55 protein-coding genes, 1 tRNA gene and 1 pseudogene (1 of these 57 running past the window's edge) are annotated in these 53,030 nt (G+C 61.5%); 22 read left to right on the forward strand and 35 right to left on the reverse strand.

What is annotated here, in order from left to right:
* From R6254_RS08480 to R6254_RS08490, 3 genes are all read right to left on the reverse strand, one after another.
* Positions 1-173, reverse strand: partial view of a ChaN family lipoprotein gene (locus R6254_RS08480; protein ID WP_318405980.1) — the 5' portion only. 706 nt of this gene lie to the left of the window's left edge; only the first 173 of its 879 coding nucleotides appear in the window; its start codon is at positions 171-173; its stop codon lies beyond the left edge, outside the window.
* Positions 170-4,153, reverse strand: coding sequence for a cobaltochelatase subunit CobN (gene cobN / locus R6254_RS08485; RefSeq protein ID WP_318405982.1), 3,984 nt, complete (start codon positions 4,151-4,153; stop codon positions 170-172). Before cobN ends, R6254_RS08480 begins: the two co-directional genes overlap by 4 nt.
* 110 nt (positions 4,154-4,263) lie before the next feature.
* Positions 4,264-6,468: a TonB-dependent hemoglobin/transferrin/lactoferrin family receptor gene (locus R6254_RS08490; RefSeq protein ID WP_318405983.1), complete on the reverse strand. Its 2,205-nt coding sequence runs from the start codon at positions 6,466-6,468 to the stop codon at positions 4,264-4,266.
* Between the two features lie 363 nt (positions 6,469-6,831).
* On the opposite strand from R6254_RS08490, the gene R6254_RS08495 reads away from it, so the two are divergent.
* Together R6254_RS08495 and R6254_RS08500 are read left to right on the forward strand one after the other, a co-directional pair.
* Positions 6,832-7,410, forward strand: coding sequence for a DUF3617 domain-containing protein (locus R6254_RS08495; protein WP_318405984.1), 579 nt, complete (start codon positions 6,832-6,834; stop codon positions 7,408-7,410).
* Positions 7,411-7,425: 15 nt separating this feature from the next.
* Positions 7,426-8,238 (forward strand): DUF4189 domain-containing protein, encoded by an 813-nt coding sequence (locus tag R6254_RS08500; protein ID WP_318405985.1) that lies wholly within the window; start codon positions 7,426-7,428, stop codon positions 8,236-8,238.
* Positions 8,239-8,328: 90 nt separating this feature from the next.
* On the opposite strand, the gene R6254_RS08505 is transcribed toward R6254_RS08500, so the two are convergent.
* Positions 8,329-9,039, reverse strand: coding sequence for a YggS family pyridoxal phosphate-dependent enzyme (locus tag R6254_RS08505; RefSeq protein WP_318405987.1), 711 nt, complete (start codon positions 9,037-9,039; stop codon positions 8,329-8,331).
* Positions 9,040-9,077: 38 nt separating this feature from the next.
* Here R6254_RS08505 and R6254_RS08510 point away from each other — a divergent pair, with 38 nt between their 5' ends.
* The 3 genes from R6254_RS08510 (at position 9,078) to R6254_RS08520 (ending at position 12,336) form a co-directional block, all read left to right on the forward strand.
* Positions 9,078-10,121 carry a type IV pilus twitching motility protein PilT gene (locus R6254_RS08510; protein ID WP_318405989.1) on the forward strand — a complete coding sequence of 348 codons (1,044 nt, stop codon included), beginning with the start codon at positions 9,078-9,080 and terminating at the stop codon, positions 10,119-10,121.
* 154 nt (positions 10,122-10,275) lie between these two features.
* The gene (locus R6254_RS08515) at positions 10,276-11,412 is read left to right on the forward strand and encodes a PilT/PilU family type 4a pilus ATPase (protein WP_318405991.1); all 1,137 of its coding nucleotides are present in this window, start codon (positions 10,276-10,278) and stop codon (positions 11,410-11,412) included.
* 3 nt (positions 11,413-11,415) lie between these two features.
* Positions 11,416-12,336 (forward strand): NAD(P)-dependent oxidoreductase, encoded by a 921-nt coding sequence (locus R6254_RS08520; RefSeq protein ID WP_318405993.1) that lies wholly within the window; start codon positions 11,416-11,418, stop codon positions 12,334-12,336.
* Between the two features lie 66 nt (positions 12,337-12,402).
* On the opposite strand, the gene R6254_RS08525 is transcribed toward R6254_RS08520, so the two are convergent.
* The 3 genes from R6254_RS08525 to R6254_RS08535 form a co-directional block, all read right to left on the reverse strand.
* Positions 12,403-13,083 (reverse strand): BON domain-containing protein, encoded by a 681-nt coding sequence (locus R6254_RS08525; RefSeq protein WP_412103132.1) that lies wholly within the window; start codon positions 13,081-13,083, stop codon positions 12,403-12,405.
* Positions 13,083-13,679: a phosphoheptose isomerase gene (locus R6254_RS08530; protein ID WP_318405994.1), complete on the reverse strand. Its 597-nt coding sequence runs from the start codon at positions 13,677-13,679 to the stop codon at positions 13,083-13,085. The genes R6254_RS08525 and R6254_RS08530 overlap by 1 nt, the downstream gene beginning before the upstream one ends.
* 111 nt (positions 13,680-13,790) lie before the next feature.
* Complete coding sequence (locus tag R6254_RS08535) at positions 13,791-14,252, reverse strand: YraN family protein (protein ID WP_318405995.1); 462 nt, start codon at positions 14,250-14,252, stop codon at positions 13,791-13,793.
* 50 nt (positions 14,253-14,302) lie between these two features.
* Between R6254_RS08535 and rsmI the strand changes: the two genes are divergently transcribed.
* Positions 14,303-15,166, forward strand: a complete 864-nt coding sequence (rsmI, locus tag R6254_RS08540; protein WP_318406093.1) for a 16S rRNA (cytidine(1402)-2'-O)-methyltransferase — start codon at positions 14,303-14,305, stop codon at positions 15,164-15,166.
* Here rsmI and R6254_RS08545 read toward each other — a convergent pair.
* Positions 15,163-15,657, reverse strand: a complete 495-nt coding sequence (locus R6254_RS08545; protein WP_318405997.1) for a hypothetical protein — start codon at positions 15,655-15,657, stop codon at positions 15,163-15,165. The two genes, rsmI and R6254_RS08545, sit on opposite strands and share 4 nt — an antisense overlap.
* A gap of 142 nt (positions 15,658-15,799) precedes the next feature.
* Between R6254_RS08545 and R6254_RS08550 the strand changes: the two genes are divergently transcribed.
* Positions 15,800-16,405 (forward strand): DUF938 domain-containing protein, encoded by a 606-nt coding sequence (locus R6254_RS08550; protein ID WP_318405999.1) that lies wholly within the window; start codon positions 15,800-15,802, stop codon positions 16,403-16,405.
* Here the strand turns inward: R6254_RS08550 and R6254_RS08555 are convergent.
* Entirely contained in the window at positions 16,402-17,451 is a 1,050-nt protein-coding gene (locus R6254_RS08555; RefSeq protein WP_318406000.1) for a 3'-5' exonuclease, read from the reverse strand. The two genes, R6254_RS08550 and R6254_RS08555, sit on opposite strands and share 4 nt — an antisense overlap.
* A gap of 45 nt (positions 17,452-17,496) precedes the next feature.
* Positions 17,497-17,572 (reverse strand) — tRNA-Arg (locus tag R6254_RS08560).
* Between the two features lie 206 nt (positions 17,573-17,778).
* On the opposite strand from R6254_RS08560, the gene R6254_RS08565 reads away from it, so the two are divergent.
* Positions 17,779-18,333 carry a c-type cytochrome gene (locus R6254_RS08565; RefSeq protein ID WP_318406001.1) on the forward strand — a complete coding sequence of 185 codons (555 nt, stop codon included), beginning with the start codon at positions 17,779-17,781 and terminating at the stop codon, positions 18,331-18,333.
* Between the two features lie 113 nt (positions 18,334-18,446).
* Here R6254_RS08565 and R6254_RS08570 read toward each other — a convergent pair whose 3' ends face one another.
* Genes R6254_RS08570 through R6254_RS08585 form a run of 4 tightly spaced genes read right to left on the reverse strand, consistent with a single transcriptional unit; the run spans position 18,447 to position 21,272 of the window.
* On the reverse strand, positions 18,447-19,001 hold the full coding sequence (locus R6254_RS08570) for a DUF2946 family protein (protein WP_318406003.1): 555 nt from the start codon (positions 18,999-19,001) through the stop codon (positions 18,447-18,449).
* Positions 18,994-19,989 carry a YheT family hydrolase gene (locus R6254_RS08575; protein ID WP_318406095.1) on the reverse strand — a complete coding sequence of 332 codons (996 nt, stop codon included), beginning with the start codon at positions 19,987-19,989 and terminating at the stop codon, positions 18,994-18,996. Before R6254_RS08575 ends, R6254_RS08570 begins: the two co-directional genes overlap by 8 nt.
* 5 nt (positions 19,990-19,994) lie before the next feature.
* Positions 19,995-20,441: a YybH family protein gene (locus tag R6254_RS08580; RefSeq protein ID WP_318406004.1), complete on the reverse strand. Its 447-nt coding sequence runs from the start codon at positions 20,439-20,441 to the stop codon at positions 19,995-19,997.
* A 24-nt stretch (positions 20,442-20,465) separates the two neighbouring features.
* A complete protein-coding gene (locus tag R6254_RS08585; protein WP_318406006.1) occupies positions 20,466-21,272 on the reverse strand; it encodes a Rossmann-fold NAD(P)-binding domain-containing protein in 807 nt (268 codons plus the stop codon).
* Positions 21,273-21,314: 42 nt separating this feature from the next.
* Between R6254_RS08585 and R6254_RS08590 the strand changes: the two genes are divergently transcribed.
* The 3 genes from R6254_RS08590 to R6254_RS08600 are packed head-to-tail and all read left to right on the forward strand — an operon-like array spanning position 21,315 to position 23,403.
* Positions 21,315-21,914 (forward strand): LemA family protein, encoded by a 600-nt coding sequence (locus R6254_RS08590; protein WP_318406007.1) that lies wholly within the window; start codon positions 21,315-21,317, stop codon positions 21,912-21,914.
* An 18-nt stretch (positions 21,915-21,932) separates the two neighbouring features.
* Positions 21,933-22,850 (forward strand): TPM domain-containing protein, encoded by a 918-nt coding sequence (locus tag R6254_RS08595; RefSeq protein ID WP_318406009.1) that lies wholly within the window; start codon positions 21,933-21,935, stop codon positions 22,848-22,850.
* 16 nt (positions 22,851-22,866) lie between these two features.
* Positions 22,867-23,403: a TPM domain-containing protein gene (locus R6254_RS08600; protein ID WP_318406011.1), complete on the forward strand. Its 537-nt coding sequence runs from the start codon at positions 22,867-22,869 to the stop codon at positions 23,401-23,403.
* Between the two features lie 172 nt (positions 23,404-23,575).
* On the opposite strand, the gene R6254_RS08605 is transcribed toward R6254_RS08600, so the two are convergent.
* From R6254_RS08605 to R6254_RS08645, 9 genes are read right to left on the reverse strand one after another with little or no spacing between them, the layout of a single operon-like run.
* Positions 23,576-24,001 carry a F0F1 ATP synthase subunit epsilon gene (locus tag R6254_RS08605; protein WP_318406013.1) on the reverse strand — a complete coding sequence of 142 codons (426 nt, stop codon included), beginning with the start codon at positions 23,999-24,001 and terminating at the stop codon, positions 23,576-23,578.
* A 3-nt stretch (positions 24,002-24,004) separates the two neighbouring features.
* The gene (atpD, locus tag R6254_RS08610) at positions 24,005-25,408 is read right to left on the reverse strand and encodes a F0F1 ATP synthase subunit beta (protein WP_318406014.1); all 1,404 of its coding nucleotides are present in this window, start codon (positions 25,406-25,408) and stop codon (positions 24,005-24,007) included.
* 52 nt (positions 25,409-25,460) lie between these two features.
* A complete protein-coding gene (atpG, locus tag R6254_RS08615) occupies positions 25,461-26,327 on the reverse strand; it encodes a F0F1 ATP synthase subunit gamma (protein WP_318406016.1) in 867 nt (288 codons plus the stop codon).
* 53 nt (positions 26,328-26,380) lie between these two features.
* Complete coding sequence (atpA, locus tag R6254_RS08620; RefSeq protein WP_318406017.1) at positions 26,381-27,934, reverse strand: F0F1 ATP synthase subunit alpha; 1,554 nt, start codon at positions 27,932-27,934, stop codon at positions 26,381-26,383.
* Positions 27,935-27,994: 60 nt separating this feature from the next.
* Positions 27,995-28,525, reverse strand: a complete 531-nt coding sequence (locus tag R6254_RS08625) for a F0F1 ATP synthase subunit delta (protein WP_318406018.1) — start codon at positions 28,523-28,525, stop codon at positions 27,995-27,997.
* Positions 28,526-28,537: 12 nt separating this feature from the next.
* Positions 28,538-29,008 (reverse strand): F0F1 ATP synthase subunit B, encoded by a 471-nt coding sequence (locus tag R6254_RS08630; protein WP_318406019.1) that lies wholly within the window; start codon positions 29,006-29,008, stop codon positions 28,538-28,540.
* Positions 29,009-29,045: 37 nt separating this feature from the next.
* Positions 29,046-29,291 carry a F0F1 ATP synthase subunit C gene (gene atpE / locus R6254_RS08635; protein WP_263532376.1) on the reverse strand — a complete coding sequence of 82 codons (246 nt, stop codon included), beginning with the start codon at positions 29,289-29,291 and terminating at the stop codon, positions 29,046-29,048.
* Positions 29,292-29,336: 45 nt separating this feature from the next.
* A complete protein-coding gene (gene atpB, locus R6254_RS08640; protein ID WP_318406021.1) occupies positions 29,337-30,239 on the reverse strand; it encodes a F0F1 ATP synthase subunit A in 903 nt (300 codons plus the stop codon).
* Between the two features lie 14 nt (positions 30,240-30,253).
* Positions 30,254-30,766, reverse strand: coding sequence for an ATP synthase subunit I (locus R6254_RS08645; RefSeq protein WP_318406022.1), 513 nt, complete (start codon positions 30,764-30,766; stop codon positions 30,254-30,256).
* Positions 30,767-30,921: 155 nt separating this feature from the next.
* Between R6254_RS08645 and R6254_RS08650 the strand changes: the two genes are divergently transcribed.
* The 8 genes from R6254_RS08650 to R6254_RS08685 all read left to right on the forward strand — a co-directional run bounded on the left by R6254_RS08650 (position 30,922) and on the right by R6254_RS08685 (position 38,834).
* Positions 30,922-31,416: a CopD family protein gene (locus R6254_RS08650; protein ID WP_412103133.1), complete on the forward strand. Its 495-nt coding sequence runs from the start codon at positions 30,922-30,924 to the stop codon at positions 31,414-31,416.
* Between the two features lie 19 nt (positions 31,417-31,435).
* Positions 31,436-32,026, forward strand: a complete 591-nt coding sequence (locus R6254_RS08655; protein WP_318406024.1) for a DUF2062 domain-containing protein — start codon at positions 31,436-31,438, stop codon at positions 32,024-32,026.
* Between the two features lie 62 nt (positions 32,027-32,088).
* Entirely contained in the window at positions 32,089-32,982 is an 894-nt protein-coding gene (locus tag R6254_RS08660; RefSeq protein WP_318406026.1) for a D-amino acid aminotransferase, read from the forward strand.
* Positions 32,979-33,263, forward strand: coding sequence for a YbeD family protein (locus R6254_RS08665; protein WP_318406027.1), 285 nt, complete (start codon positions 32,979-32,981; stop codon positions 33,261-33,263). The genes R6254_RS08660 and R6254_RS08665 overlap by 4 nt, the downstream gene beginning before the upstream one ends.
* A 97-nt stretch (positions 33,264-33,360) precedes the next feature.
* Complete coding sequence (gene lipB, locus R6254_RS08670) at positions 33,361-34,083, forward strand: lipoyl(octanoyl) transferase LipB (RefSeq protein ID WP_318406029.1); 723 nt, start codon at positions 33,361-33,363, stop codon at positions 34,081-34,083.
* Between the two features lie 25 nt (positions 34,084-34,108).
* On the forward strand, positions 34,109-35,146 hold the full coding sequence (lipA, locus tag R6254_RS08675; protein WP_318406031.1) for a lipoyl synthase: 1,038 nt from the start codon (positions 34,109-34,111) through the stop codon (positions 35,144-35,146).
* Positions 35,143-38,061: a DEAD/DEAH box helicase gene (locus R6254_RS08680; protein ID WP_318406032.1), complete on the forward strand. Its 2,919-nt coding sequence runs from the start codon at positions 35,143-35,145 to the stop codon at positions 38,059-38,061. Before lipA ends, R6254_RS08680 begins: the two co-directional genes overlap by 4 nt.
* 62 nt (positions 38,062-38,123) lie before the next feature.
* A complete protein-coding gene (locus R6254_RS08685) occupies positions 38,124-38,834 on the forward strand; it encodes an AraC family transcriptional regulator (RefSeq protein ID WP_318406033.1) in 711 nt (236 codons plus the stop codon).
* Positions 38,835-38,841: 7 nt separating this feature from the next.
* Here R6254_RS08685 and R6254_RS08690 read toward each other — a convergent pair whose 3' ends face one another.
* Together R6254_RS08690 and R6254_RS08695 are read right to left on the reverse strand one after the other, a co-directional pair.
* Positions 38,842-40,173: a hypothetical protein gene (locus R6254_RS08690; RefSeq protein ID WP_318406034.1), complete on the reverse strand. Its 1,332-nt coding sequence runs from the start codon at positions 40,171-40,173 to the stop codon at positions 38,842-38,844.
* Positions 40,174-40,201: 28 nt separating this feature from the next.
* Entirely contained in the window at positions 40,202-41,191 is a 990-nt protein-coding gene (locus R6254_RS08695) for a Bug family tripartite tricarboxylate transporter substrate binding protein (RefSeq protein WP_318406097.1), read from the reverse strand.
* 153 nt (positions 41,192-41,344) lie between these two features.
* On the opposite strand from R6254_RS08695, the gene R6254_RS08700 reads away from it, so the two are divergent.
* The gene (locus R6254_RS08700) at positions 41,345-42,268 is read left to right on the forward strand and encodes a LysR substrate-binding domain-containing protein (protein WP_318406036.1); all 924 of its coding nucleotides are present in this window, start codon (positions 41,345-41,347) and stop codon (positions 42,266-42,268) included.
* Positions 42,269-42,358: 90 nt separating this feature from the next.
* Positions 42,359-43,228 carry a DMT family transporter gene (locus tag R6254_RS08705; protein WP_318406038.1) on the forward strand — a complete coding sequence of 290 codons (870 nt, stop codon included), beginning with the start codon at positions 42,359-42,361 and terminating at the stop codon, positions 43,226-43,228.
* 1 nt (position 43,229) lies between these two features.
* On the opposite strand, the gene R6254_RS08710 is transcribed toward R6254_RS08705, so the two are convergent.
* Both R6254_RS08710 and R6254_RS08715 read right to left on the reverse strand, forming a co-directional pair.
* Positions 43,230-43,376, reverse strand: a complete 147-nt coding sequence (locus R6254_RS08710) for a hypothetical protein (protein ID WP_318406040.1) — start codon at positions 43,374-43,376, stop codon at positions 43,230-43,232.
* Positions 43,376-44,926, reverse strand: a complete 1,551-nt coding sequence (locus R6254_RS08715) for a hypothetical protein (protein WP_318406042.1) — start codon at positions 44,924-44,926, stop codon at positions 43,376-43,378. The genes R6254_RS08710 and R6254_RS08715 overlap by 1 nt, the downstream gene beginning before the upstream one ends.
* Here R6254_RS08715 and R6254_RS08720 point away from each other — a divergent pair.
* On the forward strand, positions 44,891-45,457 hold the full coding sequence (locus R6254_RS08720) for a hypothetical protein (protein ID WP_318406043.1): 567 nt from the start codon (positions 44,891-44,893) through the stop codon (positions 45,455-45,457). The two genes, R6254_RS08715 and R6254_RS08720, sit on opposite strands and share 36 nt — an antisense overlap.
* Positions 45,458-45,681: 224 nt before the next feature.
* On the opposite strand, the gene R6254_RS08725 is transcribed toward R6254_RS08720, so the two are convergent.
* The 8 genes and pseudogenes from R6254_RS08725 to R6254_RS08760 all read right to left on the reverse strand — a co-directional run bounded on the left by R6254_RS08725 (position 45,682) and on the right by R6254_RS08760 (position 52,641).
* A complete protein-coding gene (locus tag R6254_RS08725) occupies positions 45,682-47,055 on the reverse strand; it encodes an MORN repeat-containing protein (protein WP_318406045.1) in 1,374 nt (457 codons plus the stop codon).
* Positions 47,052-47,258 carry a hypothetical protein gene (locus tag R6254_RS08730; protein WP_318406047.1) on the reverse strand — a complete coding sequence of 69 codons (207 nt, stop codon included), beginning with the start codon at positions 47,256-47,258 and terminating at the stop codon, positions 47,052-47,054. The genes R6254_RS08725 and R6254_RS08730 overlap by 4 nt, the downstream gene beginning before the upstream one ends.
* Positions 47,259-47,641: 383 nt before the next feature.
* Positions 47,642-48,191 (reverse strand): annotated as a pseudogene (locus tag R6254_RS08735) (putative PEP-binding protein); the annotation flags it as partial.
* A 140-nt stretch (positions 48,192-48,331) separates the two neighbouring features.
* Entirely contained in the window at positions 48,332-49,531 is a 1,200-nt protein-coding gene (locus tag R6254_RS08740) for an EAL and HDOD domain-containing protein (RefSeq protein ID WP_318406049.1), read from the reverse strand.
* A 142-nt stretch (positions 49,532-49,673) separates the two neighbouring features.
* Positions 49,674-50,999 (reverse strand): sensor histidine kinase, encoded by a 1,326-nt coding sequence (locus tag R6254_RS08745; protein WP_318406050.1) that lies wholly within the window; start codon positions 50,997-50,999, stop codon positions 49,674-49,676.
* Positions 51,000-51,004: 5 nt separating this feature from the next.
* Positions 51,005-51,685 carry a response regulator transcription factor gene (locus tag R6254_RS08750; protein ID WP_318406052.1) on the reverse strand — a complete coding sequence of 227 codons (681 nt, stop codon included), beginning with the start codon at positions 51,683-51,685 and terminating at the stop codon, positions 51,005-51,007.
* A 22-nt stretch (positions 51,686-51,707) separates the two neighbouring features.
* A complete protein-coding gene (locus R6254_RS08755; protein WP_318406054.1) occupies positions 51,708-52,187 on the reverse strand; it encodes a DUF4260 domain-containing protein in 480 nt (159 codons plus the stop codon).
* Complete coding sequence (locus R6254_RS08760) at positions 52,180-52,641, reverse strand: Spy/CpxP family protein refolding chaperone (protein ID WP_318406055.1); 462 nt, start codon at positions 52,639-52,641, stop codon at positions 52,180-52,182. The genes R6254_RS08755 and R6254_RS08760 overlap by 8 nt, the downstream gene beginning before the upstream one ends.
* Between the last annotated feature and the right edge of the window lie 389 nt (positions 52,642-53,030).

A 53,030-nucleotide genomic window follows, 5' to 3' on the forward strand; every position in this document is an offset into this window, starting at 1 on the left:
GCCTCGCTGTCGTGTTTTTCGCCCAGCAGCACATAGGGGCTGGCAGCGGCGCGGTCATAGGCCGCTTCAGCGCTGATAAAGCTGCCGCTGCGGGTGTCCCAGATGCGGCCGTCCAGGGGGTGGGCGCCGGCCGCGGTGGCCAGCAATAAAGTCAGGGAAGCAAGGAGTTTCATACGTGGGTGGTTTGTCGCCATTGGCGCCAGGCGCCGACGAGGGGGAAGAAAACAAGCAGCGCAATCGCGCCTATCAACAAGGCGCCCAGTGCCTGGACCACGGGCGGCGCGACTGGCTCCAGCTTCTGCCCGGTGATCTGCGGTGGCTCAACGGGCGCGGGCGCCGGTGCCGGATCGGCGAGCGCGGCCTCTACGGCAGCGGCCGACGCCGGCGTGGGCGCCGGCAGCGCCGCACCCAGGCCAAAGCCGGCCATGCCGACAAAGGCCTGCAGCTTGCTGTTGTCCGTGCGCACGTCGTAACGTTGGGCCAGCTCCTTGTAGCGCTGTTTGAGCTCCTGGACAGTGTCCTTGTCGGCTTGCCAGTAGCCGGTGCGTGCGGCTTCCAGCATGCGTTCTATGGTCTGCGCCAGCGCATGGGGGTTCTCACGCTCGAACCAGTCCTTGAGGCCCAGCTGGTGTTTGTCGCGCACATAGACGTCGGCGAATTCCTGCCACTGGTCGTCACGCACAATCTCGCGGGCCACCGAGGTCCAACCGGCGAAGTTGTTCATGCTGTCCAGCACCTGCAAGGTGCCGGCATAACCCTCGCCCATCAGCCCCTTGATGTAGCCAGGGTGGAAGTTGCGGGTGGCCAGTTCCTTGGCCAGGAACTCGGCCGCGCCTTCGACCTTGCCACTGCCGGAGCCGCGCAGGTTGGAGATGTAGAGTTCGGGCGCCTTGCCGTCCAGGTGGCGCACGGCCAGCGCGATGCCGCCCAAGTACTGGAAGGGGTCGTCGGTGGTCAACATGCCGTAGAGGTTGGAGCTGCGCGAGAGCACAGCGCCTTCGGTGCCCTTGAGGTGATCGGCGTAAAGGTTGCCGCTGGTCTTTGCGCCGGGACCGGCCAGGTCCTTCGCGCTTTTGCCCCAGTCCGTTTCGTCCGGGCCGTAGGCAAACTGCATGCGCGACAGGTACAACTGGGCCAGCTTTTTATCGCCTTCGGCCTTGCTGTTCCAGGTGTCGGTGGCCAGCGCCGCGTCATCGAGGCCGGTGCCGTACTGGCCGGATTCCGACGCGAAGAGGCGGGTCAGGCCGGCCTTTTGCGCAGCCTCCGGCTTCCAGCCCTGCTTGAGCAGCCTAGCGCTGATCTCGCGGGCGTTGGCCGCCACCGGGTTGTCCGCCTCGTTGGCCTCGGCGGCGAGTTTGGCGGCCTTGGCCAGCATCTTCATGGTGTTGGGAAAGTGGTCGCGGTACAGGCCAGTGGCCGACAGCACGATGTCCACACGCGGGCGCTTGAGCTGCTCGCGCGGCACCAGTTTCACGTCGGTGACGCGGCCGCCCTGGTCCCACACCGGCTCCACCCCCAAGCCCCAGAGCGCCTGGGCTTCCAGCATGCCCTGGTGACGCATGGTCTCCACGGACCAGAGCGAGAAGGTGAGTTTCTTCGGCACACGCCCCGACTGCTTGCGGTGCGCGGCAATCAGGCTGTCCATGGCCTCCTTGCCGGCCTCCCAGGCCGCCTTGGTGGGAATGCGCGAAGGGTCAAAACCGTAGAGGTTGCGGCCGGTGGGCAAGGAGTCCGGGTTCTTGATCGGGTCTCCACCGTAGGAGGTTGGCAGGTAGCGGCCGTCGAGGATGGCCAGCATCGCCGCCATCTCATTGCTGGCACCGAGGTCCTGGTACCAGCGTTTGCCTTTTTCGACCGCCTCTTTGAGATTCGGCGCCAGGCCGTCACTGGACTCTCCATCGACCACATAACGCTTGAGCAGCTTGTAGGGCGAGGATTGGGTGAGCTTGTCATAGTTGGCGACAAGGGCTTCATCGGCCTCCTCACCCGGCGCGGCCGAACCTTCGATGAAGTCCTTGCCCAGCATCAGCATCACCGTGCCCAGGCGCCATTTCTCGTCGGCGCCTTTGCCAAAGGTGTGCAGACCCATGGGCTGGGCGGTGCGGGCAAGTTCATGCAGGTGGTCGTGCACGGCGTTGATAAAGCCGGGAAAGTCCTGCGCGATGCGGGCCTCGCTCCAGGCCAGGTCCTTCTCGATGCGCTCCTTCTTCACCAGCGTCAGGAACTCGGCCTTTTGCTTGTCCTTCACCGCGCCTTCGTCCTGGGCCAGCCAGGCGTGCAGCAGGTCGTGGATGCTTGTCAGGGCCTGGTGCAAGCCGGCGGGAGCGAAAGGCGGCGTCTGGTGGCTGATGGTCACGGCGCGACCGCGGCGCTTGGTCTGCTGGGCTTCGCCAATGTTGTCGACGATGTAGGGGTAGATCACCGGCACATCGCCCAGCATCAGGTGCGGGTAGTCGAGCATGGACAGGCCGCGCTCCTTGCCCGGCAACCATTCCTGGGAACCGTGGGTGCCGTAGTGCACCAACGCGTCAGCGCCGAACTGCTCACGCATCCAGAAATATTCGGCGAGGTAGAAATGGGTGGGCGGCACCTTGACCGAGTGGTACAGCGCTTTTTCCTTGTTCTCGCCACGCTCACCGCGCGAGGCCTGCGGCAGGATCACGACGTTGCCCAGCTTGAGGCGGGGCACGGCGTAATACGCCTGGCCATTGCGCCGCAGCACCATGGCCGACTTGTCGGGCTCGCCCCAGGCGGCGCGCAGATCGCGGCCGATCTCAGGTGGCAAGCCGGCCAGCCAGCGGCGGTAGGCATCTACCGGCAGCAGGTCGGCCAGACCGTCACGGACCAGGGCTTCCAGTTCCGCGTTGTCCTGGGGCGGCCGGTAAAAAGGCGCGAGCAGGCGTTGCAGCAAAGCGGTCAGCACCTTGTCATCGGGTACCTCCGTGGTGTAGCCGTCGGCCTTGAGGGCTGCCAGCGTGGCCTGCAAACTTTTCGGCAGGTTCATGTAGGAGGCGGACAGGTTTTTTTCACCCGGCGGGTAGTTCCAGAAAAAGATGGCAATCTTTTTCTCGGCCTTGGGTTTGGCCTGGAGTTTGGCCAGGTTCACGGCCTTGGTCACCACGGCGGCGGATTGCACGGCAATCGCCGTGATCTGGTCCGTGGCCTTGTCGGTCGCGGCGGCGATCTGGATGTCGCTGACACCGGCGTATTCGGCCTGGGACAGATAAAACGGCACGTCCATCAGGGCCACACCCTGCGGGTCGGCGGCCCAGGCGGCGGCGTCCCCCTTGCGATAAGGCATGGCCTGGATCACCGGCACACCCATGGCTTCGAATTCTTTTTTACGCCCTTCCGGGTTCAGCATGATCTGGGTGTTGATCAGCACGTCGGCCAGGCGTTTGCCGCCGGGCGCCATCATGCGGCTCATGGCATCGGCCTCCATGACCGGGCTGTAAAAAGCCAGCGGCACGGCGCCAGCAGCCTCGATGCGGGCAATCATGTCGTCGATGAAGGCCGTCTGTTCGGCCGTGATGTATTGCTGGTGCAGGGCAATGGCGATCACCGGCGGACGCTGGGCCGGGTTGACCTTTTTCCAGGCCAAATAACTCGCGGCGTCCGCAAACACCACATTGGGCGCCGCCGGGTGGTAGATCGCCGACTTGGGGAAAACAATGGGCGGGGCAATCCCGTCCCAAGGCCGGCCAGCCAGCTGGGCCGCGACGGACTGGAAAAACCCCTTGAAGTTGGCCTTGCTGCCATTCACGTAATAAGCGTGTAATCGTTTTGCCAGAGGATCCGGCAAACCCTTCCAGCTCGGCTGGCTGTCATGCAGCCACAGCGAGGGCACGCTCATCCCTGGCAAGGCGGCGCGCAAGCGGGCCTGCACGGCGTCGCGCAGGTGATCGCGCGGCGTGTCAAAAACCACCAGGTCATGGCCCTTGAACACACCCGCATCGACCTCAGCCGGCAGCTTCTCCACGTAACGAACGTCGACCTTGACGCCATAAGGCGCCGCAATCTCGGCCAGCAGGCGGAACTTACCCGGCTGGATGGGACTGCTGGTCACAAACAGCACCGAGGCGGCTTGCACCACCGTGGCGGCGGTCAACAGCAGCAGCGCGAACAAGCCCCGGTAGAAATGAGTGACGGTCATCGACCTGCCTCCAGAACAGACGACAGCGGTTCGCGCGCGCAGTCAGCACAAGGCGCGTTCACACGCAGAAAATCGGCAAGGTCAGGTCGGTCGATGAAAGTCATGGTGGCTTAGAACTGGTGCTTGATGCTGACGCTAAAGTTGCGTCCTGGCTGGCTGTAGGCATCCAGGCTGCTGACATTGGAGGCCACGTCACGCACGTCGGCCCATTGGAAATACTTGCGGTCAAAGAGATTGAACAAGCCAAAATTCAGCGAAGTGCGCTTGTCGATCTGGTACCAGCCGGACAAGTCAACCACGCTGTAGCCACCCGGGGTGTAGTTGGCCGGCGTCGGGTTGCGGTCCTTGCGTTCCACCGCCGTCACCATGAGCTGCCCGCCAAAGAGTCCGTCCCGGTCGTAACGCAGGCCGAGAATGAGTTTGTCCGGGTCGATGGTCGCCAGCGGTGTGCTGACGCCGCTGGTGTTGGAGTCGCCCTTCGCATGGGCATACGCGGCCGACACCGACCAGTTCGGCCGGAAGGTCCAGTCGCTGCGGACTTCAAAACCACGAATCTTCACGTTCGACAGGTTGACCGACTGGTACACGGTCGGGTTGGCAGCGGTTCCCGCCCCGCCGACCTTGACATTGCTCGCGATGAAGTTGTCGTACCTGCTCTCAAACACACTGGCGCTGTAACGCAGCGAATCCGAGCGGCCGCGCAAGCCAAACTCAAACGAGTCGCTGGTCTCAGGCTTCAGGTTGGGGTTGCCAATGGAGGTGTAGAACGAGGTCAGGTTGGTCACGCCGCCATTGATCTGGTTGGCGGTCGGCGCACGGAAGCCATGGGCGTATTGCGCAAAGACATTGACCAGCGGCGACTGCTTCCAGATCAGGCCGAGCTTGGGTGACAACTCGCCCCCGCTCAAGGAGGACGGAGGAACCGTGTTGTTGACGAGATACAGGGCATCGGCCCGGGGCTTCAGGCTGAAGCTGTCATAACGCAGTCCGGGCACCACACTCCAGTTGCCTATGGTGATGTCATCCTGGATGAAGGCGCCAGCCAGCATGCTGTCGGTATCAGGGAACCCTTTGTTGGTCACAAAAGCCCCGCCGGAGCTGTTGAAGCCCGCTTTCAAACTCGTCACCTCGGTTTGCGAGACATCCACGCCGTAGACCAGCCGGTGAGCGATGTCCTGGCCGAAGTGGCTCTCGAACTGCACATTGCCGCCGGTCGCGTTTTCACGGTAAGTGGTATCGCGGGTGCGCACCAGCGGCGCGGTGGAGCGCGACTCAAACCCGAACTGGCTGTTCTCGGACGCTTGGTGGTAAATGCTGGCCGTGGCCACCTGGAACCAGCCGCCCTTGGGCTGGGTAAAGCGGTAGTCCAGCTTGAAAAGATCACGCTTGATATCCTCGCGTGCCCTGACGCCGGTCAGTGTGGCCGCCGCACTCGGGTCGCCGAAAAAGCTCAGGATGTTGGTGTCGTTTTTGCGGTCCAGCGACTCGGCCGTGAGTTTGAACTCATGCGCCTGGTTAGGCTTGATCACCAGTTTGCTCAGCAGGTAGTCCGACTTGTTGTCGGAAGGATTGGCCGTCGTGCGGTTCAGGTTGGCGACGTTGTTGGTCCCCATGGTCTCGGCTTCATGTCCGCTGCGGAAGCTGGCCAGCACCATGCCCTGGACCTGGTCGGTGCGAAAAGCGAAACTCGGGGTGGTTTGCCAGGACTTGTCCACCGAGTTGTAAGCCAGCTTGATCGCCGTCTGGGTCGGGTTGCCGAAGGTGAGCAGGTCGACCGGGTCCTTGGTCACGAAGCTGACAGCACCCGACAGCCCGTCACTGCCGAACTGGGTGGACGAGGGACCACGCAAAATTTCGACCCGCTTGTAGGCTTCTGGGTCGATGTAGTTGCCGCGGCCGGCCGCATAAGGACCGCTTGAATAACTCCCCGGCAGGCGCACGCCATCGACCTGCAGCATGACCTGGTCACCTTCCAGGCCGCGCACGTTGATGCCTTCGTTACCAGCGCGTCCGGTGGCACGGAAAACGGCGGAAGCCCGGTTCGGCTGGACACGCACCGACACGCCGCTTTCATAACGCAACAGTCCTTCCAGATCCGTCGGCATTTCGCGCTCAATACGTTCGGATGAAATCGTCGTGATGGTGGCGGCAACGTCGTCCACATCCTGCTCGGTCCGGGAGCCGGAAACGACGATCTCTTTCATCGTTGAAGGCACTGCCTGGGCATGGGCCAGGCCGGCCGAATCAAGCAGCAGGGCAAAGGGAAAAGCAGCAATAGCGGCGGCCAGCGGGCGGCGGCGAAGAGGCGGATACATGGAAGGGTCCTGTCGGGGCGCAGTCGGGTTGATTGGCTGGCTGCCGAGGCGTATGCATCCATGCAAACACGGTGGGTGGCTGTTATTTCCAAGTGGAACCGCGAATGATAATGATTATCATCCAATATGTAAATGCGTGTAAGACGAATTCCAGGGCGGCCGATGCTGCCCTGTTGATCCAACGCAACAGTCAACTCGGCGGGACCGCGCCGCCCGCGTTCTGGCCCCCCCTGCAACCGCCGTCCGGGACTGCGCTCTGCAGACAAACTCAGCCACCCAGGGTTTGGGGCTTTCTACACTTGCACGAGAGCCCACGCTCGCCCTAGACTGGCCACTGGCATCAACTGGCTTTCTGGAGGTCCCATGAACACCTGTTTACTGACCCCTTTGTCTCTTGCCCGCGCCGTGTTGCCGGGCCTGCTGTTGCTGGCCGGCCTGCCGGCCCTGGCTCAAATCATGAAGCCCGGTTTATGGGAGGCCAGCAACAAGCTGGGCGGCAGTCCGGAGATGGACCAGGCCATGGCCCAGATGCAGCAGCAAATGGCCAGCATGCCGCCGGCACAACGCAAGCAGATGGAAGACATGATGGCCAAACAGGGCATGAGCCCGGGCGGCGCATCCAAGGGTGGCATGGTCACGAAGATGTGTATCACCCCGGAAATGGCGGACAAACAGCAGTTGCCGATACAGCAACAAGGCACATGCACCACCACGAGCAGCGACAAAAGCAGCACCGGCATGAAGCTGAAATTCAGCTGCACCAACCCGCCCTCCAGCGGCGAAGGCCAGGTCACCTTCACCGGCGACACGGCCTACACCATGAGCATGAAAATCAACACCGGCGGTCAGGGCGTGCCAAAAAGCACCACACTCCATACCTCGGCCAAATGGCTGGACAGCAATTGCGGCGCCATCAAACCGATGGTTGTGCCCAAGCAGTAACTTTGAAGGAAAACCATGATTTCTGCACTGAAAACTCTCGTCGCCTGGCTTGCTGCGAGCATGCTGCTGTTCGCGGGCAGCCATGCCATGGCCGCGGGCGCACTGGCCATAGACACCCTGCAGGGCGAGAAATACGGGTTTTCTTTCAACCACCCCAGCGTTGACCAGGCCGACCAGCGTTCCATGCGTGAGTGCGGTGCTGACTGTTCTGTCGTGCTCCGCTTCAGTGGTGAATGCGGCGCCTACGCCGCCGACCAGGCCAAGGGCTCCAACGCGTATGGATGGGGCACGGGCAGCACCAGCGCCAATACGCAGGCACGGGCCATGTCGGAATGCCGGGCCAAGGGCGGCTCCAGTTGCAAGGTGCGCGCCTGGGGTTGTGATGCCAAGGTGTCTTCCGCGCCGCAGGCCGCCAGCCAAGTGCCGACCCAGGCGGCACGCCAGCCGGCCCCTCATGACAACAACAAGGCGGCCGCCGCCGGATTCCCCATGCTGGGTGAATGGCTGGTGGACTATGTTTCCGAAACTGGTTACACCGCCAACGGCAGCTTGCGCGTGACCGAGAGCTTTGGCAAGGGCGGCTTTCGCGGGGTGCTGGTGCAGTCCTTTAGCAACGGGGGTGAGTCAAAACGGGTGCAGCAGGACATGATGATCACCGTGCAAGGCGACACCGTGATCCTCAACGGCAGCAACCCGGTCTACCTGCTGGGCGCGGGCCGCTACAACGCCGACAACTTCACCCTGACCATAGGCAGCCCCAACCTGATGCGCGGCAAAAACAGCGACGCCAAAGGCGTCGGCGGCGTTGTAGTGATCAGCAGGAAATAAAGCGCCGGCAAGGGCGGGATCAGCCCGCGCAAGAAAGGCCCCCTCGGCGGCGGCGAATCACACGCCGTGGAGAATGTGGGGACCTACGGCTTACCTTCCCCCGAAAATCGCCGTTCCCACGCGCACCATCGTGCTGCCGGCATGGATGGCGGCTTCCAGGTCTGCCGTCATGCCCATGGACAGGGTGTCCATGGCCTGCGGCAACACGCCGGCGCTGTTAATCTGATCAAAAAGGCCTGCAGCCCTTTCATGGATTGCGCGAGAAGCTATGAAATCAGGAGCAGGCTCGGGAATCGACATGAGACCGCGCAACTGCAACCGGGGCAGGCGCGCGACTTCGGCGGCCAACGCCAGCGCCTCGTGCGGCGCCACGCCCGACTTGCTGGCGCCACCGTCGATGTTGACCTGCAAGCACACCTGCAGCGGCGGCAAATGGGGTGGCCGCTGCTCGCTGAGCCGCTGCGCAATTTTCAAGCGGTCCAGGGACTGCACCCAGTCAAAGGTCTCGGCCACCAGCCGGGTCTTGTTGCTTTGCACCGGGCCGATGCAATGCCATTCCGAAGGCGGGGCACGGTTCTCGGCCTCCCATTCCCGGATCAGCAGCAGTTTTTCCACCCCTTCCTTGATGTAGTTTTCGCCGAACATGTGTTGCCCTGCGGTCACGGCCTGCATCACGGCTTCGGGCCCAAAGGTCTTGGAAACGGCGAGCAAACGCACGGTGGCGGGATCGCGTCCGGCGGCTGCGCAGGCCGCAACAATCCGTGCGTGCACGGCTTGGAGATTGTCAACAATCGTGGTCATAATCGAACTGTAAACCTAGACTCAGAGGAACCTCCCGGATGGACATTACCCAGCTGCTGGCTTTTAGCGTCAAGAACAAGGCCTCCGATTTGCATTTGTCGGCCGGCCTGCCGCCTATGATCCGGGTGCACGGCGATGTCAGGCGCATCAATGTGGATCCGCTGGACCACAAACAGGTTCACGCCATGGTGTACGACATCATGAATGACACCCAGCGCAAGAATTACGAAGAGTTTCTGGAAATCGACTTTTCATTCGAGATCGACGGCCTGGCGCGTTTTCGCGTCAATGCCTTCAACCAGAACCGCGGCGCCGGTGCGGTGTTCCGGACCATTCCTTCGAAAATTTTGACGCTGGAACAGCTCAACGCGCCGAAAATTTTCGGCGAGCTGGCGATGAAACCGCGCGGCATGGTGCTGGTCACCGGCCCCACCGGCTCGGGCAAGTCCACCACCCTGGCGGCCATGGTCAACTACCTGAACGAAACCGAATACGGCCACATCCTGACGGTGGAAGACCCGATCGAGTTTGTGCACGAATCGAAAAAATGCTTGATCAACCAGCGCGAGGTCGGCCCACACACGCTGAGTTTCAGCGCGGCGCTCAAATCCGCGCTGCGCGAAGATCCCGACGCCATCCTGGTCGGCGAGATGCGCGACCTGGAAACCATACGCCTGGCCATGACAGCCGCCGAAACCGGCCACCTGGTCTTCGGCACCCTGCACACCTCCAGCGCGGCCAAAACCATTGACCGCATCATCGACGTGTTTCCGGCCGAGGAAAAAGACATGATCCGCGCCATGTTGTCGGAGTCGCTGCAAGCGGTGATTTCGCAAACCCTGTGCAAGACCAAGGACGGCCAGGGCCGCGTCGCCGCGCACGAGATCATGCTGGGCACCAGCGCCATCCGCAACCTGATCCGCGAGGCCAAGGTGGCACAGATGTATTCGTCCATCCAGACCGGTAACAGCGTGGGCATGCAGACGCTGGACCAGAACCTGACGGACCTGGTCAAGCGCAACATCATCTCTGCCGCTGAAGCACGCAGTAAGGCAAAAATACCCGAGAACTTCCCCGGCTAGATATGGCCCCCACGCTTGTCACTTCGTCTACAGCGCTGCCCCCCGAGGGGGCCGCTGCGCCTGCGGCCCCTGCTGGGTTGAAGAGGGCACTCGCCTGCGCGTCAATCCTTCCGTCTTTCTGACGGCTACCGAATCTGTTTGAAAGGAGTCGCACATGGAACGCGACCAGGCCAGTAAATTCATCAACGACCTTCTCAAGCTGATGGTCGGCCGCAATGGCAGCGACCTGTTTATCACGAGTGACTTTCCGCCGGCCATGAAGGTCGACGGCAAGATCACCAAGGTCTCGCCGCAGCCGCTGAACGCCGGCCACACGCTGGCGCTGGCGCGCGCCATCATGAACGACAAGCAGGCCGCCGAGTTTGAGCGCACCAAGGAGTGCAACTTCGCGATTTCTCCGCCCGGTGTTGGCCGTTTCCGCGTCAACGCCTTTATCCAGCAGGGCAAGGTCGGCATGGTGATGCGGGTGATCCCGGCCACACTGCCGACCATCGACGGTCTGGGCCTGCCGCAGGTGCTGAAAGACGTGGTGATGTCCAAACGCGGTCTGTGTATCGTGGTCGGCGCCACCGGTTCGGGCAAGTCCACCTCGCTGGCGGCCATGGTGGACTGGCGCAACGAAAACTCCTTCGGCCACATCATCACGATTGAGGACCCGGTGGAGTTTGTGCACCCGCACAAAAACTGCGTGATCACGCAGCGTGAAGTGGGCCTGGACACCGACAGCTGGGAGTCGGCGCTGAAAAATGCGCTGCGCCAGGCCCCCGACGTGATCCTGATGGGCGAAATCCGCGACCGCGAAACCATGGAGCATGCGGTGGCTTTTGCCGAAACCGGCCACCTCTGCCTGGCGACGCTGCACGCCAACAGCGCCAACCAGGCGCTGGACCGCATCATCAACTTCTTCCCCGAAGAACGCCGCGCCCAGTTGCTGATGGACTTGTCGCTGAACATGAAAGCCATGATCTCGCAGCGCCTGGTGCCCAAGCAGGACGGCAAGGGCCGGGTCGCGGCGGTGGAAGTCATGCTGAACACACCGCTGATTTCCGACCTGATCTTCAAGGGTGAGGTCTCCGAGATCAAGGAGATCATGAAGAAAAGCCGCAACCTGGGCATGCAGACCTTCGATCAGGCGCTGTTCGACGCTTTTGAAAGCCACCAGATCAGCTACGAAGACGCGCTGCGCAATGCCGATTCCGTCAACGACCTGCGGCTGCAGATCAAACTCAACTCCCAACGTGCCAAAACCCAGGACCTGGCGGCCGGCACCGAACACATGGCCATTGTTTAAATCATGACTATTTCCAGCACCCACCCAAAAACCTACGAACCCGCTCCCGCCCTGAACGTTGCCTTTCTGGGGCTGGGCGTCATGGGTTACCCCATGGCCGGCCACCTCGCGTTGGCCGGCCACGCCGTCACCGTCTACAACCGGACCGCTACCAAATCGATAGCTTGGTGCGCAGAGTACGCGGGGGCCAAGGGCCTGAAACATGCTGAAACACCGCGCACGGCCGCAGTCGGCGCCGACATCGTGTTTTGCTGCGTCGGCAACGACGACGATTTGCGCAGCGTCACCTTGGGCGAGCACGGCGCCTTTGCCGGCATGCAGCCGGGCGCGGTGTTTGTCGACCACACCACGGCCTCCGCCGATGTGGCGCGCGAGTTGTATGCGGCAGCGCAAGCGCTGGGCCTGCAGTTTGTCGATGCGCCGGTCTCGGGCGGACAGGCCGGGGCCCAAAACGGGCTGTTGACCGTCATGTGTGGCGGTGATGCGGTGGCCTTTGAGGCGGTCAAGCCGGCCGGCATGGCATTTTCCAAGGCCTTCACCTTGATGGGTGCCAGCGGCGCCGGCCAGTTGACCAAAATGGTCAACCAGATCTGCATCGCCGGCCTGGTCCAGGGCTTGAGCGAAGCCGTGGCCTTTGGCCAGAAGGCCGGGCTGGACATGAAGCAGGTGCTGGACGTGATCGGCAAGGGTGCGGCGCAGAGCTGGCAACTCGACAACCGCGGCAAAACCATGGTGGCCGGCCAGTTTGATTTTGGTTTTGCCGTCGACTGGATGCGCAAGGACCTTGGCCTGGTGCTGGATGAAGCCAAGGCCAATGGCGCACGGCTGCCGGTGACGGCGCTGGTGGACCAGTTTTACGCCGACGTCCAGGCCATGGGCGGGCAGCGCTGGGACACCTCCAGCCTGATCAAACGCCTGACGTAAAAACCACACGCCCACAAAAAAGCCGGCCTGTCGCCGGCTTTTTTTTGGGGGAGCTGAGCGCCGGTGTTAGACGCCGCTGCTCTGCGTGCCCACGGCGGCCGTCGGTTTGGCCGCCTGCTGCGGCATCAGGCGTTTCAGTTCTTCTTCGCTGATGACCTCGAAAATCCGCACCACCTTCTGCACACCGCGGCCACCACGGGCGATCTCGGTCGCACGGTCGGCTTCGCGCTGCGTCACACGACCCATCAGGTAGACGGTGCCGCGTTCGGTGACCACCTTGAAGGCGCCGGCATACAAGTCCTTGGTATCGATCAGCAAGGCCTTGACCTGGCCGGTGATCAACACGTCGGAAGAACGCTGCACCAGTGAGGGGCTGTCGATGATGGCCAGTTCGTTGACCACGCCGTTGACGTTTTCGACCCGGGACACCACCTGCTCCACGAGTTTTTTGTCCTGCTCGTTGAGGACTTCGCCGGTGATCAGCACCTGGCGGTTATAGCTGGTCACGCTGACCCGTGCACGGCTGCCGAGGTTGTCGCGCAGACGGCTCATGGCGCGCAACTCAATACCTTCGTCTTCCAGCTGGGCACCCGAGGTGCGGCGGTCCGTGGCCACCATGGCGCCGCCCGCGACGCCGCCCAGCACCAGCGGAAAACAAGCGGTCAGGCTGCCGCCCAGCACGACCATGGTGCAGGCCGTCAGCATCAGCCGCTTGAAACGGGTGGTGCTTGGATTGGTTTTTTTCATCAAGGACTTTCCTGGTCGCCAAGTAATTGGGCATCCACGCCGTCACAAATGCAGTGAAGGGCCAGCAGATGAACTTCCTGAATCCGTGCCGTACGGTCATGCGGCACGCAGATATGCACGTCGGTTTCGCGCAAGGCCGCCGTCATTTGGCCACCGCCCTTGCCGGTCAGCGCCACCACCGTCATCTCGCGTTCGTGCGCCGCCTCGATGGCGGCCAGCACATTGGCCGAGTTGCCGCTGGTACTCAGCGCCAGCAACACGTCGCCGGCGCCGCCCAAGGCGCGCACCTGCTTGGAAAAAATCACGCTGAAATCGTAGTCGTTGGCGATGGCCGTGAGGATGGAGCTGTCGGTGGTCAACGCAATCGCACCCAGCTCGGGCCGCTCGCGCTCAAACCGCCCGACAAACTCGGCCGCGAAATGCTGGGCATCCGCGGCTGAGCCGCCGTTGCCGCAGGCCAGCACCTTGCCGCCACTGGTCACACTGGCCAAAATGGCCTGCACCGCGGCAGCAATCGGTTTGGAAAGTAGTTGCGCCGCCTGATATTTCAGGTCCGCGCTGTCAATAAAGTTCTGTTCAATGCGTTGTTCGAGCATGGGGCAATGATACCGGGTCAAAAATTTCAGTTTGGCGTCCACGGGCTCTTAGCCCGCCGCCGCGCAATGCATGGTTACAAAATGGGGGCAAATACGCCATTCACAAGCGAATCAGTCCGCATCAAACGCGCCGCGCAGCCATTCAACCACGACCGTGTCGGGCGCATCGAGCCGGCCTTCGACCAGCACCACATCAAATCGGCAAGGCGGCGCGCTGGCAAAACGCATCAGGTAGTGGCGTGCCGCAAACACCAGCCGGCGCTGCTTGATCACCCCAATGCTGGCCGCCGCGCCGCCATGCAGCGTGCTTTTGCGCTGGCGCACCTCGACAAACACCAAAGTGCCATCGGGCGCCCGCATGATCAGGTCCACCTCGCCGCCGCCGCGGCCCGGCGTCCGATAATTGGCGTCCACCGGTTTCAGCCCCGCCTTGACCAGGTAGGCCAGCGCCAGTGCTTCCGCCGCGTCGCCCAGGCGCTTGGTGGTAATCTGGCCGGGCTGCTGCTGCGCGCCGGCCACACCGCTGCCGCCGCTGACCGGCTCTTTTGCAACCTGCTTTTTGGAAAACCACATTGAACGCTTCCTTCGACCTGGCCCTGGCTGCCGCACGTGCCGCGGCCGGCATGCAGCATTATCCCGAAGCGGCCCTGTATGTGGTGGCCACGCCCATCGGCAACCTGTCGGATATCAGCCTGCGGGCCCTGCATGTGCTGCAACTGGTGCAGGCCATCGCCTGCGAGGACACGCGCCACACCCAAACCATGCTGCGCCAGTACGGCATCGACAACAAACCCCTGCTGGCCGTGCATGAACACAACGAAGCGCAAGCGGCCCTGCTGGTGATAGAGCGCCTGCAGCGCGGTGAGCGGGTGGCGTATGTCAGCGATGCCGGCACCCCGGCTGTCAGCGACCCGGGCGCACGCCTGGTGGCGGCGGTGCGCGCCGCCGGACTCACCATCCTGCCCCTGCCCGGTGCCAGCAGCGTGACCACCGCCTTGAGCGTGGCGGGCATCAGCGGCGACGCCGGTTTTGTTTTTGCCGGTTTTTTGCCGTCCAAGGCCGCGGAACGGGATCAGGCCGTGTTGGCCCTGCAGGCCGACAAACGCGCCGTGGTCATCCTGGAAGCGCCGCACCGCATCGAGGCCCTGGCCCGAGCCATGGCGCCGCTGGGTGCACGTGTGATCACGGTGGGCCGCGAGCTGACCAAGCAGTTTGAAGAAATCGCCAGCGTTGCGGCGCAGGACTTCAGCGCCTGGCTGGCTGCCGGCAGCCAGCGCACCCGCGGGGAGTTTGCGCTGGTTTTACATCCGGGCGAACAGGCCCAGGCCAGGGACGACGGCAGCCGGGTCTTGCAATTGCTGCTGGCCGAATTGCCGCTCAAAACCGCCGTGAAACTAGCCGCCGACATCACCGGCGCACCCCGCAACGAGTTGTACGAAGCGGCCCTGGCCTTGAAGAAAACCGACGCTTCTGACGACGCCGATTAAGGCATCACGGGCACCATGCTCGGGCGTTCTTCCACGCCCGGATGGGCTTTTTGCACCACCTGGTTGCCGTCGATATAGACCCAATAAAACATGTCCTGGATGCCGTACCAGCGGTAGGTCAGGACCTCACCCGGCCAGGACGCCACGCGCTCGATGAAAGCCGGCCGACCGAACTCGCGCAACACGTCCGCACGTGTCCATTTGCCCAGTTCGATGCGCTGAAAATCTGCCTCATCCAGCACCTGCCTGACGCTGGCCACACGACCCGCCGCATCCAGGTCCACCATGAACGCATACTGGCCGCCCGGCTGGCCGGAATATTGCAAACGGCTGCCCTGGCTCAGGGGCACCACCGCTGTCGGGGCGCCCATGCGCGACACCACTTCTTCGCGCGACATCCCCGGGCTGATGGAGCTGATGGGAAACAGCGCGCAGCCGCTTAGCCAGAGCAGGGGCGCGAGCAAAATAAGGAGAGGTTTGTGCAGTCTCATGGCTTAGGGTCCTGGTTGGAGAGGCAGCGCCCGGTGACGCTTGCGATCGGTGAATTTTCCTGTTGTTTATACCTCGCCCCCACCCTCTTTGCAGGGCGCGGTTTTCCCGCAAAAGTTCCCAGGCAGCGACAATCAACCCTCCATGGACAAACCCTATGCCCCCGCCACCGACAGAAACCGCGAACCGATTCTGGAGGTTTTGCGTGAACGTTTTGCCGGTTGCCGCCAGGTGCTGGAAATCGGCAGCGGCACCGGCCAGCACGCGGTGTATTTTGCGCAAGCCCTGCCGGGCTTGCGCTGGCAGACCTCGGATGTCGCGGACAACTTGCCGGGTATCACTTTGTGGTTGCAGGAGGCCGGCTTGCCGAACACGCCGGCCCCGATTGACGTGGACATGCGGCAAGCCTGGCCAGACATCGCCTTTGACGCCGTTTTCAGCGCCAACACCTTGCACATCATGGGCTGGCCGGAAGTCACACAACTGTTTCTGGAACTGGGCCGGCGCATGCCGCCCGCAGGTTTGCTGGTGGTGTACGGCCCGTTCAATTACGGCGGCCGCTTCACCAGCGACAGCAACGCGCGTTTTGATGCCAGTTTGCGCGCGGGCAACCCGGCCAGCGGGCTGCGCGATTTTGAGGCGGTGGAGGCACTGGCGGCAGGCGCCGGCCTGGTGTTGCGGGAAGACCGGGCCATGCCGGCCAACAACCGCTGCATCACCTGGCAGCGCGGCCCCGCCACAAGCGCTTAAAGCGTTTTGAAATCGAGTTTGCCGGGACGGGCGGCGTAACGGTTCAGGGCATCGAACTGCTCAACCTGCACACGCGCCGGGCGGTTGTCATACACCGCCACCTTGAGCCAGTCACATTCGGCCTGCAACTGGGCTTCGTCATTGAGCCGGGTTTGCCACACCTTGTGTTGCCCGTCCCAACGGTAAGCTCTGGCCTTGAGCAAATCCTTGGCCTCAAAAGGTGCGGCCGTGGCCTGCAGGCGGTAGCTGGGTTGGGAGGCGGCAGCCAACAGGCGCGCCAACCCGGTTTGGCCAGAGACCGGCAGCGGGCTGGCCAACACGGCCAGCAATGCATGGCAATCCATTTCAGCGCGGTGTGCGTCGTAAAACCAGCCCAGGTCCTGCGCCAGCTGGGTCAGCTTGGCCGAGCTGCGGCCTTCTTTTTTCCAGTCCAGATCGGCAAACGAACAGGCCCAGGGCAGTTGCGCAAATTGCGCCAGCCGCGCCTCGGCAAACGGGCGGTCAAAACCGGCGTTGTGGGCCAGCACCAGGTCGGCCTTGCCCAGCATGGCGGCCACACGTTGTTCATCCAGCTTGTGGCCACGCACCATCTCGTCGCTGATGCCGGTGATGGCCTGCACCTCAGCCGGAATCGGCATGCCGGGGTCTTCCAGGCCGTCATAAACCTCGACCCGCCCGGTTGGCAAACCAGTCGCCGTTTCCACATCGACCAGCAGCAGCGCGAGCTCCATGATGCGGTCGTGCGAAGAGTCCAGCCCCGTGGTTTCCGTGTCCAGGATCAACACCCGCGTCACCGGCCTCTGCGGCTGGTGCGCAAACTGCTGCACCACGGGCAGGCGCCGCAACACGCGGTAATCGGCATGGCTGTCGAGCACACGCGCCATCGCTTCAGGCTCCAGCGCCGCCGAGGTGGCAGGGGTGGGTGTCGTCGTTTTGGCTTTGCGGGTCCGGGCGGGTTTGGGCGCTGGCGCGCTCAGCGCAAGGCCGTCGTCAAAACCAAAGCCCAATTGGCCGGAAGCCGCCACGTGAGCATTTGCCTCGTTCATGTTGTAGTTCCAGGCGTCTGTCGCGGGGGGATTGAAAAAGAAAGTTGGTGCGGCTGGCGGGGATCGAACCCACGACCCTTGGCTTCGGAGGCCAATACTCTATCCACTGAGCTACAGCCGCAACGCTGAAAGGTGTGCTCTGCCCGACTTTTTCGGTGGGCAGAGACTTCGCAGGATCAGGCTTTGCAAACCCGATTCCTGTGGAAGTGTTTGATTCTAGCAGTCAGGCAGCCTCTATCCCAGGTTATTAAGAGGGCCGCAGCTATAATCGAAGGTTGTCGAATATGAGTTGCTTTAGTTATCGATTTTTAGTTTTTTGAGGAAGCCATGAGCGCAAACGATCACACAACGGCCCACGAAGAAGACCACTCTGGCCCCATCAAAACACCGAAGCAATTGCTGGCTGCGATTTTCTTCTCTTTTGTCATCCCGATTTTCGCCATCATTGCGCTGGTTTATTACGTCACCTCGGACAACAAACCCGCCGCTGGCGCCGTGGATGTCCAGAAGGCCATCGCCCAACGCATCCAGAAAGTCGGCACGGTTGAAATCCGTGATGCCAATCGCCCCCTGAAGGCCGGCGCCGAAGTTTATACGGCCCAGTGTGCTGCCTGCCACGCCACCGGCGTTGCCGGCGCACCCAAGTTTGGCGATGCCGCCGCCTGGGGCCCCCGCATCAAAACCGGCTTTGACACCCTGTGGGCCTCCGCGCTCAAAGGCAAAGGCGCCATGGGCCCCCAGGGCGGTGGTGATTTTGAAGACGCTGAAATTGGCCGGGCGGTTGCCCACATGGCCAATGCTGCTGGCGCGAAGTTCGCCGAGCCACAAAAACCTGCGGCCGCCACGCCTGTCGCCGCTGCCGAGCCAGCAGCCGCCAAATAAGGCGATCCTCCGGGTTCAGCAAAAAAGCCGGTCCTGGACCGGCTTTTTTATGGGTGTTTCTAGATGGAAATGGCCTCCAGCCCTTACACAGCGGGCACAAAAAGCTATTGTTTTTATAGCGAATGGCTTGCCTGACCCGCGGCCGGGCTGCGCACATAGGCAAAACGCAGCGGCAACTCCCGCGTGGCGACTTCTTCGGGCACCCACAAACCCTGCTCGATCGCGTCGGCCGCATGCAACATGTCCTGCGTATGCACCAGGCCAAAACCGATATTGGTCTCCAGGTAGACACGGCCCTGTTCATCCAGCATACAGCGTTGTGCACGCGCCGGCTCGCCGGTATGCGCGGTCACGGAAAAATCCGGCGCGCCGCCTAAACGCCAGACCAGCGGCGTGGCCTCCAGCTCCACATACACGCGCTGAGGGCCGTTCTGGAAAAACCACTGGCCAGCCTGGTCGCTTTCGTAGTTGCGCTGGATGAAATCAATCAGCTTCTCATGTTTGAGTAACGAACCTTTGGCGGCGAGCGGCCCGCCGGCAAAGGGGCCGGCGGCCTGCGCCTTGTCGTCACGCATATACCAGTTGCCGCGCGCGTCCAAGCCCAGCCATCCGTAGCAGTTGGGAACGTTGGGCCATTTGGCGATGGCCTGGCGAACGATGTCATCCATGGTGTTGATTTTGCGCTGCTTCGACCTGCGCCGCAAAAAACCCGCACACCGCCTCGGGCATGGCACGCACATGGCAGGGAAAAGGTGCCGATGGAAAACCAACATGGCCGCCCTCACGCGGCTGCCACAGCGTGACGGTGGCACTCACGTCGGCGGCCTGCGGCAGGCTGGCGGGCGGGATAAAGGGATCGTTGAGCGCGTTGACGGCCAGCGCCGCCACCGCAATACGCTGCAAGTACGGCTTGGCCGAGGCGCGCGCCCAATAATCTTCGGTGTTCTGAAAGCCGTGCAGCGGCGCCGTGAAGATGTTGTCGAAGGCGTACAGATCGCGTGCCGCCAGCAGCGCTTCGGCACTGAACAGGCCGGGGTGTTGCTCCAGCTTTTTGAGCGCCTTGGGCACCATGGAGCTGAGAAACATGCGGGTGTAGACCAGGCGGTTAAAGCCCTGCCCAATCGCATAACCGCTGGCGGTCAAGTCCAATGGCGAACACACCGAGGCCACGGCGGTCACCACCGCACCGGCCGCAGCCCCCATTTCGCCGGCCCAGCGCATCAAGGCATTGCCGCCCAGCGAAATGCCGACGGCAAACAGCGGACCCGTATGCTGGCGCCGGAAACGCCGCAATATCCAGTCGATTTCTTCGAAGTCACCCGAGTGGTAGGCGCGCGGCGCGCGATTGATTTCGCCCGAACAGCCGCGGAAATGCGGCACGGCACAGGCCCAGCCGCGCACACGCGCAACGTCGGCAAAAGCTTCGGCATAGTGGCTGGCCGACGAACCCTCCAGGCCATGAAACACCACCAGCAGCGGCGCACCATCGGCACTGGCGTGCCGGGCAAAATCCACATCAACAAAATCATCGTCGGGCGTGATCCAGCGCTCGCGGCGAAAGCTCGGCGCCTCGGCCAGGTAACGTTTGGAACGCAAGGCTGCGTAAATGGTTTGCAGGTTGCCGCCGGGCAACCACCAGGGGGCCTGGTAAAACATCGCCATCAATGCAGCACTGGCGGGCTGTCCGAGGCTTCCTGCATCTCGTGCGGCGTGCCCGGGCTGGCATGGTGCGCCACCATGCGCCAGCCCTGTGCGGTCTTCTGGTAGACATTGGTGGCAATGGCGTAGGCGTGGCGCGGGCCTTCTTCGGTCATGATCTCGATACGCTCCAGCACGCTGTGCACGCTGGTGCCCATGCTTTCTATCTTGCGGACTTTTTCGGCCTGCGCCCGGATGCTGCCATTGGCAAACATCGCGTCAAACGCGGCACGTATGGCGCCAGGTCCGAGGATGCGCGGCCCGCCCGGATGGACACAAACGATGTCATCCTCATCGGCCCAGCAGGCCATGAGTTTTTCAATGTCGCCGGTTTGCAGCGCTTCGTAAAAGGCCGCCTCGGTGTCATCGGCGCTGCCTTGGTTGGCCGGGGAAACTTTGGGTTTTTGCATGGATGAATTCGAAGAAAGACGGGTTCAGCTCGGCGCTGAAGTTGGCTCTGTCGTATTAAGCCACGCCGACACCACCTTGTGCATGTCTCGCGCCTGCGCGGCCTGCCACAACAGTTCTGGCCCGGCCACATGGGTGCCGGCCGGCAACTCCCGCAGGGCGAGGTCGATAAACTCCGCCAGTTTGGCCGGCCGCAGCGGCTGGGCCGAGGCCGGGATCATGTATTTAACAATCGACAACATCCAGGCCGCGAGTTTTTCGAGGGCGCTGGCAGCCGCCGTCGCGCCCGGCTTTTGCGCAGAACGCAGCAGCAAAACCCGCTCAAAACCCAGCGCCGTCACCGCCTGCTCGTCGATGCTGGCCAGGCCCTGCATCAGGGCTTGCGGCAAGCTCCCCTGCGCATGGGGCAGCACCAGCACCAGGGTCTGCACTCCGCAGCGCCTGAGCCAGTGCGCCAGCGCCAGCAGTTGCCCGGGCACCGGCGTCCACAAGGCACGCTCGCGGTCGTGGTGCAGGCGGGACGGCTCGAACATCACCACCGCGGTCTGCACCGCCAGCGGGTACACCGGCCAGGCCGCGATATCACCAGCGCCAACCACGGTGATGCCCACCTGCAGCAGCCCGGCGGTGATGGGTTCACGCGCCAGCACCTGGGTCTGGGAGAAAGCACCGCTGCCGGCCAGCCGCCGCAAAACCTCGCTGCCCAGCGGCCCGGTGGCACCGGCCACCAGCAAGCCGGGTTTGGCCCCCGCCCTGGCCACCGGTCGCAGGCCGGCTTGCAGCACCTGCAAGGGGCTGGCGGCTGGAGACGAATCAGTGGGATGAAAGTGCATATGACTATGGTAGTGTTGCAACTTGCTTTTTGGAGGCTTTTCATGAAATTGCGTTTTGTCAGCTGGATCTTTACCGGCTTGTTCGCCCTGCTGCTGTCAGGCTGCGGTTACAACGACTTCCAAAGCCTGGACGAGCAGACCAAGTCGGCCTGGTCAGAGGTGCTCAACCAGTACCAGCGCCGCGCTGACCTGGTGCCCAACATCGTCGCCACGGTCAAAGGGGAAGCCGCGTTTGAACAGGACACCTTGACCAAGGTGGTCGAAGCGCGCGCCAAAGCCACTTCCATGCAGGTGACGCCCGAAACCCTGAACAACCCCGAAGCTTTCGCCAAATTCCAGGCGGCCCAGGGCGAACTGAGCTCTGCCTTGTCGCGCCTGCTGGTGGTGACTGAAAACTACCCCAACCTCAAGGCCAACCAGGGCTTCCAGGACCTGCGGGTACAGCTGGAAGGCACAGAAAACCGCATCACGGTCGCCCGCAACCGCTACATCCAGGCGGTGCAAGCCTACAACGTGCTCGCCCGCAGCTTTCCGAACAACCTGACGGCCATGGTGTTTGGCTACAAAGTCAAGCCCAACTTCACGGTGCAGAACGAGGCGCAAATCAGCGCCCCGCCGGCCGTCAGTTTCGAGAAGAAATAAGCCGGCAGGCAGCACCCCATGTTTCGCACGCGTATCGCTGGCTGGTTGACGGCCTTGTGCCTGGCCCTGGGCCTGCTGCAGGGCCAGGCCTTGGCGCAGGCCGTGCCTGGCCTGCAGGCCATCCCCGCCCTCACGGCGCGGGTGATAGACAGCACCGGTACGCTGGATGCAGGACAAAAACAGGCCCTGGAAGCCAAGCTGGCAGCCTTTGAAAAGGCCAAGGGTTCACAAATTGTGGTGCTGATGGTGCCCACCACCCTGCCCGAAGACATTGTGGATTACACCCAGCGTGTGGGTGATCTCTGGAAAATAGGCCGCAAGGGGGTTGGCGACGGGCTGCTGCTCATCGTGGCCAAAAATGACCGCAAGGTACGCATCGCCACGGCCAAGACGCTGGAAGGCGCGATCCCGGACCTGGCTGCGCGCCAGGTGATTGCCCGCGCCATCACGCCGCGTTTTCGCGAAGGCGACTATGCCGGCGGCCTGAACGCGGCGACGGATCAGCTCATGGCCTTGATCTCGGGCGAAAAACTCCCCGAGCCGGAGGCCGCCCAGGGCGATTTCAGTGGCAACGGCGATGGCGGCTTCCAGTGGATGGACCTGGCCGTGTTTCTGTTTTTTGCGGTGCCGATTGGCGGCCGCGTGTTGGCCGGCATCATCGGGCGCAAGGCCGGCTCCTTTGTGACCGGCGGTGCCGTCGGTGTGCTCGCCTGGTTTGTCACGGCCAGCTTGCTGGTGGCCGGTGTTGCGGCAGTTGCCGGCATCATTTTTGCGCTGGTGGCGAGTTTGGCACCCACCGGGCGCCGCGGCGGTGGTGGCGGCTGGGGTGGCCCCGGCATGGGCGGAGGCGGTTTCCGCAGTGGCGGCGGCGGTGGCGGCTTTAGCAGCGGCGGCGGCGGCAACTTCGGCGGCGGCGGCGCCTCAGGCAGTTGGTAAGGCCAGGAAAGTCATCATGTTGTCCAAACTCTTCCTGATCCTCAAACACCTGTGGCTGGACCGCTCCGACGCTGAACGCGCCATCCCGCCCGAAGTGCTGACGCGTGTGACGCAACGTGTCACCGCGAGCGAAAAGCGCCACAGCGGCGAGATCCGCATCTGTATCGAAGCCGCCTTGCCCCTGAGTTACCTCTGGCGCATCAACCGTGCCAAACCCTTGCAGCAGGTGATCCGTGAACGTGCGCTGGCGTTGTTCGGGAAACTGGGCGTGTGGGACACGGAGCACAACAATGGCGTGCTGATCTACGTCCTGCTGGCCGAACATGCAATCGAGATCGTGGCCGATCGTGGGCTCAACAAACACGCCACCGACGCCCATTGGAAAGCCGTCATGGCCCGCATGAGCAACACCTTTCGCGAGCTGCGTTATGAAGACGGCCTGACGCAGGCTCTCGAAGAAACCTCGGCCCTGCTGATGCAGCACTTTGCCCTGCCGTCCGCCGACCTACCCGCCAACCCCAACGAACTGCCGGACGCGCCGCTGCTGCTTTAGAACACGCCCCCGCCGCTGTCGGTTTCAGCTTGACGGCCAACACTGCTGTTGTGCGTCAAATCGGCCTCCAGCCCTTTAGCGATGGGCGCAAGAAGCTATACCTTTGATAGCAATTCAAACATAAAAAAACCGGCCACTGGGACCGGTTTTTTGGTTGTCGCAGAGAAACGACTTATTTTTTCTGGCGGTATTTGCGCAGCGCCGCGATCTGGGCCGCCATGACAGCGAGTTCAGACTGGGCCATGGCAATATCGATATCGCTTTTGGCGTTTTTCAAGGCTTCTTCTGCAGCTGCTTTGGCCTCGGTGGCCTTGGCTTCGTCCAAGTCCTTGCCGCGAATAGCGGTGTCACTCAGCACCGTGACGCAATGCGGCTGCACTTCCAGCAGGCCGCCGGCCACAAAGACAAACTCTTCCGTGCCGTCGGCTTTTTCAATACGCACGGCACCGGGTTTGATGCGGGTGATCAGCGGTGTGTGGCGTGGGTAAATACCCAACTCGCCCGCCTCGCCCGGCAAAGCCACAAACTTGGCTTCGCCGGAAAAGATGGACTCTTCCGCACTGACAACATCGACGTGGATGGTGTGTGTGGTGTCCATGACTTAGACCTTCTTGGCCTTCTCGAAGGCTTCGTCAATCGTGCCAACCATGTAGAAGGCCTGCTCCGGCAGGTGGTCACACTCGCCAGCCACAATCATCTTGAAGCCACGGATGGTTTCCGCCAGAGTCACGTATTTGCCAGGGGAGCCGGTAAACACTTCAGCCACGTGGAAAGGCTGGCTCAGGAAACGCTGGATCTTGCGGGCACGGGCCACGGCCAGCTTGTCTTCAGGCGCCAACTCGTCCATGCCCAGAATCGCAATGATGTCGCGCAACTCTTTGTAGCGCTGCAGCGTACCCTGCACGGCACGGGCCGTGTTGTAGTGGTCTTCACCGACCACGGCTGGCGACAGCTGGCGGCTGGTCGAATCAAGCGGATCGACCGCGGGGTAGATACCCAGCGAAGCGATGTCACGGCTCAGCACCACGGTGGAGTCCAGGTGGGCAAAGGTCGTGGCAGGGGACGGATCGGTCAAGTCATCGGCAGGCACGTAAACGGCCTGGATGGAAGTGATGGAACCGACCTTGGTCGAGGTGATCCGCTCTTGCAGACGGCCCATTTCTTCGGCCAGCGTCGGCTGGTAACCCACGGCGGAAGGCATGCGGCCCAGCAGCGCGGACACTTCGGTACCGGCCAGGGTGTAGCGGTAGATGTTGTCCACGAAGAACAGCACGTCACGGCCTTCGTCACGGAAGGACTCGGCGATGGTCAGGCCGGTCAACGCGACGCGCAGACGGTTGCCTGGGGGCTCGTTCATCTGGCCGTAAACCATGGCGACCTTGGACTCTTCCAGGTTCTCCAGATTCACGACGCCGGAGTCGGCCATCTCGTGGTAGAAGTCATTGCCTTCGCGGGTACGCTCACCCACACCGGCAAACACGGACAAACCCGAGTGTGCCTTGGCGATGTTGTTGATGAGTTCCATCATGTTCACGGTCTTGCCGACGCCGGCGCCACCGAACAAGCCCACCTTGCCGCCTTTGGCGAAGGGGCAAACCAGGTCAATCACCTTGATGCCGGTTTCCAGCAGTTCTTGTGAAGGGCTCAGTTCGTCGTAAGCCGGGGCTTTGCGGTGAATCGGAGCGGTCAGGGTCTGGTCAACCGGGCCACGCTCGTCAATCGGCGCACCCAGCACGTCCATGATGCGGCCCAGCGTGGCTTTGCCGACGGGAACCGTGATATTGGCACCGGTGTTGTACACCATGTTGCCGCGGCGCAGGCCGTCGGAGGTGCCCAGCGCGATGGTACGCACAATGCCGTCGCCCAGCTGCTGCTGGACTTCCAGCGTCAGCGCGGAGCCTTCCATTTTGAGCGCGTCATAAATTTTTGGCATCTGGTCACGCGCGAACTCCACGTCCACCACCGCGCCAATACACTGAACAATCTTGCCTTGAGCCTGAGCCATGATTGAATCCTTTTCCGTTCTTTAAATCTTGAATCGCTGTTGAACCGGAGGTTCAGACAGCCGCAGCACCGGCAACGATTTCCGAAAGTTCTTTCGTGATCGCCGCTTGACGCGTTTTGTTGTAAACCAGCTTGAGTTCGCCAATGACACTGCCGGCGTTGTCGGTTGCGGCCTTCATGGCCACCATGCGGGCCGACTGCTCGGACGCCATGTTCTCGGCAACCGCCTGATACACCAGTGCTTCGACGTAACGGACCAGCAAATCGTCAATAACGGTTTGCGGATCAGGCTCGTAGATGTAGTCCCAGCCATGCTGGTCCTTGTCGGCCTGCAAGCGGTCCGCGGTCAGCGGCAACAGTTGCTCGACCACCGGCTCCTGGCGCATGGTGTTGATGAACTTGGTGTAACACAGGTACACCGCATTGATCTTGCCTTCGCTGTAAGCATCGAGCAGCACCTTGACCGGGCCGATCAGCTTGTCCAGATGCGGCTTGTCGCCCAGTTGTGTCGCGTGCGACACCACTTGCGCGCCGATCCGGTTCAAGAAGCCGAAGCCCTTGTTGCCGATGGCCACCGCCTGCACGCCCTGGCCGGCCGCCTGCAACTCCTTGAGCTTGCCAGTGACTGCGCGCAGCAGGTTGGTGTTCATACCGCCGCACAAGCCCTTGTCCGTGGTCACAACGATGAAGCCGCCGGCTTTGGCATCGTTGCTACGCATGAAGGCGTGGCTGTACTCCGGATTGGCCTGGCTCAAATTGGCCGTGATGTTGCGAATCTTGTCGCTATAGGGTCGGGCAGCGCGCATCCGTTCCTGCGCCTTGCGCATCTTGGAGGCCGCCACCATTTCCATGGCTTTGGTGATCTTGCGGGTGTTTTCCACCGACTTGATCTTGCCGCGTATTTCCTTGCCTGCTGCCATATTGGTTCCTAAATGGTTTCTAAGCCTTGGGCTTTGATGTCTTCAGGTCTGAATCAGGCGAACGACTTCTTGAACGCAGACACGGCCGTGGTCAATTCCGCTTCCGCGTCCTTGTCCATCGCCTTGTTGGCTTCGAGCTTGGCCATCAGCGCAGCGTGCTTGTCCTTGAGGTAGCTGTGCAGGCCGGCTTCGAAAGCCAAAACCTTCTTGACTTCCACATCGTCCATGTAGCCCTTGTTCACGGCGAACAAAGTGGCACCCATGTTGGAGATGGACAAAGGCGAGTACTGGGCCTGCTTGAGCAGCTCAGTCACACGGGCGCCGCGATCCAGCTGCTTGCGGGTGGCTTCGTCCAGGTCGGAAGCGAACTGCGCAAACGCAGCCAACTCACGGTACTGGGCCAAGTCGGTACGGATACCGCCGGACAGGTTCTTGATCAGTTTGGTCTGGGCTGCACCACCGACGCGCGACACCGAGATACCGGCATTGATCGCGGGACGAATACCGGCGTTGAACAAGCTGGTTTCCAGGAAAATCTGGCCATCGGTGATCGAAATCACATTGGTCGGCACGAAGGCGGACACGTCGCCGGCTTGCGTTTCGATGATGGGCAGGGCCGTCAGCGAACCAGTTTTGCCTTTGACCGCACCTTTGGTGAAGTCTTCGACATACTTTTCGTTCACGCGGGCTGCGCGCTCCAGCAGACGGCTGTGGAGATAAAACACGTCGCCAGGGTAGGCTTCGCGGCCTGGTGGACGACGCAGCAGCAAGGAGACCTGGCGGTAAGCCACGGCCTGCTTGGACAAATCGTCATACACAATCAGCGCGTCTTCACCGCGATCGCGGAAGTATTCGCCCATGGTGCAGCCAGAGTAGGCGCTCACATACTGCATGGCAGCCGATTCGGAAGCCGATGCGGCGACCACAATCGTGTATTCCATGGCGCCAGCTTCTTCCAGCGAACGCACCACGTTTTTGATCGACGAAGCTTTCTGACCAATCGCGACATAAACGCAAGAAACGCCAGTGCCCTTTTGGTTGATGATGGCGTCAATGGCGACGGCGGTCTTGCCGGTCTGGCGGTCACCAATGATCAGCTCGCGCTGGCCACGGCCCACGGGCACCATGGAGTCGATCGACTTGATACCGGTTTGCAAAGGCTGGTCCACCGATTTACGGGCGATCACGCCCGGTGCGACCTTTTCGATCACATCGGTCATCTTGGCATTGATCGGGCCTTTGCCGTCAATCGGCTGACCCAGGGCGTTGACCACGCGGCCAAGCAGCTCGGGACCGACCGGCACTTCCAGAATGCGGCCCGTGCACTTGACGGTGTCGCCTTCAGCGATGTGTTCGTATTCGCCCAGAATCACGGAGCCGACCGAGTCGCGCTCCAGATTCAGTGCCAGGCCATAGGTCGGCGTGCCATCGGCGGTGGCTGGGAATTCCAGCATCTCGCCCTGCATCACGTCGGACAGACCGTGGATGCGGACAATACCGTCGGACACCGACACAACGGTACCCTGGTTACGGATGTCGGCATTGACGGTCAAGCCTTCGATACGGCTCTTGATCAATTCAGAAATTTCTGCGGGATTGAGTTGCATGACTCTTTCCTTCTTTCTATGTTGTTGGCTAAAAACTGAGAACTTGCGCTAGTCGCAGGATCAGGAAATCAGCGCCGCTTTCATTTGTTCCAAACGGGCTTTGATCGAGGTATCCAGTACCTCGTCACCCACCACGACTCGCACGCCGCCAATCAAGGCCGGCTCGAGCGCCACCTTGAGGTTGAGCTTGCGGCCAAAACGCTTTTCCAGCGTTGTAGCCAGATCGGCCAACGCCGCGTCATCCAGCGCAAAAGCGCTGTAGACGGTGGCGTCGGACAAACCGATCTGCGTATTTTTCAGAACACGGAACTGGGCGGCGATTTCCGGCAGGACGCTGACGCGGCCGTTGTCGATCACCGTGCGCAGGAAATTCTTTGCAGCTTCCGGCAGCTTGGTCTTGGCAACACCCGAGATCACGTCAAAAGTCTGGGAGGCCGTGACGCCCGGGTCTTGGGCAAACTGCTGCAACTGCACATTGGCGGCGATGGCCGCCAGCTCATCGAGCCATGCAGCCGCGCCGCTCAGGTCAGACCCGGAGGCCTTGAACAGTGCGTCAGCGTAAGGACGGGCAATGGTGGCTAGTTCGGCCATATGTTCGCTCGCTTAGAGTTCAGTCTTCAGACGGCCCAGCAAGTCGGCATGCACGGAGGCATTGACTTCCTTGCGCAGGATCTGCTCAGCACCCTTGACGGCCAGTGCGGCCACCTGCTCGCGCAGGACCTCACGGGCTTTGACGGATTGCTGCTCAGCTTCGACCTGGGCGGCGGCAATGATCTTGCTGCCTTCTTCGGTCGCCTTGGCTTTGGCCTCTTCGATCAGAGCCTGGGCACGCCGCTCGGCATCCGCCAGGCGCACCGCGGACTCGTTACGCGACTTGGCCAGGTCTTCTTCCACGCGCTTGTTGGCAACGGAGAGTTCGGATTTGGCTTTGTCCGCAGCAGCAAGGCCGTCGGCTATTTTCTGTGCCCGCTCGTCCAGCGCCTTTGTGATCGGAGGCCACACGAATTTCATCGTGAACCACACCAGGATCGCAAAAACAACGGCCTGCAGGAACAGGGTTGAATTAATGTTCACAGCTTATTCCTTTCAAGCGTGAAAGCTTGACCATAAATTAGATGGCAAAAGGCTTGGCGAAAGCAAACAACAGGGCGATAGCTACACCGATCAGGAAAGCGGCGTCGATCAGACCGGCCAAAATGAACATTTTGGTTTGCAGTTCGTTCATGAGTTCCGGCTGACGAGCCGAAGCCTCCAGGAACTTGCCGCCCATCAGCGCGATGCCGATGGATGCGCCCAGTGCGCCCAAACCAACGATCAAACCGCAAGCCAGTGCGACGAGGCCGAGAATATTTTCCATGATTGCTCCTAAAAAGTACGAAAAAGAAAAGAAAAGAAAAAACGATCAGTGTGAATCGTGGGCCTGTCCCACATAAATCAGCGTCAACATCATGAAGATGAAGGCTTGCAGCGTGATCACCAGAATGTGGAAAATGCTCCACGCGGTTCCGGCAATCACATGCCCAATACCCAGCCAAAACCCACCATCCAGGGGGTTGAACTGCCAGGCCCACGCGCCGCCCATCAGGGCGATCAACATGAAAATCAGCTCACCGGCAAACATGTTGCCAAACAGCCGCATGCCGTGAGAAACGGTCTTGGCGGCAAACTCGATCATCTGCATGAGAAAGTTGACGGGATACAGGTAAAACTTGTCGCCAAAGGGTGCGGCGACGAGTTCATGCGCCCAGCCTCCCAAACCCTTGATCTTGACGCTGTAAAAGATACACATCAAAAATACACTGACAGACAGGCCCAGCGTGGTGGAAAGATCAGCTGTCGGCACCACCCGCATATAGGCGTGCGCCGGATCGCCACCCGTGGCACCGTAATAACGTGCCCACAGTTCAGGCAGCGCATCAACAGGCAGCATGTCCATGCCGTTCATCAGGAAAATCCAGACAAACACGGTCAACGCGAGAGGAGACACCAGCTTGCGGCTCTTGGGGTTGCGAATCACGCCCTTGGCCTGGCTTTCCACCATTTCGGACAGGATTTCAACCGCCGCCTGGAAACGACCGGGCACACCGGAGGTTGCCTTGCGGGCCGCGCGCCACAAAAAGAAACAGCCAATCACACCCAGCAACACCGAATAAATCAGCGAGTCGAGGTTAAACAGGCTGAAGTCGACGAGGCTGTGCTGCGTGACGTCTTCAAACGCGAAGTTTTTCTGCAAATGATGCAGGTGATGCTGGATGTAATCTCCAGCCGAAGGGGCATGTGTTCCAGCAGTTTCAGCAGCAGCCATGTATCACCAATTTGTCAAATTTTTTCGGCCGATGACTTGCTTCCCAGGCGCAGCCACATGGCCACCCAGTACACCTTCATCGTCACCACAAACCCAGCCAGCAATGCCAGCCAGTTCAACTGCAAGATCAGCCTCGGGGCAGCAAAAAGCATCGCCACCGTCAAGGCAATCTTGACCAATTCCCAAACAAAAAACCCGGTCAGTGCCGCACCCGCATTTGCGGATGCACGCTGACGGGACAGCCCGCGCGCAAAAAACGCCGCGGGGATCACCACAGCCAGCGCACCGTAGAACGCCGACCAACCTGCACTTTGCTTTCCCGTCAGGACAAAAGCGGCACACGCCACCACCATCCCAACCACCAACTGCCACGCCAGCACCTTCCAGGCAGACATCGCAGGACTCGCCTTGAGAAGCTTTTGGGCTTCTTCATGCGTGAGGGGCTTGAAATCCTCTTCCTCGGTCTCCAGCTGTTGCTTGGTATCCCAGTCATCTGACCGATCCACCGAATTTGCTATTTTTGACATCACAAATTCCAGCCACGTTAAAAGGCAGTAGTTGGCAAAGCCCCTGATTATACGTAGAAACCCCCTGTCGTCCGATAAAAGCCCCGCAACTTGCTACGGTGATATGCGGCTGCGGCACAGCAAACACCAGTGACAATCGGCGAAGCGCCTGTGGCGTGTCCTCTCAATCCGAGTCCTCACTGTCTGTTTTTGAAAGCAACGCCATGCCCGCCTTGATGAAATTTTTGCACCTTGCCGCCGCCATCGTCTGGCTGGGCGGCATCAGTTTCATGCTGTTTGCCCTGCGCCCGGCGGCCGCAACCCAACTCGCCCCGCCCCAGCGCCTGCCGCTGCTGGCTTTGGTCCTCGATAAATTTTTCAAACTGGTCTGGCCCGCCATTGGACTGTTGCTGCTGACGGGCCTGGCCATGCTGCTGGCGGTGGGCATGAAAAACGCCCCCACGGGCTGGCACCTGATGCTGGGCATAGGCCTGCTGATGTTCGCGTTGTTCGGCCATCTTTATTTCGGGCCTTACCGGCGCCTGAAGTTGGCCGTGGCCGCCGCGGACTGGCCCGAAGGCGGGCGGCGCGTCGGGCAAATTGCCTCCCTGGCCCTGCTCAACCTGGTGCTGGGCGCGCTGGCCATCGCCGCCGTCCTGTTTCTCGCCTGAGAGGCAAGCCGGCGACCCCATGAATCAGCGCAAACACGCACCCGCCCGCCCGCCCAAAAAGTCGCCCAAAGCCCACTGGTCGGACCGTTTCACCAACGGGATTAACCGAGAAACACTGGCGGCCCACCCCTGGCTCAAGCCGGTGGCGCATCACCTGCGGGAGCCCGGTCTCTGGCGCCTGCAGCACGAGGCGGTAGCGCGCGGCGTGGCCATCGGCCTGTTCTGGGCTTTTGCGCTGCCGGTCGCCCAGACCCTGGTGGCCGCCGCCCATTGCGTCTGGTGGCGCGGCAATATCCCGGTCGCCGCAGCCGCGACGCTGATCACCAACCCCTTCACCATCGGTTTCTGGCTCTGGCTGGCGTACAAGTTAGGCAGCCTGATCCTGGGTTTGTCGCCCCACGACATGGCTGCGGGAGATGCTGCCTTCCAAGCGGCGACGGCCAGTGCCGGCTTCGACGCGATGGCCTGGCTCGAGCGTTTTGGCTGGCCCGCCGTCTTGGGCATGGCGATTTTTGCGGTCGGCGGTGCGGCTACCGGTTATGTCTTGGTCAAGCTGATCTGGCGCGTTCGCGTCTGGTTCAAACGGCGCATCCAGCGCCACGGCAGGTAAATCAAGCCTGCGCGACAATAAGGGCCCACCCCTTAGCCCCCTCTACCCATAGGTCCCCAACCATGTCCGGCACACCACTTCCCGCCACGCCTTGTTACCTGAACGGCGAGTTCACCGCGCTCAAGGACGCCAAGATCAGTGTCATGGACCGTGGCTTCATCTTTGGTGACGGCGTTTACGAAGTGGTGCCGGTGTACGCCGGACAAGCGTTTCGTTTTGAGCAACACATGGCGCGGCTGGACCGCAGCCTGGCTGAGCTGCGCATCCCCAACCCGCTGTCGCAGGCGCAGTGGCGTGAGGTGACACACAAGCTGGTGAATGACTACGCCTTGTCGCAACACACTTCGCCCGAAAAAATCGACCAGTTGATCTACATCCAGATCACGCGCGGCGTGGCGCTGCGCGACCACGTGATGCCACCCGATCTGACACCAACGGTGTTTGCCATGACCAACACCATGAAGCCGCCCACGCCAGCGCAGCGCGCGCACGGTGTGGCCTGCGTCACCGCCGACGACTTCCGCTGGGAGAAAGCCCACATCAAAAGCACCAGCCTGCTGGGCGCGGTGTTTGCGCGCCAGATCAGCGCCGACGTGGATGCGGTGGAAACCGTGATGTTCCGGGACGGTGTTTTGAGCGAAGCCGCCGCCTGCAACGTCTGGGTGGTGAAAAACGGCAAGGTACTGGGCCCACCCAAGGACAACCTGGTGCTGGAAGGCATACGTTACGGCCTGATCGAAGACATCTGCCGCGAAGCCGGCATCGGTTTCGAGTTGCGCCGCATCAACCGCGCCGAAGTGTTCGGCGCCGACGAACTGCTGCTGTCCTCCGCCACCAAAGAGGTGCTGGCGATCACCTCGCTGGACGGCCAGCCCATAAGTCGCGGTCAACCGGGCCCTGTCTACGCCCGGCTGCACGCGGCCTATCAACGCGCCAAACAAGGACTCACCCCATGACAACCCCACCCGAGACACCGCGCCAGGAATCCCTGATCGAGTACCCGTCGCAATTTCCCATCAAGGTCATGGGCCACAAGGTGGATGGCCTGGTCGCCGCCATCACCGCGGTGGCGCACCAGTTCGACCCGGCGTTTGACGCCACCACCATCGAGCTGCGCGAAAGCAAGGGCGGCAACTACCTGGGCGTCACCATCACTGTGACAGCCACCAGCCGCGAACAGCTCGACGAGTTGTACCGCACGCTGTCGACCCATCCCATGGTCAAAGTGGTGCTCTGAAAATGGCGCCCCCACGCTCCGCCGCTGCGCGGGTCGCTGCCCCCCAAGGGGGCTGGCCTTGCTTGGGGCGGCCCGGCGCTGCGGCTGCGGCCTTCCCATGTTGATGCGCCAACTGGGCCGGGTGGATTACCGGCCCACTTACGAAGCCATGCAGGCTTTCACGGCCACGCGCGCGGCGCTGGCAGCCTCCAGCACCGAAATTACAAGTCAAATCGATCTCCAGCCCAATCAGGACGGTCGCGACCAGCTATGGATTTGTGAGCATCATCCGATCTACACCCAAGGACTGGCGGGCAAAAGCGACCACATCCTGAACCCTGGCGACATCCCCGTGGTGCAAACCGACCGTGGCGGCCAGGTGACGTATCACGGGCCCGGGCAGGTGGTGGCTTACCCGCTGATCGACCTCAAACGCGCGGGCTATTACGTCAAGGAATATGTCTATCGGATTGAAGAATCCGTGATCAAAACCCTCGCGCATTTTGGCGTGACCGGCCACCGCGTCACGGGTTCGCCGGGCATTTATGTGCGTCTGGACGATCCGGCTTCACATGCCGCCCTCAGCGGCCCGCTGAACCCGGCAGACCCGTTTCGCGGCCTGGGCAAAATCGCCGCCTTGGGCATCAAGATCAGCCGACATTGCACCTACCACGGCGTGGCCTTCAATGTCGCGATGGACCTGGAGCCCTTCACGCGCATCAACCCTTGCGGTTATGCCGGACTGACAACCACAGACCTTTCTACAATCGGCGTATCGGCAAGCTGGCAGGCGGCTGCGGATGTGCTGGGCCAAAAGCTCAGCACCTATCTGGCACCTTGAAGCCGCACACACTACGAAACACACCATGAGCACCACAGAAGTCGTTCGCGATATCCAGAGCACAGAAGACTACAACCCCCTGGCCAAACAAAAGGCGGCGGCCAAGCTGTCGCGTATTCCGGTCAAGGTCGTGCAGGGCGAAGTGCTGAAAAAACCCGACTGGATTCGTGTCAAGGCCGGCAGCCCGACCACCCGCTTTTACGAGATCAAGCAGATCCTGCGCGAGAACAAGCTCAACACCGTGTGTGAAGAAGCCAGTTGCCCCAACATCGGTGAATGTTTCGGCAAGGGCACGGCCACCTTCATGATCATGGGCGACAAGTGCACACGCCGCTGCCCGTTTTGTGACGTGGGCCACGGCCGGCCCGACCCGCTGGACGTGAACGAGCCGCTGAACTTGGCCAAAACCATTGCCGCGCTGAAACTCAAATACGTGGTGATCACCAGCGTGGACCGTGACGATTTGCGCGACGGCGGCAGCGGCCATTTTGTCGAATGCATCCAGAAAATCCGCGAACTCTCGCCAGCCACCACGATTGAAATCCTGGTGCCGGACTTCCGCGGCCGCGACGACCGCGCGCTGGAAATCCTGAAAGCCGCGCCGCCCGATGTGATGAACCACAACCTGGAAACCACGGCGCGCCTGTACAAGGAAGCGCGCCCCGGCAGCGACTACCAGTTCAGCCTGAACCTGCTGAAAAAATTCAAGGCCCTGCACCCCGACGTGCCGACCAAAAGCGGCATCATGGTCGGCCTGGGCGAAACCGATGAAGAAATCCTGCAGGTCATGCGCGACATGCGCGCGCACAACATCAACATGCTGACGATCGGCCAGTACCTGGCGCCCTCGACCAGCCACCTGCCGGTGCGTCGTTACGTACACCCCGACACCTTCAAGATGTTTGAGGCCGAAGCCTACAAAATGGGCTTCACGCACGCCGCCGTCGGCGCCATGGTGCGCAGCAGCTACCACGCCGACGAACAGGCCCACGCCGCCGGCGTGTCGGACAGGCCGGCCGGCGTGCTGGCGCAGTTCGTCACTTCCGCCCCACCCAGCCTTTGAGCGGAGACGGGCTGCGGCTGAACCTGGTCTCGCTGTCCGCGCAGTTCCCCAAAGCCAGCTTCGAAACCGGCCTGGCGCTTTACCGCAGCCAGCAGGTGGAAGACTGCAGCATCAGCCGCGTCAACACCCGCGAATGGAGTCTGGCAGGCACGGTGCGTACCGGCGGCAAAACCGCGACACGCCATGAGGTCACGGCCGAACTCGAGGCCTCGGCCGACGGCGAGATCACTTTTTTCAGCGGCCGTTGCAACTGCGGCGTGAGCCGCAACTGCCGGCACAGTGCCGCGCTGGCTGTCAAGGCGGCCTACCAGTCGGCCAACACGTTTGAGCATGACGAGGTCCTCGCCCATCCAGCACCCCGGCCCATCACCGTTCCTGTCGGGGATCTGTTCAGCGTGTTGCGAAGCGAGCCCTCGGCGAGATTCGAGCCAGCCACCGAGCAAGAGACAAGCACAGCAACCATGTCCAGCCAACGTTTTCCAAGCGGCCCGTCGCTGGATCTGTTTGGCGACACCGCCCCGGTCGCAGCAAAAACACCGGACATGCCACCACCCGAGCCGGCGGACATGCCGGCCGGCCCCGCGCCCATCCCGCACCTGCACATCGAAGCCGTTCCGCCCGAACTGGTGGAGCAACGCGGCCTGCTGAGTGCCACCCTGCGTTTCAACTACGGCGGCCTGTTTCATTACGCGCTCAACGACCACAACCCGGTGCGCATCGAAACCACCGTTGCCGGTGAGCAGACCCTGCTCTACCGCGATCTGCCCGCCGAACATGCCGCAGACCGCGCGCTGCACAAACTTGGCCTGGCCGGCGATGCACGTGGCCAGTTCTTGCGGACCTTTCTCTCCATGGCCCAGCAGCAGCCCTGGCTGCAGTGGCTGGACGACGATTTCGCGCTGTTTCGTACGGCCGGGTTCGAGGTCAGCGTAGCGCCCGGACTGGCAAGCTGGATCGCGCGGGCCGACACGCTGGACGCACGCATGGAAAGCGACGCGGGTGATCTCGCCGACATCGGCGCCACGGGTGCCGGTGAAGCACAGTGGTTTCGCCTCTCGCTGGGCATGAATATCAACGGTGAGCGCCGCAACATCCTGCCGCTGCTGCCCGAGCTGCTGGCGCAACTGGGCCTGGCCGCCAGCGGCGCGCCCGACAGCACGGGCCGGCCGCTTGTCACCCTGCAGTTGCCGACCTACATCTACCTGCGCCAGCACGATGGCAGCTACTGGCGCCTGCCCTGCGAGCCGCTGCGGCCCTGGCTGCAGGCGCTGCTCGACGTCCTGGCCGAACGTGCGCAACACAAGGACAGCCACAGCGTCTTTCACGAAGGCTCTCTTCGTTTGTCGCGGCTGGAGGCCTTGCGCTTGGGCATCGCGCTGCACGAAACCAGCGGCGACAACCCGATCTGGCAAGGCGCACAAGACTTGCTCGATGCACTCGGTCCGCTGGCCGGCGGTGTCTCCCTGCCGACCATCCCTGCACCCCTCGGGCTAAACGCCGAACTTCGCCCTTACCAACTGCAAGGCCTGCGCTGGTTGCAGTTCCTGCGCACGCACAAGCTGGGCGGCATCCTGGCCGACGACATGGGCCTGGGCAAAACGCTGCAAACCCTGGCCCACATCCAGTGTGAAAAAGAAGCCGGCCGCCTGGACCGGCCGGCACTGATCCTGGCGCCTCTCAGCCTGATGGGCAACTGGCGGCGCGAGGCGACACGTTTCACGCCGGGCCTGCGCGTGATTGTTGTGCATGGACAAAAACGCCACCGCGCCGCGGCACGCATGGGTGGCTGCGACATTGTGATTGCACCCTACTCGCTGCTACAGCGCGACCGAACACACTGGCTGCAACAGGCCTGGCACCTCGTGGTGCTGGACGAGGCGCAACACATCAAAAACGCCAGCAGCCAGGCCGCGCGTGTGGTGGCCGAACTGAACACGCGGCACCGGCTTTGCCTGTCGGGCACCCCCATGGAAAACCATCTGGGCGAGTTGTGGAGCTTGTTCAACTTCCTGATGCCGGGCTTTCTGGGCAGCGCCGCGCGTTTTCGGGCGCTGTACCGCACGCCGATTGAACAACAGGTGGACAACGAACGCCTGGCCCAGTTGCGCCGCCGCATCACGCCCTTTATGCTGCGACGTACCAAACACGAGGTCGCAACCGACCTGCCGGATAAACAGGAAACGGTGGCCAATATCGAGTTCGACGACGGCCAGGCCGACCTGTATGAAAGCATCCGCCTGTCGACCGAAAAAACCGTGCGTGATGCGCTGGCCAACAAGGGCTTGGGTTCCTCGCAGTTCGAAATCCTGGAAGCCCTGGTGCGGTTGCGCCAGGTTTGCTGCGATCCTCGCCTCCTGCCAACTTCGTCGACGTCATCACCAAGCGACGCCCCGGGCTCGGCCAAACTCGACTGGCTGATGGAAACCTTGCCCCGCATGCTGGACGAAGGTCGGCGTGTGTTGCTGTTCTCGCAGTTCACCGGCATGCTGGCCTTGATCGAGGCGGCGCTGGCCGAACGCGGCATGCGTTGGGTCAAACTCACCGGGCAGTCGCAAAACCGCGACACCATTATCGACAGATTCACCTCGGGCGAGGTGCCATTGTTCCTGATCAGCCTCAAGGCCGGCGGCACCGGCCTGAACCTGCCTCAGGCTGACACCGTGATCCACTACGACCCGTGGTGGAACCCGGCCGTGCAGGAACAAGCCACCGCACGTGCCCACCGCATAGGCCAGACCCAACCGGTGCTGGTCTACCGGCTGGTGGCGCAGGGCACGATAGAGGAACGTATCCTCGCGCTGCAGGAACGCAAGGCCGCACTTGCCGACGGCCTTTACAGCGATGCGACGGCGCGCGGCGAAACCATGCTGAGCGAAGACGACCTGGCCGCGCTGCTGGAACCGTTGGGCCCCTGAGGCGCAAAATCCGGATAATTTCAAACGACCGCAGCACACCAGACTGATTCACCGGACACCCCATGACCTTGCAACAGAACATTCTGTCGCTGCGCCACTACGACGCGTCACACGGCAGCCACACGCATGAACACTTTCAGATCTTGCTGGGTCTGAGTGGTGTGCTGGAACTGGAAGTTCAGGGTCGCGGTCAGCGCATCGCGGCTGGCCAGGGCTGCGTGATAACACCGGGTGAACGACACGACTTTGCCTCCCGCCAAGGCAGCCGCTGCCTGGTGCTGGACACCGCACAAGCCGACTGGGCGTACTGCACGCCTGGCCCAGCAAAAACCGCAACCGTCCAAGCACTGGCGCTGTACCTCGAACAAGCCCTGCAGCAGCCAGGCAGCCTGGCGCAGCACTACGGGCCGGCCTTGCTGCTGGAGGCCTGGCAGCCCTTCTCTGCGGCCAAAGCGGCACCTGTTTCGCGGCATGCCCGCACCCCGCGGCCCATAAACTGGATGCAACTCGCCACGTGGGCACAACAACGTCTGCATGAACCGCTCAGCGTCGCGCAACTGGCTGCGCAGGTGTTTTTAAGCCCGACGCAGTTTGCCATGCGTTGCCGGCGCGAAACCGGCCTCAGCGTGATGCAGTGGTTGCGCCAGCAACGCCTGGCGCACGCACAAGCACTGCGGGTCCGGGGTATGAAGCTGGCAGAGGCCGCGCGGCAATGCGGCTACCAGTCGCCCTCGGCGCTGACAGCCGCAATGCGGCGGCAGTGGCTGGTCTGAAAACCGATCAGGCCTCCACAGCCGTTTCAACGGGAAGCGCGTCATGCTGCTCGCGGTGTGTGATGGCAGACACATCCAGGAGATACATCTGCCGCGCTGACTCGTGCACGGAATCAATACACACTTGCCGCCCGTCGCGGCTCCAGCGGGGATGTAAGTCGCAGCGGTTTTCCTTGCTCAAGCCCGGGTCGGCATAAAAACTGCCCAGGTCATGCCGCGTGCCATGTTTCATGTCGAACAGAAACAGGATGCGTTCGTGGGTCTGCGCATCCGGGTAGGTGTCGCTGAGAAGCCAGCGTTTGTTGATTGGTGAAAACGTCATGTGCCCGTTTTCAAGCAACACCTCTTTGCCCACCACCTGGACCTGACCCTTAGCGCTATCGTGGTACAGGTGGTAGTGGATGCTGCCCGCATGAGGTCCCCAAACAATGATGTGTTCATCGTCTTGCCACAAGGGATGCGAGATCTGGTACTCCGACTTCTCGTAGTCAAAAGTGCCGACGGCATTCGGATCAAAATTGTCGACCAGCTGCGGCAAAGGATGGTCCGAGCATTCCAGCAGGCGCAGGTCGCTGCCGTCGGGGTTGACGGTGATCAGGCGGTGCAAAAAGCAGGTTTCGTCTTTCACGCGTTCGGTCCAGCGGTGCAGCAACAACACACGTGAAGACGAGGGATTGATCTCGATGTGGCTGACCCAATGGATGGCTTTGTCCATGGACGGACGCGGATTGAATTCACGCAGGTCCCGGTAGCTCAGGATCAGGCGCGCTTCGCCGGTGGCTAGATCCATCAAATGAATGCCGTCCTCGGCGGGCGCCAGCGGCAGGCTGAACGGCCCGCCGTTTTCGCTGTAGCCAATGGTCTGGTGCGTGATGTAGAGGCGGCGGTAGTCCACACACAAGGCATAACGACTGTCAGGCGCCACCACGTAGACCGGCAGAGGCAAGCTGGTTTTTTCGCCTGTTTCCAGATTGCAGATGATGGAACCGAAGCCCGGGTAAAACGCATCTGCGTTGCCACTCCGGGTGTTGTAAATCACCTGCGGCGTCTGCCGGCCGTCCAGCCATTGCAGCTGGCTGCCCATTTGCCAGTTCCAGGCGGTTGTCGTGTCCAGGCTGTGGAATGTGTCACCGTCCTGCAAATCAAAATAACCCACCTCGGCCGCCAGCTCGGGCGTCAACACGGCGTCCATCACAGGCACCTGCTGCGCCAGCACGTAGCGGCCGCTGCGGTCCCAGCTGCTTTTGTTGTAATAACCAAAAAAATGATGTTGCTGGCCCGAGCCCAAAAGACGGCAGGAACTGAAAACGCTGGGCGAATGAATAGCTGGATGTGTCATGAGATGAAAAAACGATGGCGGTACGGGTTTATTCGGCGCTGAGCTTGCCTTGCTGAATGACTTTTTCCCAGCGCGCTTTTTCGGTGGCAATGAACTTGTTCGCCGCCGGGCGCGTGTTGGCCACGGGCGTCATGCCCAGGTCCAGCAAACCTTTTTGGAACTCGGGCGTGGCCACCACCTTGCGGATGTCGGCATTGAGTTTGTCCGCCAGTGCATCCGGCACATTGGCCCCCACCGCGATGGTGGTCCAGGACGTGGCCTGAAACGCCGGCAGGCCGGCCTCGATTGCTGTCGGCACTTCGGGCAACGCCGCCGACCGGGTTTTGCCGGTGACGGCCAGCGCCTTGAGTTTTCCGGCACGAATCTGCGACAAGGTGGTCGGCGGGTTTTCAAACATCAGCTGGATCTGGCCGCCCATCAGGTCATTCAGTGCAGCCGAGCTGCCTTTGTAAGGCACATGGGTGATAGGCGCATCGGCGGTGAGTTTGAACAACTCGCCAATCATGTGCACCGATGAACCGACACCGGCGGAACCGAAGTTGATGGTGTTGGGATTTTTGCGCGCCTCGGCCACCAGTTGTTTCAGGTCCGTCGCGGCCAGCTTGGGCGTCGCCACCACCACATGCGGCATTTCGGCCAGCACGGTCACCACCTTCAGATCGGTGCCCGGGTTGTAGGCCAGCTTGGGATAAATGCTGTAAGTGGCATGCAGGCCGATGGAGCCCAACATCAGGGTGTAACCATCGGCAGGGGCGTCCGCCACGGCCTTGCCGCCAATGTGGCCGCCAGCGCCGGGACGGTTTTCAACCACCACGGTCTGTTTGTAAAACCGGCCCAGTTGCTCCGCCAGCATGCGCGCCTGCACGTCCGAACTGCCGCCCGCCGTGAAAGGAACAATAATACGAATCATCTTCTGCGGGTAGTCCTGTTGCGCCAGGGCCGGCGACAGGCTTGCCACGCCCAGAAGCGCTGCAAGTACGGAAAACTTAATGCTGTTCAAGGACAGATAGCGCTTCATCATGATGACCTCTGGGGAAGAAACAAGCGGGTGACAGGGAATTGAAAACGCAGTTTAGGGCGGCGGCAGCATTCTGAAAAATTCTTTTGTAGTGCACGGCTATACCAAAAAGATATACATGGCCATTCTTCCAATCTCCCCGCCAAACCCACCATGTCCCGCCTGCTGAACTTCCGCCAGATTGAAGCCTTTCGCGCCGTCATGCTGACCGGCACCACCACGGCCGCGGCCGCCATGCTGCACACCACGCAACCGTCCATCAGCCGCCTGCTGGCCCAGGTGCAGAGCGCCACCCAACTCAAGCTGTTTGACATTCAAAAGGGCAGGCTGCGACCCACCCAGGAAGCGCGGCAACTGTTCGACACCGTGCAACGCCACTTCCTGGGGCTGGAACGTATCGAGCAGGATGTGGCCGTGATGCGCAAGTCGGGCACCGGCACCTTGCGCATAGGCTGCACCCCGGCGCTGGGTTTGAGTGTGATGCCGAAAATCGTTCCGGCGTTTTCCGCGCTTTACCCCGACGTTCACATCAACCTGCAAACCATCAGCGCCCATCACCTGCGCGAGGGGCTGATCCATGGACTTTACGACCTCGTGCTCACCACCACGCCCATCCATCACCCGGAGTTTTCCGGCAGCACGCTGCACCGCGCCAGCGCCGTGTGTGTCATGCATCCCGGCCATGCGCTGGCCGGACGCGCGGCCATCCATGTGCGCGACTTGCAGGACCAGACGCTGCTGACCCTCAACGCCGATGATGAAATTCACCTGCAGTTCCAGCGATCCATGGAAGAACATGGCGTGGAGGCCAGCGCCACTGTGGAGACCAGTTACTCCGTGACGATCTGCACCCTGGCCGCCGAAGGCGCGGGCATAGGCATCGTCAACCCTTATGTGGCCTCAGTGTTTACCCACGCCCTGCGTATCCTGCCGCTCAAACCGCGCCTGCCGGTGGAGGTCTGCATGGCGTTTTCAAGCCAGTCCGCGCCGTCCGCCATGACCGAACAGTTCGCGGCCTTGCTCAAAAATTATTTCCAGACACTGGCGCGCCAGTCGGCGAAAAAATCACAGTCTTGACACGGCGCAAGGTCACCAGACCGTTGTTGCGCGACAGCAAACCATGGCCACGCGACGATGTGACACGCCTGAGCCACTATGCTTGTCGCCATGCAAGCCAATTTGTATGCGCTGGGCGCCATCGCTTTGTGGGCCTCTCTCGCCTCGCTCGGGGTGTCGCTCCAACATGTCCCGCCCTTTCTGCTGACGGGCATCGCCCTGGTGGCCGGCAGCACGCTGGCCTGGCCGCATGTACTCAAAGACCCCGGGCAATGGCGGATGGCGGGCAGCACCCTGTGCCTGGGCGTTTTTACGCTGTTTGGTTTTCACTTCCTGCTGTTTATCGGCCTGCGTATGGCCCCCGCGGTCGAGGTCAACCTGGTCAACTACCTCTGGCCCTTGTTCATCGTGGTGCTGGCGCCGCTCTACCTGCCCGGCGTCCAACTGCGCGCGGTGCATGTGCTCGCCGCCTTGCTGGGTTTTGCCGGTGCGGCGATGGCGATTCTGGGGGGCCACAACAGCCTGGGGCAAACCAGCACCGGCTCGGCCTGGGGTGCAGGCTGGGGTTACCTGCTGGCCCTGGGTTCTGCTGCCATCTGGGCCAATTATTCGCTGCAGACCAAACGCATGGCGCTGGCCGGCCGCAGCTTTCCCAGTGCAGCGATTGGCTTGTTCGGCCTGGTGTCCGGCCTCTTGTCATTGTTGTGCCACTGGGCGCTGGAGCCGGCTGTCAGCTTGAGTCTGCGCGACTGGCTGTTGCTGGCGCTGATGGGCTTGGGGCCGCTGGGCGCGGCGTTTTTCCTCTGGGACAAGGCGCTCAAATTGGGGGATGCGCGACAAATCGGCATCCTGAGTTACCTCACACCGCTGGGCTCCACCGTGCTGCTGATGCTGGTCAGCGGTCGCGCCTGGACCTGGAGCATCGCTGTCGCAGCCTTCATGATCGTGAGCGCTGCGGTACTGGGAACGCGCGCGGACTAAATCAGCGCAGGCGGTGCTTGCCCACCGGTATCTGGGCGTTCGCAAGCGAAAGCCCCACGGGGTGACCCTTGACGAATCTGGTGATGCCGCTGCTGGTCATGTCAAAACGCAAACCACCGGACAACAACTGAATGACTGTCTGATACATCATCGCTCCAGGCATGTGTACCCGCCTTGTGGCGTATCGACATACTCCCCATCGTTCCCAAAAGATATGCCTCCGAAGCAGGCTGCCCACCTGTATTGCCCGCCGCTTTTTTGACGAATTGTCTCCTTCGCACCCGAATCAAGATTATTTGAATGGGTAAAAAACTGTCCCTTAGAGCCGCTGCCACATGTCTTCTTTGAATACATGAGATCGCCACAATAAAGAATGAAAATCTTCGCACCGCAGTTGTTGGTCAATATGCCGTTATTGTCAGACACACAGCCTGCAGCGTCTTTCCCGGGATTCCTCTTGGTGGAGCCTGGTTGGGTGCCAGTCGTACCACCCCCCGCAGAACCAGCCCTGCCGCCTGACCCGCCAGCAGCGTTCGTCGAAGCAATCGGATCATTATTCGCAACGGGCGGCGCGACGCAACGATTGCCGTCAAGCATGTTAGGTGACGGGCAAACGATGGTTGGCGTTACACATCGGCCTTTGCTTTTGATCTGGCCCGGCGGACATTTCGGCTCTACGCACGCAATGCTCCCGTTACGCAGTTGGGCGGGCTGGTTGCAATAGAGATCCGGGTCCGCAAACGCCGGGTTGGCGCCGCTCGACGCAGCCCCTTGGCCCACACGCTGTGCAGCAGCAGGATTATTCTCACCATTTCGGTTGCGAAGATCGTCCAGCCCTGGCGTGTGCTGCTCGTTCTTGATGCAAATGGAAGCGGGTGGGATGGCGACGTAAGTGCCATTGGCATGCCGTGCAGGCGAAGAGCCCGGCGGGCATGTCGGCTGCGATGGTGACATGGTGACAACCGGCGTTTGATAACCTGCAAATGCCTTCCCGGCCTGCTTGTTGGCATCGACCGAAGCCTGCCCGGATGGCAAGGCCTGCGGCATCAAGCGGCTCGCAGCCGACTGCGTGCTGTCATTGGAGGTGTCGCGCGGCGGTGTCCCGGACGGACGATAGGCATTGTCACCATACCCCACCTGGGGCCGGCCGGTCGTCGGTGGCGGCGTGTAGAGCTGGGGCCGTGCCGCCAGTCCGCCACTGGGTTGAATACCGACGCGATTCGGATCCGCTATGGAACCAACCACGCCGGGAGGCAAGCCAGACCGGGCAAGTGAATTCTGCTGCTGTTGCTGTTGTGCTTGCTGCTGCTGTTGTTGTTGTGATCTCCCCAGACTCTGCTGCTGCAACTGTTGACGCTGTATGGCCAATTGCCCGTCTTTTTCAGCATCGCGCTCTAGTGCCACACGCAGCTTTTCTGCCTGCCGTTCTTTTTCAGCTTCCCGCGCTTGTGTCACACGCTGCTGCTGCTGACGTTCCTTTTCGGCCTCACGTTCCTGTACCGCGCGCAGCTTTTCTGCCTGCCGTTCTTTTTCAGATTCCCGCGCTTGTGTCACGCGCTGCTGTTGACGTTCTTTCTCGGCATCGCGCTCTTGCGCCACGCGCTGTTTTTCTGCCTGGCGTTCCTTTTCCGCTTCACGCACTTGTGTCACACGCTGCTGTTGTTGACGTTCTTTTTCGGCCTCACGCTCCTGCGCCACACGCTGCTGCTGCTGCTGCTGTTGCTGTTGCTGTTGCTGTTGCTGTTGCTGTTGCTGTTGCTGTTGCTGACGCTGCTTTTCTGCTTCATGCTGCTGTACAGCACGCTGACGCTGAACTTCTGCCTGATTGTCATTCTTCGATTCACGCTGCTTGTCGGCACGCTCACGCAACTGCTCGGTTTGACGCGTTCTCTCAGCATCACGCTGGTGTTCGGCTCGCTGTTGCTGGCTCTGCCTTTCTGCTTCACGTTGCTTTTCAGCACGCTCGCGTTGCTGCTCGGCTTGACGTTCTCTCTCAGCCTCACGCTGCCTTTCCGCGCGCTCACGTTGCTGCTCGGCTTGACGCGCTCTCTCGGCCTCACGCTGCTGCTCGGCTCGCTGCTGCTGCTGCTGCTGCTGCTGCTGCTGCTGCTGCTGTTGCTGTTGCTGTTGCTGTTGCTGTTGCTGCTGTTGCTGTTGCTGCCGCGCATTGCTGGAACTTCCATACTGGGCAAAAACCAATGTGGAAAACAGACATCCGGCCACAACTGAAGCAAAGCGTGAAATGCACATTTTCTAATCCTGCATGGTGTTGAATATGGTTTAACTGTGAATTCCAAGCTTGGAGACTTGCATCGTCCTGGATCCCTTGTTCATTCCTGGAACCTTCTCTCCCCGGGGCTTGTATTCACTCACCGTTGAAAAGCGCACTACTGATTTTCAGTGTGTCTTTTGTCGTGGGCTTGCTCCAACAATCACGCACCGTGCGCGCGATCTTATTTTTTGCAATACGTTGTATCCAGGGCTTTCACGACATAGGCACTGTCGGTTGCGGCCAAATCGCCTTTGGCCCTGATCAGTCTCAGTTGATTGCAGTAGGCATTCATGCGCCCGTCAATCGCGCCGAAGACCATTTTCAAAGGATTCGATGTCGTCAAATTGTGGTATGCGATGCGAAGCTTCGCCGAATCTTCCTCCGCTTTTTCAAGTTCGCCGATCAGGCTTGTCTGCCGTTGCAGCCATGCAAACGCAATCGCCGATGGCATCTTCGCCGCATCAAAAACATCGAATTCGACAGTCATGGCATCGACGCTGCCAGTTGCGATGGCTTTATCGAGCACATCCAGCGCAAGCCGCTGCCTGGATTCTGGATCCGTCACCTCAGGTAACGCGTCATTGGCAAGAATTTTTCTGGCGGCTGCGACGCAACTTCTCGCCTCTTTCTTGTCGCATGAAGCAAGCAAGGCGGCAAACTGTGGCGCAGCATCGGCGGCCAGACCTGTTGCGGCGACCGCAGTGCCGGGACGCGTGTTACCTGTCGACATCAGGGCTGGCGCCGCGATCGACGCGGTGACCCTTTGCCCTTCGTTCATCGTGCAGTCCTCCAGCCCCCCGGCGGGCAATGCGCATTTGCCGACCCCATGCATGGCCAGGCCCCGCATTGGCCCGGAATATTCCACCACCCACCCGATGGATTTGCCGTCTGCAGCCAGCACCGGGCGCTTGATCGCGGCGGAGACAAAGTCAAAGGGTTCGCGCAGCGGGCCTTCGATGACGATCCCCTGGCGGAACAGGGTCAGCACGCCCCGCTTATCGTTGATTTGAAGGCGATCGAAAGTTTCGCGGTGGCTCAGTTCGGGGATGGCTCCATTTTTGTCCTTGACCAGACCTTGCTTAGTACACGCTCCTGCCAGCAATATCCAGCCGTCAAACTTACCGTTGCATCCATTGGGACGATTTGACAGGGCCCTCAGGTCACCGGACGCCAGCGCCTTGACACCCTTGACGAAGTATTCCGCATTGACCTCGCCATCACGCCCTGTACGAAAGTCAAAACCGTTTCTTTCGTCCTCGAGCCAGTCTCCTTCGGACATGACACCGTTTGCCCAGCGATAGGTGCCCAAACCCTGACGTTTGCCATTGACCCATTCACCTTCGTAACTGTCCCCATTGGGGAGTTTCTGCAGCCCCTTGCCATTCGGCTGGCCATTTCTGGACTCACCTTCGTAACCCGCTACGCCCCCCCTGCTGGGAAGCGGGCTCTCGCCGCGTCCCAACATTCTTTCATTGGGTTGTGCTGCGGCGAAAGCGCTGGCAAATACAACGCCGACCATAAAAATCCACTTTGCCTGTTTGATCATTTTTTTCATTTCATTTCTTCAACAGAAACCAGGACCGCCCAAATGCGTCGGACCACAGCAGGTTTTTTTAGGGCGCACCGATAAACCATGCCTGACTCAGCCCACACAAAACCGGTATCACCGGCAAGCATGATGGTGTGCGGCTTTCGTTGGCGCCGTTTTGCACTCGTTTGTTGGTCTTGTCTTGCGCACACCGGCGTAATGCCGTTCATGTCAATCGCCGGAGCCATAAATGGCTTGGGCCGAGACCGACGCCAAAGCCAGTTTGCCCGAGGGAAGCCAGTGCCCAGGCAGGCGTAGATGGCTTTTTTTGCGGCGCTATCGCAAGTGGGTTTGTGCTGTTTTCTGCCGCGATGAGTTCGTTCACAAAGCATCTGACGAGTTGTATCAATTTGTGATTCTTAACCAAAAAGCATGCAGGGGCAAGCGCCGAATGGAGCGTGTCAGATCAATACCTGTTTTGCCTGAAACAGGATGTCGACTAAAAAACAGCATCAAAAATAGGCATTTTTCATACAGGAAATCGTCTGCAGGCCAATGAATAAGCGCTTTAGTAGCTACTAATATTGTAGCAATAAAGACCCCGGCAGAAATTTCAAAGCAGCTCGGCAGGGTCTTCGCTGGCCAGCACCGGCTCGGCCCAAGCCTTGAGTTTTCCGGCGTCCGAGCGCAGCAGCGGTTACTTGCCCGCCAGGATTTTCGAAGGGTGTATTTGAGAAGCTTCGCAATCCCATGCCAAGTAGCAGGCGTGTCATGGTCACGTCGCCGGCCATTTCGCCGCACACACTCACACCTTTGCCCTGCGCATTGCATTCGGCAATCGTGTCGGCAATCAGGCGCCGCACTGCCGGGTGGCAGGGGTCGTACATATGCGACACCGATGCATAGGCCCGGTCGATGGCCAGCGTGTACTGGATCAACTCGTTGGTGCCTATGGACAGGAAATCGAAGTATTTGAGAAACAGCTTGAGCGTGAGCGCCGCTGCGGGGATTTCAATCATCGCGCCCAGCCGCAGCTGGCCATAGGGGATGCCCTTGTTGTCGAGCAGCGCGCGTGCGTGGCCAATCATGGCCAGCGTCTGGCGGCTCTCGCTGGCATGTGCCAGCATGGGCACCAGCAGGTTGACCTGCCCGTGCGCCGCGCTACAGGGCCAGGGCTCCCCCACCGCCACCATCGGCCTGTTTGGCCTGGCGGGCGGCCATGATCATAAGCGCGGCGGTGCTCGGTGCACGCGCACGTTAAGTCGACAACATCAACCCTTCAGGGTTGATAAGACGGCAAAAGCTAAAGCTTGATGTTTTGCGCCCACACCAGCGCCGACAAGTGCGCCTGGTTCACGTGGGTGACCGTCATCGACAAGGCCTTCGCCAGATCGGCGGTACGTCCGTCTTCCCACTCGCAGGCCTCCGCCAAAGCCAGAACCGGACCGTACACGCCGTCACGAGAACGCAGCGCTTGCTCGACCGCCTCCGGCAGCATCAGTTGACTCAATACCTTTTGTATCGGGATGCCCAGCAGGCGATCCAGAAACGAAAACATGCCGACGACAAACAGGTTTTCCGCTTCGCGCCGGGAAAGAAAACCCTGACCCAGCAGTTCCGCAAACCGGCCGCGAATCATGGCCGCCTGCATCAGCGCGGGGGAAAAACCGGTGGTGTGGGTTCTTGCCAGCAACAGCAGCAGCCAGCGAAACAGGGGCGCATAACCCAGCATGGAGACCGCATGGCGCGGCGATTCGATACGAACCTCCAGACCAAAACCTGCGGAGTTGATGTAGCGCAGCAATTTGTAGGAAAGCGTGACGTCGCTTTTCAGGACTTTTTCCACATGGCGTATGTCGGCATCACCCTGCACCATCTGCATCAGTTGCAAAATCTGCTGCGCTTGCGGCCCCAGCTGCTCCTGCGGTTTGATCGCGCGTGGCGCCACACAGAGTTTCTCAAAAAACCCGGAAGCCCCCAGCGCAGCGCAAGATTCGAACACCTGCCAGTCGGGGATTTTTTCCACGATCACCGACAAAGACGGCGACCGTAGCCTGGCGTAGCCGAGAAGGGCGGCCAGGTCCGGATGGTCAAAATCGATCAACACATGGGTCAGCGCGGAAAGCCGTCCCTCGTTGACCTTCAAAAAGGCCAGGTTCGCACCACGCAGCGCCAGACCAAAACCCCGCTCGCGCAATGAGGCGGCCAACTTCAGGTCGCCCGCATTGGCCAGATCGCCCGGCGTCAAGATCCAGACCGTGGTTTCGGGCAACATGCTGGCCAGCGTCTCCGCGGACAGCGCTGCGGGGTTCGCGTCCACAAAAAGCAGGCCAGACGTGATATCGCGGACACCCGCAGCCACCAGGGCCTGCAGATGGGCCTCTGCCTCCGCAGGGATGCCGCTGTCCTCTCCGCCTTTTTGCCACGCCAGCTTGTAGCCGATGGCATGTTGTTTGGGGTCGAGCAGAGGTACTCGGAAAAGATGGCTGGTTTCGGGGATCAATCTTTAGCGCCTAAAGCCAGGTTGTGAGAACAAGGGATACCCGTCTTTAATCAACAGCACAAAAGCAGGCTTGCCAATGGCAACTATAGATAGAGCGGAGGAAGCTGATCCCTCAAGAACGAACGCAATTATCCTTCTCTTTTCAGGATTCAAAATGAAACAGAATCCGCACGCCCAAGCCGGGTTCGGCATTACGCACCTCCAGCTGCGCACCATGCGCCTGGGCCACCAGCCGGCATAAATACATGCCCAGGCCCACGCCACCCGTGGCGCGCTGGCGTGCACTGTCGGTGCGAAAAAAAGGCTCGGTCAGCCGCGTGAGTTGCGCGGCGTCCACGCCCGGGCCGAAGTCACGCACTTCCAGCAGCACCCCGCCGGCGTCCTTCTGCAAGGTGATGCGCGGCCGCTGATCCGCTCCGGCGCTATACCGCAAGGCGTTGTCGAGCAGGTTGCGCACCAGCAGGCGCAAGCGCGTGCGGTCCAGCGCCAGCAGCGGCAGGTCGGGAGCCAGCGCCAGCACCACGGTGTTGGCCGCCGGCATCTCGGCCACGGTCTCGCGCACCAGCGCCGCCAGGTCCAGCGGCTCGCGCTGCAAGGCGGCATGTGGGCTGGCCAGCCGTTCGCTCTCCAGCAGATCACTGATCAGGTCGCGCATCTCACCCAGGTCGCGCAGCAGCGCGGCACGTTCGCGCGCGCCCTCGGGTGTGGCCGGCAGCAGTTCGGCATTGAGGCGCGCACGTGTGAGGGGTGAACGCAACTCATGGCTCAGGGCCAGCAACAAAGCGCGTTTGGCGTCCAGCATGCCCTCGATGTCGTGCGCCATGGTGTTGATGCGTTGGGCCAGCTCGCCCAATTCGTCGCGCCGGCGCAGCGGAATCGGCGCATCAAACACACCGCGGCCAAAACGTTCGGCGCCGGCGCGTATGTCGTCCAGCGGCCTGAGCAGCCGGCGTACATAGTTGTAGGCGGCGGCGATCAGGGCCAGCAACAGCGCCAGCGTGATCCAGCCGATGCCACCGGGCGCGCGTTGCCACGGCAAGGTGCCCAGGCCGAAGGTCAGGCTGTGACCGTCGGCCGTTCGGCGCGTGCGCCAGTCCAGGCTACGCGGCTCGTGGCCGTCGCTCTTGTCATCCAGCCAGCCGCGCCGCGTTCGTTCGGCATGGGAATCCCAGTTCACGGTGGGTCCGCTGATACGCACCGAGATCGGCAGCCGCGCCACCAAGGCTTGCGCACGTGTGATGTCCGGTGGACTCCCAATCTCGGCGGTGAGGCGATCCATGTAGTCGCTGACGATAGGCCGCGCCGCGTCGCGCCAGCTGGTGGAAAAAGCCCGTTGCATGCCACCCAGAAACACCGCCGCCATGGCCAGCGCGAGCAGCACAAACACAGTGATCAGCCGCAGCCTCAGCGAATGCCGCCAGCGGTGGCGCCAGCGGGGTGCAGGGACTGGATGAGGGGCGGCGCTCATCGCGACTAGCCCTGACCCACGGCCAACGTATAACCCGCATTGCGCAGCGTCTTGATACAGTCCAGCGGCTCCAGCTTTTTGCGCAAGCGGCTCACCACGATGTCCACCGCGCGGGTGTACAGATCGGCCTCGTGGCCACGCAGATGGTTCAGGATGTCGTCGCGGCTGAACACCTTGCCGGGCTCCGCCGCGAGCAAGGCCAGCAGCTCGAACTCGGTGCCAGTCAATTCGACACGCTGGCCCTGCCGCAACACTTCGCGGGTCTGCAAGTCAATGACCAGACCCTGAAACACCCGCTGCGCGCCTGGCGTCGCTGCAGCCGCGACGCGCTGGCGCCGCAGAATGGTTTGCAGACGCGCCACCAGTTCGCGCGGCTCAAACGGTTTGGGCAGGTAGTCGTCGGCGCCCAGCTCCAAGCCGACCACGCGGTCCATCACATCACCACGCGCAGTCAACATCACGATGGGGATGTCGCTGCTCTTGCGTATCTCGCGACACAAGGCAAAACCGTCCATCTCGGGCAACATGACATCCAGGATGGCCGCGTCGTAGGCGGTGGCACGCAACAGGGTCAGCCCCTGGCCGGGACGCAGGGCGCTGTCGAGCAGCAGGCCAAAACGCGCCAGGTAAGTCGTCAGCGGTGCGGCCAGGTGTTCGTCGTCGTCGATCAGCAATATGCGGGGCATGGGGACATCATAAGAGCGACGCTCACCACAGATCGGCGCGCCCCAGGCGGCCCAGATGCGTGGCACCAAAGCCGCTGGCGTACTTGAGCCCGTAACCAAGCGCGCGGTCAACACCGATATGTGCGCACCAGACCAGCCCCAGAGCCAGCAACACCGGCATCGCGCCCAACACGCCCGCAGCCAGCAGCGCCAGCGCCCCGGCATAAGAATGCGCGGCGTTGTAGGTGATGGCGCCGGCGCGCGGTCCGGCCAGGTAAGCCAGAAAAGACAGGTCCGGCACCAGGAACAAGCATGCGAAAAAAGTCCAGCCCGCGCCAAACTGCGCATAAGCCGCGGCCGCCAGCGCAAATACAGCCAGGCCCTCCAGGCGCAACACGCCACGAACAGCGCCGCCCGCGCTGCCCGGCAGCAGCGGGCTACGGACCTGCTCGCGCGTGCCCTTGCTTTCGGCCAAACGGACGACCCGACCGCCGACCACACCAAAGGCCAGCGCCTTAGCCACGGTGACCCCAGCGACGGCCACGCTCCATGAAGTCGCGCACCTTTTGCTGCTGCTCGGGCCGCAGGTTGTCAAAGAAATCCGCTGCGGCGGCAATCACCGCCGGGCTGCCCGACTGCAGCGCCGCGGTTTTTTCCGTGATGAGTTTATTGGCGCCCGCCTGGTCCAGCGTGTTGCCTGCGAACAAAACACGAAGTGCCGTGCGCGGATCGTCCGCACCGCGCAAAGCCGCACGCTGGGCCTGCAGCTTGTCGGCCAACACGGCAAGTTTTTGTTTCTGCGCCGCGTCCAGGTCCAGCCGCGAACCGATTTTTTCAACCATGCGGGCGCGGGCTTCCGGCGAAGCCTCCGCAGTATGCCAGCCGCCTGGACCGCGCTGCGAACAAGCGCCCAGACTGCCGACAATCAGCGCCCCGCCGAACAGGCCGAGCAGGGTTCTTTTGATGAAGCGTTTCATGATCAAGCCTTGCGAAAGAGTGGATGAGGCTTTGCATGGTGCTCGCATTGGCGAGCTAGATGTTTTCAGGCCGGTTGCGGCGTGTTTCGCTTTGTTTCGGCGCGCTAGCTGAACTGGTCAGCGCTTTGAGCATCACGCTGCTTTGCGGCTTGCCTTGGGCAGTAGGCCTGACGCCCCACTCCCACCCCTAACCCCTTACAGGGACTTCCCACGTAGTCAAGCATTGTTCGTGATAAGTTTTCCTTGGTGACGGTTTTCTTGCTTTGTCGTGAAATTGATGGTGCGAGGCAACGGGAACAGACTGCACATCTACAGACGGGCTTGATGCATTGCTTGTTCAATGCGACCCCAGATACGAACCGCTCGGCAGGGCCCCATTCCGTTCCCGT

Origin of the sequence: Polaromonas potterensis, assembly GCF_033446725.1 — a bacterium.
GTDB lineage: Bacteria > Pseudomonadota > Gammaproteobacteria > Burkholderiales > Burkholderiaceae_C > Polaromonas.

Excerpts from the sequence above, each read along its gene's own strand:
- cobN (WP_318405982.1), bottom strand. The coding sequence starts at position 4,153 with ATGACCGTCACTCATTTCTACCGGGGCTTGTTCGCGCTGCTGCTGTTG.
- R6254_RS08490 (WP_318405983.1), bottom strand. The coding sequence starts at position 6,468 with ATGTATCCGCCTCTTCGCCGCCGCCCGCTGGCCGCCGCTATTGCTGCT.
- R6254_RS08495 (WP_318405984.1), top strand. The coding sequence starts at position 6,832 with ATGAACACCTGTTTACTGACCCCTTTGTCTCTTGCCCGCGCCGTGTTG.
- R6254_RS08500 (WP_318405985.1), top strand. The coding sequence starts at position 7,426 with ATGATTTCTGCACTGAAAACTCTCGTCGCCTGGCTTGCTGCGAGCATG.
- R6254_RS08505 (WP_318405987.1), bottom strand. The coding sequence starts at position 9,039 with ATGACCACGATTGTTGACAATCTCCAAGCCGTGCACGCACGGATTGTT.
- R6254_RS08510 (WP_318405989.1), top strand. The coding sequence starts at position 9,078 with ATGGACATTACCCAGCTGCTGGCTTTTAGCGTCAAGAACAAGGCCTCC.
- R6254_RS08515 (WP_318405991.1), top strand. The coding sequence starts at position 10,276 with ATGGAACGCGACCAGGCCAGTAAATTCATCAACGACCTTCTCAAGCTG.
- R6254_RS08520 (WP_318405993.1), top strand. The coding sequence starts at position 11,416 with ATGACTATTTCCAGCACCCACCCAAAAACCTACGAACCCGCTCCCGCC.
- R6254_RS08525 (WP_412103132.1), bottom strand. The coding sequence starts at position 13,083 with ATGAAAAAAACCAATCCAAGCACCACCCGTTTCAAGCGGCTGATGCTG.
- R6254_RS08530 (WP_318405994.1), bottom strand. The coding sequence starts at position 13,679 with ATGCTCGAACAACGCATTGAACAGAACTTTATTGACAGCGCGGACCTG.
- R6254_RS08535 (WP_318405995.1), bottom strand. The coding sequence starts at position 14,252 with ATGTGGTTTTCCAAAAAGCAGGTTGCAAAAGAGCCGGTCAGCGGCGGC.
- rsmI (WP_318406093.1), top strand. The coding sequence starts at position 14,303 with ATGCAGCATTATCCCGAAGCGGCCCTGTATGTGGTGGCCACGCCCATC.
- R6254_RS08545 (WP_318405997.1), bottom strand. The coding sequence starts at position 15,657 with ATGAGACTGCACAAACCTCTCCTTATTTTGCTCGCGCCCCTGCTCTGG.
- R6254_RS08550 (WP_318405999.1), top strand. The coding sequence starts at position 15,800 with ATGGACAAACCCTATGCCCCCGCCACCGACAGAAACCGCGAACCGATT.
- R6254_RS08555 (WP_318406000.1), bottom strand. The coding sequence starts at position 17,451 with ATGAACGAGGCAAATGCTCACGTGGCGGCTTCCGGCCAATTGGGCTTT.
- R6254_RS08565 (WP_318406001.1), top strand. The coding sequence starts at position 17,779 with ATGAGCGCAAACGATCACACAACGGCCCACGAAGAAGACCACTCTGGC.
- R6254_RS08570 (WP_318406003.1), bottom strand. The coding sequence starts at position 19,001 with ATGGATGACATCGTTCGCCAGGCCATCGCCAAATGGCCCAACGTTCCC.
- R6254_RS08575 (WP_318406095.1), bottom strand. The coding sequence starts at position 19,989 with ATGTTTTACCAGGCCCCCTGGTGGTTGCCCGGCGGCAACCTGCAAACC.
- R6254_RS08580 (WP_318406004.1), bottom strand. The coding sequence starts at position 20,441 with ATGCAAAAACCCAAAGTTTCCCCGGCCAACCAAGGCAGCGCCGATGAC.
- R6254_RS08585 (WP_318406006.1), bottom strand. The coding sequence starts at position 21,272 with ATGCACTTTCATCCCACTGATTCGTCTCCAGCCGCCAGCCCCTTGCAG.
- R6254_RS08590 (WP_318406007.1), top strand. The coding sequence starts at position 21,315 with ATGAAATTGCGTTTTGTCAGCTGGATCTTTACCGGCTTGTTCGCCCTG.
- R6254_RS08595 (WP_318406009.1), top strand. The coding sequence starts at position 21,933 with ATGTTTCGCACGCGTATCGCTGGCTGGTTGACGGCCTTGTGCCTGGCC.
- R6254_RS08600 (WP_318406011.1), top strand. The coding sequence starts at position 22,867 with ATGTTGTCCAAACTCTTCCTGATCCTCAAACACCTGTGGCTGGACCGC.
- R6254_RS08605 (WP_318406013.1), bottom strand. The coding sequence starts at position 24,001 with ATGGACACCACACACACCATCCACGTCGATGTTGTCAGTGCGGAAGAG.
- atpD (WP_318406014.1), bottom strand. The coding sequence starts at position 25,408 with ATGGCTCAGGCTCAAGGCAAGATTGTTCAGTGTATTGGCGCGGTGGTG.
- atpG (WP_318406016.1), bottom strand. The coding sequence starts at position 26,327 with ATGGCAGCAGGCAAGGAAATACGCGGCAAGATCAAGTCGGTGGAAAAC.
- atpA (WP_318406017.1), bottom strand. The coding sequence starts at position 27,934 with ATGCAACTCAATCCCGCAGAAATTTCTGAATTGATCAAGAGCCGTATC.
- R6254_RS08625 (WP_318406018.1), bottom strand. The coding sequence starts at position 28,525 with ATGGCCGAACTAGCCACCATTGCCCGTCCTTACGCTGACGCACTGTTC.
- atpE (WP_263532376.1), bottom strand. The coding sequence starts at position 29,291 with ATGGAAAATATTCTCGGCCTCGTCGCACTGGCTTGCGGTTTGATCGTT.
- atpB (WP_318406021.1), bottom strand. The coding sequence starts at position 30,239 with ATGGCTGCTGCTGAAACTGCTGGAACACATGCCCCTTCGGCTGGAGAT.
- R6254_RS08645 (WP_318406022.1), bottom strand. The coding sequence starts at position 30,766 with ATGTCAAAAATAGCAAATTCGGTGGATCGGTCAGATGACTGGGATACC.
- R6254_RS08655 (WP_318406024.1), top strand. The coding sequence starts at position 31,436 with ATGAATCAGCGCAAACACGCACCCGCCCGCCCGCCCAAAAAGTCGCCC.
- R6254_RS08660 (WP_318406026.1), top strand. The coding sequence starts at position 32,089 with ATGTCCGGCACACCACTTCCCGCCACGCCTTGTTACCTGAACGGCGAG.
- R6254_RS08665 (WP_318406027.1), top strand. The coding sequence starts at position 32,979 with ATGACAACCCCACCCGAGACACCGCGCCAGGAATCCCTGATCGAGTAC.
- lipB (WP_318406029.1), top strand. The coding sequence starts at position 33,361 with ATGTTGATGCGCCAACTGGGCCGGGTGGATTACCGGCCCACTTACGAA.
- lipA (WP_318406031.1), top strand. The coding sequence starts at position 34,109 with ATGAGCACCACAGAAGTCGTTCGCGATATCCAGAGCACAGAAGACTAC.
- R6254_RS08685 (WP_318406033.1), top strand. The coding sequence starts at position 38,124 with ATGACCTTGCAACAGAACATTCTGTCGCTGCGCCACTACGACGCGTCA.
- R6254_RS08690 (WP_318406034.1), bottom strand. The coding sequence starts at position 40,173 with ATGACACATCCAGCTATTCATTCGCCCAGCGTTTTCAGTTCCTGCCGT.
- R6254_RS08695 (WP_318406097.1), bottom strand. The coding sequence starts at position 41,191 with ATGAAGCGCTATCTGTCCTTGAACAGCATTAAGTTTTCCGTACTTGCA.
- R6254_RS08700 (WP_318406036.1), top strand. The coding sequence starts at position 41,345 with ATGTCCCGCCTGCTGAACTTCCGCCAGATTGAAGCCTTTCGCGCCGTC.
- R6254_RS08705 (WP_318406038.1), top strand. The coding sequence starts at position 42,359 with ATGCAAGCCAATTTGTATGCGCTGGGCGCCATCGCTTTGTGGGCCTCT.
- R6254_RS08710 (WP_318406040.1), bottom strand. The coding sequence starts at position 43,376 with ATGTATCAGACAGTCATTCAGTTGTTGTCCGGTGGTTTGCGTTTTGAC.
- R6254_RS08725 (WP_318406045.1), bottom strand. The coding sequence starts at position 47,055 with ATGAAAAAAATGATCAAACAGGCAAAGTGGATTTTTATGGTCGGCGTT.
- R6254_RS08730 (WP_318406047.1), bottom strand. The coding sequence starts at position 47,258 with ATGAACGGCATTACGCCGGTGTGCGCAAGACAAGACCAACAAACGAGT.
- R6254_RS08745 (WP_318406050.1), bottom strand. The coding sequence starts at position 50,999 with ATGAGCGCCGCCCCTCATCCAGTCCCTGCACCCCGCTGGCGCCACCGC.
- R6254_RS08750 (WP_318406052.1), bottom strand. The coding sequence starts at position 51,685 with ATGCCCCGCATATTGCTGATCGACGACGACGAACACCTGGCCGCACCG.
- R6254_RS08760 (WP_318406055.1), bottom strand. The coding sequence starts at position 52,641 with ATGAAACGCTTCATCAAAAGAACCCTGCTCGGCCTGTTCGGCGGGGCG.